The following is a 57,671-nucleotide window of genomic DNA, read 5'->3' as shown; positions in this document are numbered from 1 at the left end:
CGACTTGACCAAGCGCCAATCAACCTAGTAGTCAGTTCTATTTTGGCGCTTTTTGGTATTGAAAATTCAATATTTTAATTTTAACTTAAAAAGACTGCGCTTCGTTGGGAAAAGTCCGACGAAACTCATCGATTAAGTCGTCCATTTCTTCCAACGCCTGATTAACATCTGTTCTTAAAATCCCTAAGTTAGGTTGTTCTAACAATCGCAAAAGCGTTTCACGTTTACTCACAACTTTAGCGACTCGTTCGCGTAAGGTTTCTGGGTTCATGTTGCTGTAGTAATTCTTGACTCTGCCCCTATTGTAGTCAAAGCGATCGCATCTGAGCCTATCCTACAAATCATATTTATTGTAAAAAGCATAGTTAATCTTTTGCAAGTGATGTCATGATGACTAACCCTGCCAAGTATACATTACAGCTTGATGATTTCACGATGCGCTAGCCCCAATTTGGGCTGAACCTGAAGTCACGCTCTTCCTAGCCGAAAAGTCCCAATTCCAAGAGAAAATGCCGAAAAAGCGCTGACATCTTTTGTTTATGCTATAGATATTTCACAATCGATGCTCAGCTATGCTCAAAATAAAGCGCAAAAAACCGGGGTGACAAAAATCGAATTTCATCAAGCCGGATTTTTGAGTTACCAACATCAAGATCAGCTTGATTTTGTTATCACAAAAAATGCCCTTCACATCTTGCCTAATTTTTGGAAAATGGCGGCTTTACTTCAGAATTGCTGCCATGCTTAAACAGAAAGGTATCTTCTACTTGCGAGATGGCATTTTCTCATTTCCACCCGCCGAGTATGAAACATCGATTAATGAATGGATTCAACGAGTTGCCAAACCTGAAAGTGAAGGCTGAACAGCCAAAGATTTTGAGATGCACGTGCGCGAGGAACAGAGAACGTATACGTGGATTATGGAGGGGATGTTGACCAAAGCAGGGTTTGAGATTGTAGAAGCAAGTTAAAATACACCAACCTATGCTGAGTATCTATGCATCAAAAGCAGTTGATAATAAAGCTTAGAGTTATTGCCATTACCTACAAAGTATCATGTTACGTCAAACATCTTTAGGAACACTAGGTTTAGTTCTCGGTGGAATATTAACCATTGTGGGATTTACTGCCTATTTCAACGGCAACCCGACGCTAAATTTAGTGGGATTTTTCTACGGAATTCCTTTATTACTCGGAGGATTAGCGCTGAAAGCTGCGGAACTCGTACCAGTGCCATTCAGCCAACCGACAACACCAGAGTTACTCACACTGCGTAAGACTCAAGCAACAGCGACACAAAATCAAATTCGTCAAGATGTGACTCGCTATCGTTACGGTCAAGAAGCACACTTAGATACAGCGCTGTCATTTTTAGGTTTAAGCCCCACAGATGAAGAAAGACCAGTGATTACGGGTTTACGCGAAACTGAAATTGCAGGTGCTTATGCTTTAATTTTAGAATTTGACTCGCCGCTGATTCCTTTGCAAATTTGGCAAGATAAACAGCAAAAAATGGAAAGTTTTTTTGGTCCTGACATCCGCGTGGAAATTACCCAACCAGAAGCAGAAAAAATTGAGTTAGCTTTAATTAAGTCTCAAGCAGTAAGTAGTACAACTTTGCCAGAAAATTCAGGTGTTAAAGCAAGTTGAAACAAACACAGCAATAAATGTCTTTCACGATGGTAAGGATTGCTCACTACTACTTTTCTAGGCGTACTGCATACCACTGTAAATACTCTCCTGGACCTAAATCGAATTCACAACTCGTATCAATTAAATATTGAGCTTGCGCTTGAATTGAAGTAAAGCGCTCTAACTCGCGTGGTAAATTTTCTTGGCGTTGGGTGAGAATGACTTGCAGCTTTTCTAGTAGTTCGGCTGCCGTTAAAAACTGTTCAGGTTGGTTTGGTTCCAGCACAACAAAAGTGTCTTGCTGGTACATCATAGGGTCTGGCATTTTTAGGTTTGTGTAACTTTAGGTAGTGTCAGCTTTAAAAAAGCAAGTGTTATATTCTTGCTAAGATTTAAAGCTTAAGCTTTCTAGATTGTAAACCGTCTTTTACTTTGGTAATGTTGCGCTTCGTAAGAAATAACAGCAGTAAAGTAAAGCACTTTTTGGTCTAGAAAGCGCGTTCACTATCGTGATTGAAAACTAGATTTGTATGAGCCGAACTGATGCTTGTTTGATCTTTAATCCGGTTGCAGGTCAAAGCGATCCTGAGCAAGATTTAGCTCAAATTCGCGAAATCCTAGAAGCGGAAATTAATCTAGATATTCGGTTTACTAGTGAGGAAAAGGGTGCAGACGAGATAGCTAAAGAGGCGATCGCTCAAGGTGCAACGAAAATCATTGCTTCTGGTGGTGATGGCACGCTATCTACAGCGGCGGCGGCATTAGTCGGTACAGACATTCCTCTAGGTATCATTTCTCGCGGTACAGCCAACGCTTTTGCGGCTGCTTTAGAGCTACCCAACACAATTGAAGCAGCTTGTCAAACAATTTTGGGCGGTGCAACACGTGTTGTCGATGCGGCACGATGTAATAATTTACCAATGGTTTTGTTAGCAGGAGTAGGTTTTGAAGCTGAAACTGTCAAACGCGCCGATCGCGAAGCCAAAAATCGCTTTGGGATGTTGGCTTATGTGATGGCGGGACTTCAAGAATTACGCGAAATGGAGAGTTTTGAAGCCGAAATAGAAACTGAAGATAAAATTATTACAGTAACTGCGGTGGCGGTAACAGTTGCGAATGCTGCTCCCCCAACTTCAATTTTGGCACAAGGACCTGCCGGAGTTGTATTTGACGACGGGCTACTCGATGTGACAGTGATTGCACCCGTATCGCGTGCAGGTGCGATCGCGGCTTCTTATCACTTACTTCAAACCGCGTTGAACGAAAATGCGGTACAGCGCGAGGATATCGGTTATCTCCGTGCCAAACGGGTTATTATCCGCACAAATCCATCCCAAAGAGTCGTGTTAGATGGCGAACTGATCGGTGACACTCCAATTGATGTTGAGTGTGTACCAGGAGGATTAACCATTTTTGTTCCACAAGAATCCGCTCCAGCCTCTCCTATAGAAAAACTTGAAGGACTACCAGGCTTAAAAGTCGAGTCTAAATCTACTTCTGGGTTTGAAGAATAAGCGCAAGTGACTACAAGCCGATCGCGAGTTCAAATTTCGCGATCGTGACCTTTTACTGATCGCAGATAGCATTTGTACTGAATTTAATTTGCGGCGATTGCGCTTTGTGTTTGTTTCAGTTTTTATTTTATAACTGTATCCTTATTACTTCCCGCGTGATATCTTGCCATCAACCTGATAAGCAATTTTCTGACTATAAATATCGATAGCTCTAAACTACATTCATAATCAAATCATAGTCAAACAAATATTCAAAAAATGAAGTCAAGCAATACGACTCATGATTTATTGTGTCGTAAGGAAGTTTCTATGCATTAATTCATAAGGCTTTTACTCTGAGCTTCCCTATTTTACGGCTATGATCAAATAAAGCCGATGGCGAGATTTGAACTCGCGACCGATCGATTACGAATCGATTGCTCTACCACTGAGCTACATCGGCATGGCAGTATATGATTGTAGCAGCTTTCTTTTCTATGGTAAAACCAACTTCCAAAAATCGCAGCAATAAACGTTTTACACCTGAGCAATACGCGCGTTTAAAAGCTGAGGCTGCGGCTCCTTATCGAGGTTTGCGCAAATTTATTTATATTAGTTTTGGTGCCTCTGGTTTTATCGGAGCATTAGTTTTTCTCGCCCAACTAGCAGCTGGACGTGATGTAGAGACAGCTTTACCTAATTTCGCACTTCAACTTGGAGTAATAGCCTTGATGGTCTTTCTGTTTCGCTGGGATCGCGAATCGCTTTGAAAATTAAGCTGCTGATGCTAACGCAATATTTATTGATAGTGTGAGCTTTTAATAAAAGTTTAAATAGATTTAATCAAAAACACACAATAGTAGAAAAAATAAAGAAATAATTAGGAAACGCAAGATCTCATATTGTTTCTGACATCATATATATAGGTTCAAACGGGGTCAGCCAATTTAAAGACCCTGAATATAAAAGCAAATAAATAAGTAGGGTCATCATAATATAAAGACCCTAAAGCAAATAAAAACTCAATGTTTGTAGCGCCAGAACTGTAACAACAGCCTGGCGCTTTTAAATTGAGGTTAAGGGACTCTTACTAAATATGGGGAGGCGATCGCTTGGGCGCGTCCAGAATTGACGAGGGCTTGATAAACAAACGCCGCGACTTCAGCACGCGTAGCAGGGCGATTAGGATTTAGTTGATTTGGCGTTGGGTAGTTGACAACAAGTTGCCTTTGAGTTGCAGCAGCAACTGCATCGGTAGCATAACCTGGAATTTGCGAAGCATCAGCATAAGTAGAAAGAACATTTGGATTATCAGCACGCAAATTCAAGCCATTTGCTAAAGAAACTAATACTTGAACGCGGGGAATTTGCTGCTGCGGTTGAAACGCACCACCAGGATAACCCGCAACAAAGCCACCGCGATAAGCAGTTTGAATTGCTTGATATCCCCAGAAATTGCGGCTGACGTCGTTAAAATCTTGTGCCTCACGTTGCGGTGTTGGGGTAAACGCTTTGCTGACAATAGCTGCGAATTGCGCGCGCGTCACTGGTTCATTAGGCTTAAACGTGCCATCAGGAAATCCAGCGATAATCTCGCGCGATGCCAAAGCAGCAATGTACGGTTGCGCCCACAATCCTTGGACATCACTAAAAGCAAATTGTGGTGCGACAAGATTGACTTTACCTGAGGTACGCTTAGCGTCAATCGTATTACCGACAGCAAGTAAAGCATTGCCACGAGTTGCATTGTAAACATCGTAGCGCTCGTTACTACGGATAATGTTATTTCCTGCACTTTCTGCTGTACCGAGATCCGGTTGGGCATTGATTGTTGCGACAACACCATCGCGTTTATTGTTCTCGATCACGTTACTACGTAAAATAGGACGTGCCGATTCAGAAATGTAAATCCCGTCTTGGTTTTCTTTGATTTGGTTTTCTGCAACCAGCGGTGAGGAAGCACCACCGATCGCCAACCCAAAGCCTGTATCTTGGAACGTATTGTTGCGAATTTCACCTTGGGCAGAACGTGCTACTGAAATGCCATTACCGCCGTTTTTGCTAAAGACATTACCCTCAATTTTAGGATTAGCATTGCCAGTTACAAAAACACCGTCACGGTTACTTTCGATAAATGTATTGTTCGTAATGATAGGATTTGCAGATTCAATCCACAGTGCGGTTCCACGTGTATTTGGGTTGGTAATCGTCACCCCGCTAACCGCGCTATTATTTTCAGCGCGTACTGTAACATTTTGCCGCGCGAACGTAGGACTGATGTATTGTCCACCACCTGTAATGACAATCGATTGTCCTTTGCTAGCTTCATCGCCGCGTAATGTCACACCTTGTTTAATGGTAAGTGGAAAAACTTCTCCTGTTTCACTGCTATAAGTCCCAGGAGCTAACTGAATCGCTGTACCTGGTTGTGCTTGGCTAAGTGCGTAGGTAATAGTTTTGAAAGGAGCAGCGGCGGTACTTCCCGCACCAGCACTATCGGTTCCTGTTTGGGGATTAACGTAAATAACTGTTGTCGTTGCAGGAACTTGATTTGTACTTGGAGTCGTCGGAGTAGTTTGAGTTGGAGATAAGGTTGGTGATGGTGATGGTAATGGGCTAGGTGTTGGTAAAGGCGAAGGTAATGAAGTTGGAGTCGGGCTAGGTGTTGGTGATGGTGATGGAGTGAGAGTTGGTGTGGGCGTAGGATCGTTGGTTGTGGGAACAACGAATTGGGCAAGCTTTTTAGAGGAGGCGATCGCGCTATTGCCTAAAGTTGTACCTGTAGCAACCAAAAATAAAGCACTCAATCCTGCACCTAAGGATTGTGGCGCACGACCTTTACTAGAAATAACTCTAAAAATATTTGATTTGCGATTATTTGAATCGTGGTTTGTCATACTGTGTGCATCTCGTGTCTTGAACTAACGTAAGGCGGCGTACAAACGCAAAAATTCATTGACGAAGAACACGTGCGTTATGCTGGTGTTTCTTCACAGCCTGCTTTGAGGGCTGACTCACTTTGCCTCTTTTGTCCGGCATGGTTAACGACATCAGTTTATGAGTATTTGACCAAATACGCTATTGACTGAAAAGTTTTAAAACCCATGCAAAACTATAGCGGAAGACAAATACATTTGTAGCCATGTTCCCTAAGTTTTTTGTCAAAAAATATGACTTACGCAGGAGCGCTAAGACACGACCGCAACAACCTTGGTAGTGAAGAAGAGCGCGAAGCAAGTAAAAGTCATAAATAATGAAAATACTATCAGCAAATTTCCTTAAATTAGGTGGTATAAAAAGATGTCAATTAATTTTAAGTAGCATTTATATAAAAGTCGAATTAACTCGTTGTTTGAAATTAAGTCCGTTATCTCTAAAGACAGAGATTGCTTATTGGACTGTGGATACTGCAACTTACTGAATCAATTCTTCGTCAAATAGCTTAAAAGAACGATTTAAAATCACACACAAAATGCGTTTAAGATTTTTACATCTTGCTACTGCATTGGTAGCAAGTAGTGTTTTTTTGAGTAGTAATGGCATTTTTGAAATGCCTGTAGCTAACGCAGCTGAGCGCATAGTCTTAAGATATCGAATTTTTCGCCAATCGCTTTCGGTTGCTGAACTCGCTCAATTTGCGGAAACTGGAGAACTTTCGCGATCGCTACGTTCTAATCTTGCTAGAGCAGGACAAGATCCGGCAACTGTACGCCGTTATTTAACTGAACCGGTGAGAGTCAATCCTGTTTTCTTGGATCGCTTGTTAAATAGCCCTGTAGGCAATGCTTTACTCGACGAAATCAGCCAAGTCATCCATACACCTTCACGCCGCGCCGATAGACAAGCATTACGTGCTGCTTTAGTCCTTTCCGCCCGTGATGGACAAGTTTCACTGATTGAAGTGCTGCAAAACTATCCCACCAGGGAAGTACAAGTAGATGGCGATCGTTTAGAAGTTGCTTATCGTCAGTTGCGTCGCTTAAGCGGAAACATTCAAGATATCCTTAATCGTGGCGCACGCGTCCGAGACTTGCTCAATCGAGTCAGCTAATCTCGTTTCACTTTACAATTTGGTATAATTCAGTAGCAAGGGAGTTATGCTTTTCATGCTTCCCTTGCGCACTTCAATACGCTAGAGTTTCTAAAGTTTCGCGCAAATAAAGTTTTACTTGATGGTCTAAACTGAGATCTTGAACTTGGGTATCTTGTGACGAGCGATCGAGTTGCCAACGGCGAAATCCAGAAGTCGTGGCGATCGCTTGTTTGAGATGATCCCAAATTTGGTGTTGATCCGATTGGTAAGGGCGAGAACCAGGGATAATAGCCATATTTCCTCAGTTTTCTGTGTGAGTGTCTACTAACTTTGGTAAAAGTTGATTCACCTGCAAACCTAAAATTGTAAAATCTGGTGCTATCTTGTCTTGAGGATAAGGTTTTATCGTGGCAAATTCTGCATCACTGGTAACAAGCACTCGCATCACACTTACAGGAATTTGAAAAAATAAGTTCGCGAAGGTAAAACTACAGCCAGCTAGCAATAGTCCCAAAATCCGCCATTCGCGCGGAAATAAAGTCAAGGTTACAACTGGTGCAGTTTGGTACAACTGCCACAGTATTGTAACCAATAATACTCCAGCTAAAACAGTTAGTACTTTGTTGATGCGAGTGTTGATTAAACTTAAAATTTGGCGTTGTTGCGTCGTTAATTTTTCGTGTTTGAGTGTGATCGCCAAAAGCGCAAAAATATAAAACGGACGTTGCAACTGCATCCACACGACTGGGACAACTCCCATATTAGCGACAAGCGCTAATTCTGACCAGATAGGTAAAACAGGATCTCCTACCGCCAACCCTAATAAACATACATCTAAGCATATTGGGACGACGGCTAACCCCGAAAGGTGAATCCACAACAGGGGTTCTGACCGAAAAGACATAGAGTAGGTAGTGCAGTATCAAAAATCAAGAAGAATGAGGGGCTACAGACAATGAGTATCCCTAGCCCTTAGCCTTCTAATTTCTAGCGCCTCCTAAGGTACGGCGCTTCGTTACCATCTGGAAGGCTTCGATGATATCACCTTCAGCCCAGTCGTTGAATCGATCGACACCGATACCGCACTCGTATCCGGCATTAACTTCGCGCACATCTTCTTTCATCCGTTTCAACGAGTCAAGCGAGCCTTCGTAGACAATCTTACTACCGCGCCGTACTCGCACTTTGCAGTTACGAATCAGCTTACCGGATAGAACGTAGCAACCAGCAACAGCGCCACGCCCAACAGGGAAGACCGCGCGTACTTCGGCTTGACCGAGGGATTCCTCAACGAGTTCTGGCTCTAATAGACCTTCTAACGCGCCTTCAATATCTTCTAGCAGTTTGTAGATGATATTGTATTCGCGGACGTCTACACCGGCTTCATCAGCGGCTTGTCGAGCGCCGCTAGCAAGCGTTGTGTTGAAGCCAATGATTACCGCGTTACTTGCCGCTGCCAAGTCGATGTCAGTTTCGGTAACTTCGCCTGGCGCTGCTAACAACAAGCGGATTTGTACTTCGTTTTGCGGAAGTTGCTTAAGCGCACCAATGATCGCCTCGACTGAGCCTTGAACGTCGGCTTTGAGGATCAAATTGAGTTCTTTCAACTCGCCTTCTTGTGCTTGTGCGGAAGCGCTGGTGAGGGTAGCACGTCCTTGCATTAAGCGCGATTGCCGTTGCTTGTTGGCGCGTTCCTCGGCGATCGCGCGTGCTTCTTTCTCTTGTGAGAAGACGGCAAATTCGTCGCCTGCTGCTGGTACATCGCTTAAACCTAAGACCTCTACTGCAAACGAAGGCGAAGCAATTTCGACACGGCGTCCGCGATCATCTACCATTGCCCGCACTTTACCAAACGCCGAGCCAGCTACTAAGACATCGCCTACATGTAAGGTTCCGTTTTGGACTAACAAAGTCGCAACAGGTCCTTTGGCTTTGTCAAGATGTGCTTCAATAACTGTACCTCTAGCAAGACGGTCTGGGTTTGCCGAGAGTTCTTCAACTTCGGCAACAAGGAGAATCATCTCTAAGAGTGTATCTAGGTTTTCTCCTTTGATCGCGCTGACTGGCACCATAATTGTTTCGCCGCCCCATTCTTCTGGAGTTAGCCCGTATTGTGTCAGTTCTTGTTTGACGCGATCGGGTTGTGCGCCCTCTTTGTCAATCTTGTTAATCGCAACAATGATGGGAACTTCTGCTGCTTGTGCGTGGCTGATCGCTTCAATTGTTTGTGGGCGTACGCCGTCATCCGCAGCAACGACCAGAATGGCAATGTCTGTCACCCTTGCTCCACGGGCACGCATTGCGGTAAATGCTTCGTGACCAGGGGTATCGAGGAATACGACTTGCTGCATTTGCCCGTTGTGTTCCACATCAACGTGGTACGCGCCAATATGTTGGGTAATGCCGCCTGCTTCTCCTTGCGCGACTTTGGTTTTACGAATTGAGTCAAGTAATGTCGTCTTACCGTGGTCTACGTGACCCATGATCGTTACGACTGGTGGGCGACGCTGGAGATTTTCCAGATCTTCTACATCCAACATTTCGGTGACTTTACGGGCTTCGGCTTCGGGTTCGGCGGTTTCAACTTCCACGCCTAATTCGTTCGCCACCATAGTCAGCGTCTGAATGTCCAAGTTTTGCGTGATATTAACCGCAATACCTTTAAGGAATAGGATTTTCACGATCTCGGTATCTGGCACAACCAGCGCTTGTGCTAGTTCCTGAACGGTCATTGTGCCTGTAATGACGATTTTCTCTGGACGTTCATCTTTTTGTTCAGGTTCGCGGCGACGATTTTGTTCGCGCGCTGGAGCCATTTTTTTACTTTTCACCGCTCCCACAGGACTTGCTGTCACCCCTGAACCACTAGGACGCGCCGCTTTCTGTCTAGGTGGTCGGGCGATCGACAGGCTCACCTTAATTGGAGCTTCGATATCGAGGTCGGCATCATCAAGGTCTTCTTCATCATCAAAGTCGATGATGGGTTTCATGCGCTTAGTTTTTGCTCCTGCTTTACCCGCTTTAGACCCTGAATCCTGTCCTTCATCGATTTCTTCTTCTTGCCACTTTTTCCCACCTTTTTGAGGTCGGGGTGGTGTGGGTCGTTTGAGGAGTTTTTCGGGATCTTCGATTTCTAAAAGCGTCGCTGGTTGTGTCGCTTCCTCATCGACTTCTGTACTCGTTGCTCCTGCAAGTTTTGGACGATTGGCGATCACGGCTGGTTCGTTGAACCGTGATACCTTAGGTCTTTGCAGTTCTGGTACTGGTTCTGCTTTGGCAGCTAGTTGCTCTGGTTTTTGTCCTACAGGACGACGTGCGGGTTTTTCTGAACCACTATCTGCCCTTGTCTCTGACGCTGCTGGTCTATTACGTTGAGCTTGATCGCGTTTAAGGATCGGTCGCTCAGGTAAATTGAGTTGTGGTGTTGTTGGTGCGACTGGTCTGGCTGGCGGTTCGACGAGTTGTTTTTGGGGAACTTCTTTGGGTTTTTGAACTTCTACGAAGTTTGCTGTTAACTCGTCGCGATTGTCGCTGTCTGGTGCTTCTACTTCTACTTTAGCTTCTTCCGATGCCGCACGTACAGGGCGTGGCGGTGGGGTCATCGGCTTAGTAGGTGCCGCTGGTGATGCGAAAGGACGTGGAGCAACGGGCGATCCCTGCGGCTGAGAATTTGAGGCAACTGGAGACTCTGCCTGGTTTTGGTTAAGCCGAGGAGGAGTCTTTGGTTTACGAATTTCCAAGATCTGTTGCTTCGGTGGCAAGTTAGGTCTAGGTTTAGTTTTGTTAATTTGATTTGCGTGTGTAACGGTTGATTCTCGCCGCGACGACGAACGCTCGGCGACATACTTTTCAGCTAAAGCGCGAATTCGCTCTGCTTCATTTTCACTGATGGTGCTGCTGTGACTCTTGACTGCAATATTAAGCTGGTCACAAATTGCTAGTAGCTCTTTGTTATCCAAATTCAATTCTTTTGACAAATCGTATATCCTTACTTTGCCGTTATTCATCCACTCTTCCCCTTTACCTACCAGTTTGATACGGATGGTTGCCTGAGTTTTGTTAGCATCTCCATCCTGTGAGTCCTGTGTTATTGGTTGCCGTTCAAGTTGCTGCCCGTGCCTCCAACAAAGTAAAGAGAGATGTTTTTATATGAAAAAGGTGTTTTACTGTCATCGCGACGGTTATGTAAACATGCCATGCGCTTTTACCGCAATTTTATCCTTAGGGAATTTTTGCGGACCCTTTCTCTTGAGGGTACGCATCCGTACTAGCTAGTAATTTTGTATCTGTGTAGCTTCTTTATTTAATGTTGCATCAACCTGTAAAAAAATATGGTGTGATTTTAGTAGTTTATTGCACCGAATTAAATGAAATTGAGTTTCCTGTTTTTACTATTCTGCCACGAACCCAGTTTGACAAGAGTTAGTATCAATTCTCAGCAATTTCGCTGCCAAGATGCGAGTCCTAACGAAATTTGGAAATGACACTTATTTTTTGTTTGGGATCGGTAGTGTAGTTTCAATTTTTTGAGTTTCACTGACAGATGGGTTTGTTGATAAACGTTGCCATAAGGCTTGGTAGATGGCTTCGGGAACAGATATCCGCAGCGATCGCCGCAACAGATTTTTCTTCTGGGCTGTTTGCAAACAGCTGGCTTGCGGACAAAGATATGCAGAACGCCCCATACCCTGATCTAATTGTAACTCCCCAGAAGGATAGACGCGGACAATTCGCCAGAACTCATGTTTCAAGGCGACCCGACGACAACTAATACAGCGTCGATAGTTAGGTTTCATGGATGAGGGGTCAGGAGTCAGAGGTCAGGGTTCAGGGACATTTCAAGCTGGGGCATCGCTTACTTCCATAGTTTCTGTAAATTCTTCGTCTAGTTCATCTAATTCATCTTCGTCTTCTGCTTGATCCATTTCCATTTGAGCTTGTTGCGCTTGATATTCGGCAGCAGCGGCGGCAAATTTAGCATCTTCTGCGGCGTAGTCGTACTTCGCGCGGTCTTTGATATCGATTTTCCAACCGGTTAAGCGTGCAGCTAAACGGACATTTTGTCCTTCTTTACCAATTGCTAAGCTGAGTTGGTCTTCGGCAACAAGGACGTGCGTTTGACGCGATTCTGGGTCCATCAAGCGCACCTCATCGACACGGGCAGGGCTAAGTGCGTTTGCAATATAGGTCGCGGGGTCTGGCGACCAACGAATCACATCAATTTTCTCGCCACGCAGTTCGTTGACAACAACTTGAATTCGCGAACCGCGCGCGCCAATACACGCACCTACAGGATCGACATCGCGTTCTAAGGTATCAACGGCGATTTTCGTGCGCGGACCAACATAGCGCGACGGGGGGTTTGCTTCGCGTGCCACTGCGACAATGCGCACGACTTCATCTTCAATTTCTGGAACTTCGTTAGCAAAAAGATATACTACTAAGCCCGCATCCGCACGCGAGACAACGAGTTGGGGACCGCGTTGCTGACCTTGTGAAACTTTTTTGAGGTAAACTTTGAACGTGGCATTTGCACGGTAGTTATCGTTAGGCAATTGTTCGCGTTTGGGTAGTTCGGCTTCGACTTCGGGCTGACCAAAACCGCTACTGACTGCCATAATCACCGATTGTCGTTCAAAGCGCAGTACCCGCGCTTGCAGGACAGTGCCTTCTAGGTCTTGAAATTCCTCTTGAATCATTTGCCGTTGTTGGTCGCGGAGTTTTTGCGCAAGTACTTGCTTGGTCTGCATTGCTGCCATGCGCCCAAATTCTTTTTGTTCGGGCGTCACGTCTAATACAACCTCGCTGCCAAGTTGCGCTTCTTCTGCGACTTCTTGAACTTCGCGTAAGGAAATTTGATGATCGGGATCGCTAATTTCTTCGACGATGGTTTTGGTGGCGAGGACGCGAAAGCCTTCTTCTTCTACGTCAAGTTCAACTTCAAAGTTGTCAAAGAAATCTTCGTCAAAATGCTGTTTATCGAGGTTTTGCGCTCGACGATATCTTTCGTAACCTTTTAGTAGTGCTTCGCGAAGCGCCGCTTGTACGGCAACACGCGGTAAATTGCGCTCGCGACTAATATTTTCAATTAAATCTTTCAGTCCAGGCAAACTTACCATTGACATAATAAAATCCTCAATAAAGAAAATAGGGGTCAGAGGTCAGGGGTCGGGGGCTGGGAGAAACTACGAGTCAATAGTCCCTCTGTCTACTCGCTCCTCGCTCCTCGCTCCTGTTTAACGGCGATCATCTAGCTGTACTTTGGTAATGAGCGCGCGCGGAATGGCAACTACTCGACCTTTCTGGTTTAAGTAGACTGCTGTTTCATCGCGACGAATGAGTTGTCCTACCCACTCCTGCTGACCTTCATGCGGTTGAGAACTCCTAACAAGTACCGCAAACCCTTTAAAAGCAGTAAACTCTCGGTCGGTACTTAATTGCCGTGAAGTTCCTGGGCTAGAAACTTCCAACACATAAGCATCTGGAACAATACTTGCCTGATCCATTTGGGCTTCTAACGCACGACTCATTCGCTCACAATCATCTAACCCAGTATCTTGCTGTGGATTGCGTATATCCACACGCAGTACAGGAGGGCGTTGGTTAGTGTGAAAAACTACTCCGACCAATTCCAAGCCGAGTTCCTCTGCTACTGGTGTTGCTATTTCAATGATTTGTGGAATTAGGGGATGAGTCATTTTCCAAAATAAAAAAGTGGGTAACAACCCACTTCCTGCGAAATGATATTTTCCAAGAAGTTTTTAGAACGAACTCATCTGAGGCTCGTTTCTTATTTCAGTTTATCGCATCATAAAAGTAAGGTGTAGGCAACATTCATGCGGCAACTCTTAATTCAAGTACCACATGGTTATGGCAAGGACGTTTTAGCGATAGCTCAAGCTTATGATGCTACAAATACAGCACGAGTTGAAGCAACAGGAAATAACGAACCGATTGATCTTGTCATCGTTCATATTTCTAACCAGAAAGTCGAAGAATTTTTAGGAGATTTGGAATCGTTACCAAACTTACAGGTGACGCTGATTCCGCGTGGGGTGATTGCGATGCATCCACCTGCCGATCAAGCACCGCAGCAGGTGACTGATGTCAAGGCGCGTAGCCCAATTGAAATCTTTTTGGCAGGTTTGCAAAGTGTCGGTTCTTGGAAAGCTTTTCTCGGATATGCTGCCGCAGCGGGTGTAGTGGTGTGGATTGGTTTATACACAAATACAAGTTATTTACTCGTAGCGGCGATGTTGATTGCGCCGTTTGCAGGTCCCGCGATGAATGTGGCGATCGCAACAGCGCGCGGTGATGTGAATCTTCTCAAACGCACTTTATTACGCTACTTTGCTGCACTCGCTGTAACAATTGTTGTCGCTGGGACGCTCAGTTTCCTGCTTCAGCAAGAAGTCGTGACGAGCACGATGAGCGATACGAGTAAGATATCGGCGGTTGCCGTACTTTTACCGCTCGTTGCTGGGGCGGCGGGGGCGATTAACCTCGTGCAATCAGAACGCAGTAGCCTTGTCTCTGGTGCAGCAGTGGGAATGCTTGTGGCGGCTTCACTCGCACCACCTGCGGGATTGATTGGCATGGCGGGTGTGATGGGGCGATGGGATTTAGCAGTTAGTGGCGTATTTTTATTGTTATTGCAACTGGTGGGTATTAACTTATCGGCTTCGCTGGTCTTTCGGAGTTATGGTTTAACAGCAAGAGGGGCGCGATATCAGCGGGGTAAGAAAGCGCTGTTTCCGGCGATACTAGCCGTAACTTCTGTGGCACTTTTAGCGTTACTCATCTGGCAATTTAGCATTTCTCCCGATCTGCAACGTAGTAGCCGCGAACAAAGTGCTAATCAAGCAATTCAGCAGGTGGTAGAAGATAGCGACTTGGTGGAACTTGTAGAGGCGAATGTGCGGTTTCCAACGCCGAATATTCCTGAACAAAATACACTGCTGATTGTGATGTACGTGCAGCGGCTTGCGGGGGTAACTGAATCCGCAGAAGAGATTCGTGATCGCCTCACGCAAGCAGTTCAAACAGCATTACAAAACCAAAACTTTAATGTGATACCACTAGTTAGTATTAATGTTTTGGAAGCACCAGAAACTCAAAATTAGCAGTCGCCACCTCATTTGTTATTCAGGCTGCACGTTGCAGAAAACTATCCGAATTACGGACTTTGTTTATTCATCTGCTGAAAGACTTCTTCAAGCATTGGTGGTAATTTGTCGCTTAAGCGCCCGCCGCGCACTAACTCCGCATACGTATCTGCTTCGATCGCGAGGAGTTCTGCTTGTAACTGTTCTACTGCAAAGTCGCGTAGCTGAGGATGTTCGTTGCGTAGCTTGTTGATGTCTTGTTGCAGATTGTCAAGCTGTCCTTCGACTAAAGCTTCTTGGTAACGATAAAATTCTGGATCGATTTCAGGGCGACTCGTTGCTTGCGATAGGTGTTGTAGAACGCGATTGAGGGCTGTCCACCGCGCGAGCGCTTCCAAATACTCTTGACGGATGGTTTGATCGCCTAACGGTTCAAGCCTTGTTACCAAAGGTTTAGTCGTTAATCCTTGGACTAAAAGCGTAAAGAGGACAACACCGAATACGACAGAAACAATCGTTGTGCGTTCGGGTAACGTGACTGGTACACTCAACGCTAGCGCGATCGCCACCGAACCACGCAAACCTCCCCACCATAAAATCAGTTCATCGGACCAAGATATTTCTGATTTAACCAAGATGTTACTCAACCAACCCAAACCGAAGATTGCGATCGCTCTTGTAACGATCATTGCGGCGATCGTAATTGCAATTAGCCCTAAATTAGCGCCCAAGTCTTCAAACTTAATTTGATCGCCAATTAGCAGAAACACAATTGAGTTCACAAAAAATGCCAGAAAGTCCCAAAACTGAGTTACGGCTAATCTCGTACTCGGCTGCATTCCAATTCGCGAGCCAAAGTTTCCTAAAACAAGACCTGTCGTGACAACGCCAATAACGCCTGAACCGCCTAAATCTTCGGTAATGATGTAAGTACCATACGCCGAGACTAAAGTAAGTGATTGCTCGACCAAAGGTAAATCAAATCGCTGCGTTAGATAAGAGATGCCAAAACCGACAACACAACCACAACCAATTCCGATTCCAACAACCGTAAAAAACCGTGCAATGAGTTCTTGAAGTTCTAAAGTATCTGTTCCTAGCGCAAAACCGACGACAAAACTAAACGCGACAACAGCAATTCCATCATTGAATAAGCTTTCGCCTTCCATAAGAATTGTCAAACGTTTTTCGACACCGAGTTCGCGAAATAATGCAATGACAGAAACCGGATCAGTTGCAGCGACACAAGCACCTAAGAGCAAAGCAATTCCGATTGTTACTCCGGCGGTTTGATTGAGTGCTAAACCTACACCAATCACCGAAATAACAACCCCTACAATCGCAAACAGCATAATTGGTACTAAGTCGCGCTTGAGCTTTGCCCATTCCATATTCCACGCGGCTTCAAACAAAAGCGGGGGTAAAAATATCGTTAAAATCAGTTGTGGCGAAAGATTTACGAGCCTCACATCAACAAACGCCAAACCCAAGCCAACAATGACTAAAAGCAGCGTATACGGAATTTGACGAAACCAGCTAAAAAACTGCGGTAATGTGGCGATACTCAAGGAAACAGACAATACCAAAAGAAATTGTTTAATATTTTGCTCAATCGCTACTTCGGCTAGTGTTTCTGTTGTCATGTTAGCTAAAACTTAAGTTTACTCATCAAAAGAAGAACTGTTGACGCCTTCACGTCTTACTTCTTCAATTTGACCAACTTCAAAAATCAAAGTAAAGCGTTGTCCTGTTTCTCTAGCTAAAAATTCTTCTAAAAGCTCAACTTGTCTTGGCGTGACAGGGCCTCTAGAACGAACATTTAAGCGTACTACTGGTGGCTCACTCAACCAGTTAATATTACTATCGATCAGTACTAACCTTTGAAAGGTGACAGTTCGGTTTAGCAGCGCGCGTCTCAAACTAGCTTCGAGCCGATTTTGCTGAGTTAAGCGAAAGAAGCTAAATCCTAGCGGTACAAGTAGCACTGTCGTTAGTCCAACGGTCCAAATCAGCGCTTTTTTAGCACGATAGAGCGGAGTATAGCCTGTAACTAGAAAAATCAGCATACAAGAAAGCGTAATTCCTAGCAAATTGGTGAGATATAAGATCGTTGCGCCGAAACTCAAAGACCAATTTGCTTGTGAAAGCCCTAAACCAATAACACAAATCGGTGGCATTAAAGCAACAGAAATCGCAGTTCCTGCTAACGTAGGCGAAACCTTGGGTTCAACTTTGGCAAAACCACTTATTCCTCCTGCTGCGATCGCAATTCCTAGATCGAGCAAAGTCGGACGCGATCGCGAAAAAATTTCACTACCAAATTCCGCTAAACCAACAGACATTCCAATCAACCACGAGATCGCAATGGCGAGGAGTGTGCCCACAATGATTGAACTTAAGCCTGTGCGAAATAACCGGAAGTTACCCTCCAATGCACCAAATGCCATTGCCCGAATCGGTAACATTAAAGGAGCCACAATCATCGCGCCAATAATCACGGCGGCGCTATTAGACAGTAATCCAAAGGTAGCAATAACACAAGAGCCAACGATTAAGATAATATAAATCCGCTCTAGCGCTGATTCTTCTAATAGCCCCTCGTGCATCGACTGCAAATCGTGCAGTGCAACTCTCCGCTTATGCAGCAAGTTAAATCGTCGGCGAATATCAAACAGCACACTACTCTCCTAGAACTACTCGTAAAGCTTAAGACCAAAAGATGAGTTAGGATGTTGCACGGCAATTTCTCATCCAAGTATTATCACTGAGTAGCAGAAAAACGTCATCCTCTATGCTGATGAGCCTAGTTAATTTAGGCAAATTCATTAATGAAGGATTTTCAGCAAATTGCATTCATAACTCACAATTTTTCGGTACTAACAAGTTCATGAACCTGGAAACAGCAGCATTAGAAGCTTGGCAAAGAATTCAAGGCATGGTCAATAGCACAATCGTTTTGCTACCCAACGTCGTAGTAGCATTGATTGTCTTTGCCATCTTTTTTTTCGCAGCGCGCTCTTTCAAATTATTTGTTAGAAAGCTAACACGAAGACACCGACAAGCACGGAATTTAGGGATGGTGCTGGGGCGCTTGACTCAAGGTGCAGTTGTATTAATTGGTTTATTTGTTGCGTTGTCAATCGTCATTCCAACTTTTCGCGCCGGAGATTTGGTACAACTACTCGGAATTAGCGGTGTGGCTATTGGTTTTGCGTTTCGCGATATTCTACAAAACTTTCTTGCCGGAATTTTAATTTTATTGACTGAGCCATTTCACATTGATGACCAAATTGTATTTAAAGACTTTGAGGGAACTGTCGAGAATATTGAAACGCGGGCAACGACAATTAGAACGTATGACGGTCGTCGCATAGTAATTCCTAACTCGGAACTATTTACAAATTCAGTAACAGTCAATACAGCTTTTGAAAATCGTCGCTTACAATACGATATCGGCATTGGTTACGGCGATGATATTGACCGTGCTAAGGAACTGATTTTAGAAGCAATGTACAGCGTCGATGGGGTATTACGCGACCCAGCGCCTGATGTCCTTGTAGTAGATTTGGCAGAAAGTACCGTTAATATTCGCGCGCGTTGGTGGGTAAAGCCACCCAGAAGATTAGAAACACTGCAAATGCGTGATGGAGTCTTAACCGCGATTAAGAAAACACTAACCGATAATGGCATTGATATGCCATTTCCCACGCAGCAAATTTTGTTTCATGACCAAACCGAAGAAACCGACGGCGATCGCACGCGACAACGCGAAGGATGGCCTGCTGGAAACAAAAAAGCCCCCAAACCACGTAGAATCAGCGACTCGATTCGGAAATTGGCAGAAATGCAATCTCAAAATGGCGAAAATGATGGTGATTGTGTTCCAAAGACACAGGATCGGAAGTATGAAAACTAAACTAGGTAAAATCTGGGAATCGCTGCACAACAGTTTTTGGTTTGTTCCGTTGTTGATGGTACTCAGTGCGATCGCCCTCGCATATATTATGCTGTCCCTCGACCACGGAGATAAAGACTGGTTACAAGGATTACCATTAACTTATAGTCGCGGACCTGAAGGCGCAAGAGAAGTGCTTTCGACAGTTGCAGGTTCAATGGTTTCGGTTGCGACTACAGCCTTCTCCATTGTGATTGTCGCGCTACAACTCGCTTCTGGACAGTTTGGACCTAGACTAATTGGCAATTTCATGCGCGATACAGGTAATCAAATTGTTCTAGGAACATTTATTTCTACATTCGTCTACTGTTTATTAATCTTACGTACTGTTAACAGCATTGACGATGATGAATTTGTTCCACACCTCTCAGTAGCTTTTAGCATTGTTCTTGCAATTTTTGGTGTTGCTGTATTAATCTATTTTTTACATCACGTTGCTACATCAATTCAGGCACAGCAGGTCATAGCAAACGTCGGTACAAAGTTAAGTGAGACAATTGAGCGCCTATTTCCGCAAAAAGTCGGACGCAGTACCGCAAAAGATAAACAAGAAATTAAGAATACAGATATTCCAGATAACTTTGAGGAAGAAGCTAGCTCAATAAGATCGGATAAAAGTGGTTATATCCAAGCGATTGATAACGAAGAATTAATTGAAATTGCGGCAAAATTTGATGTGATCGTGCGACTGAATTATCGTCCTGGAGATTATGTCGTTCAAGGCAACAATTTAGTTTCAGTTTGGCACGGACAGCAGATGAATAGAAAGCTAGCGAAAAAACTCAAAGGCATTTTTATTATTGATAATCAGCGTAGTCCCCAACAAGATTTAGAGTTTTCGATTAATCAGTTAGTAGAAATTGCAGTACGTGCGCTTTCAACTGGAGTTAACGATCCATTTACAGCGAATCGCTGTATCGATCAACTGAGTGCGGCGCTGTGTCACTTTGCGCAAAAAGAAATTCCCTCGCGCTATCGCTACGATGAAAATAAAAAACTGCGCGTGATCGCTGAACCGACAACTTTTGCTAGTGTCGTTGATACTGCCTTTAATCAAATTAGGCAAGCTGGGCAAACAGATGTTGCTGTAACAATTCGATTATTGGAGGCGATTGCGCGGATTGCACAATACACAACCACGAAAGAACAACGCGCAGCGCTGCTGCGTCACGCGCAAATGATCGAACGCGGTAGCCACGAAGGAATATCTGAAGAACTCGACAAAAAAGATGTTCAAGAGCGATATTTTGCAGTTCTCAAGCTGCTCAAGGCACAATGATTCCTTAATTATTTATTTTCCTGGCGCTGCCAAATGGGTAATTGGTTAATTGCTTTTAGCGTTAAATCGACATACGTTGTATTGCTTCCTGGGAGTTGATCTCTACCAAAATAACCTTGTGAACCATCGTGTTCGTGCGGTCCACTGACAACTGATTGATAACGTTCTTCTTGACGGGCGCGGCTAAAAGGAGAAGCGATCGTAAATACCCAACGCGAAGGAAAAATAATTCTGCCGATACCTTCTATCCAATCTTGAGTTCCACGCAAGTGGAAAACACGGTCAGCTTGCTCAAAGCCATTAATACCATTAAACACACCGCCAACAGAAACCACAGTAATATTCGAATTCAGCCATTGATTGAGATACGGAGTCGCCCCTAACGCTACTTGTGCGCCGCCACTAGTACCAATGAGAATAATTTCCAACGGTTGACGCTGCGAACCGAGTAGTAAGGGACTAGCTGCATTCATCTGTTCAGCGATCGCACCTGCGATTCCTTGGTTATAAACCGGACCATAACGCTCATCAGCAGAAATCGCAAAGCGCCACAAATTGCGAATTTTAATTAATACATCAGCAATACCAAGCCAGCCTTCGGCTTCGTTAGCAAAGCGCCATACAGGCGCTAATAAGCGTTCTCCTCCCAAGTTTTCGTTGGCTGCGGAGTAAGGAAAAACATCTTTAACAATGGCACAATCTTGATGCGTCTGTGCTAAACCTTTGAGAAAATCTTCTTCGCCCTCGGTTAATTCGTTTGTGGAAAAATCGCCTACCCCTGTAAGAAAAACGATATAACAATTTAAACTTCTTGGCTTATTTGCACTATTTGAGTTATTTCCTTTAGGAAGTTGCAGCGATTGTCGCTTTAAACCCAACGTTTCCGACTGCGTTAGCCACCATACTACAGTTCCTATCGGCGAAAGGATTCCCCATATTGCAAGGATTACTGCTGCTAAAATGAGTAGCCTCAAAGCCCCACCACGCAGCCACTCAAGAATATTATTAATTAACTTCAACATTGCGTATCAATTATATCTAGCCAGCAGTTGCTATACCAATCTCAAATACTTCATAAGAATCCCTCTTTAACTCTTTACCTCTGCGCACGCCAGTTGCTACAACGGGGGTTACCCCTGCAACTTTGCCATGGCTCCTCTGTGGCTTGTTAAAAAGCCTGACAATAAGATTGCAAGTCTCTATGTATAGTGTGCCCGCTTCAGATACCACTCATTACATAAACTTTGAAATTTTTTATACATCATGCACTCAAGGTCAGATTTTTTAGCCTACTCTTGCTTTGTGCTATGATTATTGACTGACCAAATCGGCAATGCATTGAGCTTTTCCAGCGTTAAATCGATATATTTAGTTCCATCATCGACAGTTTCTTCGCCAAAATAGCCGCGATCGCCATCATGTTCGTGAGGACCTGTTTCAATTGCTTGATAGCGTCCTTGACGGCGCGCGCGATTAAACGGAGAGCCAAAAACCCAGCGCCAGCGCGAGGGAAATATAATCCAGCCGATATCATCAATCCAATCTTCAGTACCATAAAGGTGATACACGCCATCGGCTTGCTCAAAACCATCCCGACCAGAAAAGACGCCACCGATTGAAATTGCATAAACTTGCGCATTTAACCAATCGTCAAGATAAGGAACCGCCCCAAGCGCGACTTGTGCTCCACCACTGGTACTCATTACAATCGCATTGATCCTTTGATTCGCAGGAGGCATCGGCGACGCTGCATTCATGCGATCAATAATTGCACTCGCAATTCCTCGGTTATACACAGGTCCATAGCGCGGGTCTGCGGATAATGCCATTCGCCAAATATTACGAATGTTAATGACGGTATACGCTAAGCCGTCAGATTGTCTGATGACATTCCACACAGGTGCTAGAATCCTTTCTCCGACTAATCCTTCATTCGCAGCAGAATACGGAAACACATCTCGCACTGATACGCAGTAAGGATGTGTTTCAATCACGCGATCTACAAAATTTGATTCTTCCTCGGTTAAGTTATCCGCGTCATAGCTTCCTACTCCTGGGAGGAAAACGACGTAGCAATTAACCGATGCTTCACTGGTGCTAGAGTCATCGTCTGAAGTTGCGTCTGGTTGACTCGCATCAGGATTCATACTCTCCTCATCCTGTGATAGCCACCATATGATTGTTTCTAGTGGTGCTAGCGTTCCCCAAACGAGAAATATGACGACAGCCAAACTTAGTAGCTTAAATGTAGTACCATGCAGCCAATCGAAAACCCGTTTCATCAAGCTAATCCTATGTGTAGCTTTGTAGTATGTAAAATCAAAAACTGCTTTATCACTTTTTATACTTAGATATAAGATAAAAATACCTTATTCTAAAGTCGTAATTATCTAGCAAAAGTCGAGATTGAAGGTGAGTGCCAGGAATGACCAATGGAAGTTTAGAACAACTTTGCGGGAAGCTTTGACTTTAGATGCTCACTTCTATGAAGATGCTCCTAATACACGCCGAACGCGCCGCGTTGCTCAATCGATTGTTATTGCAGCAGCCATCTCTAACGCTTTAGGTAATGCCTTTATTTTATTAATTAATCGTGTCGGTATTACTACATTTATCTTTGCATTAATACTTAATGTTATTAGTGTAATATTAGGTTACTATTTCTGGACATTTACGATTTGGAAAATTGGCGATCGCTTCAAACCACGTCATGTTTCGTTTCAAGAATTACTCGTTCCGATTGGTTTTGCTTACGCGCCTCAAGTATTCAACTTTTTAACGTTAATTCCGCTGCTAGGAATTCCTATTCAGCTAGTCCTCGCAGTTTGGAGTTTACTTGCTGTTATTGTTGCAGTCCGCCAGGGGTTAGATATTAGCAATGTCTGGGCGGCGGTCATTTGCTTAATCGGGTGGCCTTTAATTCAATTTGCAGTAGGCTCAGTACAAGTTTTATTTACGAATTGATACTTAGGAACAGCATTCTAACCACTAGCCACACGCTCCTCACTCCTTATCTGGCACCATTCTAAAACGCGATTCCACGCCCACCAAGGATCGGGGTCGCCTGCTTGTGCTTGACATTGCTTGCTGCTGTAGTAACCAACGTGACCGCCATGCGGTGTTAAAATTAAGTCTATGTTCGGGTTGCGATCGCACGAGGAAAGTAAATCAGGCACAATCGCCGGATCGAACATTGGATCGTCCTCTGCATAAATAATTAAGGTTGGTTTATGCAAGCTGGGTAAAATTTTTAAGCCGCTACTGGCTTCATAATACGCCTCGACTGAGGGAAAGCCCAAGCGTTCGATAACAAGTTCGTTGTCAAAACCCCAAATACTATTCGCGCGTTCAATTGCTGCGGGATCGATTGCGTCTGGATGTGCTGCGTAAATTCGCCAAGCAAGTCTTTTCAGTTCTTTGGCGATCGCTTGTTCTAAATATTTTCCGAGGGGATCTTTAACTAAATATGAAAGCGATCGATTCGAGTCTAAACTCGGACAAATCACCGCTGCACCCCCAATGTCTTTATAACTGAGGCGCGTAAGGTTTTGTTCTGCTTGAGTAGAGCCAGCACTCGGCATTTCCCCTGATCCCTGACCTCTGACCTCTGACCTCTCATTAACTGCTTTTATTGCCCATAGCGCCAGTTGTCCACCCAAAGAAAATCCTGTGAACCAAAATTTGGCAGGACATCCCATCGCTTTAGCTTGGGCAGCAATCTGAATAAAATCTTCTCCCTCGTACAAGCCATCGGATGTCAGTGTTGGCGACAATAAAGCCGTTTTACCGTGAGCGCGCCAATCAAACAAGACGACTGCGTAGCCTTTGGCAAATGCCTTACGTCCTAATATGCGTAGAAACCATTGATTTTCTAAAGAGCCTGTAATTCCATATGTGCCAATAATTGTGCCACGCGGATTTTCTGGAATAGCTACCCACGCAAAAATTGGTACTTCCTGCGCTCCTACAAAGGTTTTCTCTTGATATGGTGGTTCAGGATCATTTACAGTCTTTTCCCAATCACGACTTGCCCATAAAGCTGTATACAGCGTCATGGCAAGACCATTTTTCAACCACCAGGGAGGAGTATAAATAGAGCTTAGCAATTTTTAGCAACTTTTACTTGCAGCAATGATCAAGCAAATTTAACACATCCAGCGATCGCGTAAGGGACTACCTTACTTTAATAATTAGCACTTTTGTGTTAGAAGCTTTACACAATAATCTTTAGCAAACTTTTATAATCCTCCTTATAATCAGTACAGCAATCTTTGTATCTACCAAAGGTTCTTATTTAACTTTAATAAACGGTAACATTTTTTAGAATGCCTCGGATACTCGTTATAGATGATGACCCTGCAATCTCTGAACTAGTTGCGGTTAATCTCGAAATGGCTGGATATGATGTTAGCCAAGCAGAAGATGGCATTAAGGGACAGGCGTTAGCGATCCAGATACAGCCAGATCTCATTCTGCTTGACCTCATGCTACCCAGGGTTGATGGCTTTACGGTTTGTCAGCGGTTGCGGCGCGATGAACGGACAGCAGAAATTCCCGTGGTGATGCTCACAGCGTTGAGCCAAACGCAAGATAAAGTCGAAGGTTTCAATGCTGGGGCGGATGATTATTTGACGAAACCGTTTGAAATTGAAGAAATGCTAGCCCGCGTGCGCGCGTTGTTGCGACGAACAGATCGCATTCCGCAAGCAGCCAAGCATAGTGAAATTCTCAATTATGGTGCTTTAACCTTAGTACCAGAAAGATTTGAGGCAATTTGGTTTGGGCAAACAGTTAAACTAACTCACCTAGAATTTGAGTTACTGCATTGTTTGTTGCAACGTCACGGCCAAACAGTCTCCCCTAGCGATATTCTCAAAGAAGTATGGGGCTATGACCCTGATGACGACATTGAAACGATTCGCGTACACATTCGCCACTTACGTACCAAATTAGAACCAGATCCCCGCCATCCCCGTTATATCAAAACAGTGTATGGTGCAGGTTATTGTTTAGAACTTCCAAGTGAAGAACAAAGTAGTGACAATAATAGTGGGATACCGACAAGTGCAGTCCTTCCCGAAAAAGCGCCTAACTAAAAAATTAACTTAATCAAGCCGGTGTATCTATATTCGTAATTATCTATTTTTTCTGTGTTTGGAGTAGTAGCCTAGGGCACGATGCTGTGCGTCTACGTTAAAGTTCGATTTTATAGCAAGACGCATTCGGGTGAGGACAAGTAAATTGAGTAAATGTATTGCGCTGGTAAGCTTTTTTAAAAGATAAGAGCTAACAGCCAATTACTAACCGCTATACATAAACGTATGAATAGCAAATAAAGCGATCGCCAGACCTGAGCCTACGCGATCGCCCTATCGAGAACAACAATTACTTAAGGAGCAAGGGCGTTACCGCGAATTAGGCTACCGATGGTTTTGGCTGTGATTTTCATTTGAGTAATTGGGTTCGCTGGAACTACCGTTTTGTAAAGGTAGCTATCGAACGTGAGGCGCTGCACATCCAAGTCTGCACACATCTCAACAAAAGCTTCGCGTGTTGCATCGCTGCGGTAGAAGACAGTTTGCAGCAGATCCAATACTTTATAGGTCATGCCATATTTTTTATCCCAACGTCGTAGATAAATTTTCAATTCGTTTTCGGTAGGAATGCGAGTTCCACCTTGAGATACCTCAACAAGAGTTTCAGCGCACATCCGACCTGATTTCGCCGCAAAGTAAATCCCTTCACCGGAAGACTTTGTGACATAACCTGCTGCATCACCGACAAGCGCTACGCGACCAACAACACGCCGAGGACGAGGATGTTCGGGAATTGGATGCGCTTCGACTTTAATGATTTGACCACCGACAAGTTTTCGCGCCGCCCGCGCCCGAATCCCAGCTTGCAACTGTTTGATGCTGGCTTTATTCACCTGCATTGTGCCTGTACCGACAGCAACGTGGTCGTATTTCGGGAACACCCAAGCGTAGAAGTCAGTAGAGACATCGTTACCGACGTACATCTCGGCAAGGTCGTTGTAGTACGCCATTTGGGCTTCAGGTAAGCGAATCCGCTCTTGAAAAGCGATCGCGTAGTTATAATCTCCAGCATCAATTTCCTTAGCAATACGGGAGTTTGCCCCATCAGCACCAATAATTGCATCCACTTTCAAGGATTTGGCAATTCCTTGTGCGCCACCTTCTGAGTGGTCTACGTAGTGAATTGTATAGAAATCTGTATTATTTTGCGGAATATCGAGTTTATGAACTGTAGCATTAATTAACTTTGCGCCGAGTTTGGCAGCGCGATTGCGTAAAAAGCCATCGAGAACTTCGCGACGGCACATTCCTATATATTCATCTTCATTGACTAGATTGATATCCACCTCGCGATTTGAGGGGGAAATCATCTTCATCTTCCGCACCTGACGGTCAATAATCTGCGGCGGTAGATCGAATTCACTCACCATACACAGCGGAATTGCTCCGCCACATGGTTTGGCGTTGTCTAGCTTGCGTTCAAACAAATATGTTTCAATTCCAGCTTTTGCCAAGGTTTCGGCGGCTGAAGAACCAGCTGGACCTGAGCCTACAACAGCAACCCGTAGTGTCAAAGGTCTTCTCCCAATCTTCAAGAGCTAGAAAAGCATCGTATCACGGACTTTTAGCTTGCTCAGTGACTTCCTATGAAGATGTGACTGAAATGCAACAGACCTTAATATTTTGATACTTATATACAGGGTTCAGGGACGGTTCAGGGACGCGAAACACCCTACCTTCTAATCATCTATACATCTGTAGCTTAGATAACAAAAATATTGATCAACATGAAATCTTTACACTAAGACTAAGATCTTGTGAAGATACAAAACGCAATAAGTAAAGCTTTATATGATATAAAACTACAGTAACCCCATCAAAAAACCGGAGATTATAGTTTCAGTTTAAACGCTGAATTTAGCCTGATAGACATTAAGTAGAAGTTTCTCAGATTATTGCATCATCACCATATATTTCCTCCAGAGGTAGCTCACCGTGGGTATTGTAGTTGAAAACGTATCAAAGCAGTTTGGCAGTTTTCAGGCCGTTGACGATGTAAGTTTAGAAATCAAGTCAGGTTCGCTGGTAGCCTTACTCGGACCATCGGGTTCAGGTAAGTCTACGTTATTACGGTTGATTGCAGGTTTAGAGTTACCTGATAGTGGCAAAATTTGGCTTACAGGTAAAGATGCGACTTATCAAAGCGTGCAAGAACGCAATATTGGATTTGTGTTTCAGCACTATGCACTCTTCAAGCACATGAGTGTGCGGCAAAACATTGCGTTTGCCCTAGAAATTCGTAAAACACCGAAAGCAAAAATTAAAGCGCGAGTAGACGAACTCCTCGAATTGGTGCAACTGAGTGCCTTGGGAAATCGCTATCCTTCACAACTATCCGGCGGTCAACGCCAGCGCGTTGCTTTAGCAAGGGCGTTAGCAGTACAACCGCAAGTACTCCTGCTTGACGAACCCTTCGGCGCACTCGATGCCAAAGTTCGTAAAGATTTACGCGCTTGGTTGCGCAAACTGCATGATGAAGTCCATGTAACAACGGTATTTGTAACGCATGACCAAGAAGAAGCAATGGAAGTTTCAGATGAAATCGTCGTGATGAACAAAGGTCGCGTCGAACAAATTGGTTCGCCAGCAGAAATTTATGACCATCCAGCAACGGCGTTTGTGATGAGCTTTATTGGTCCTGTGAATGTGCTACCGAGTACATCAAATATTTTCCAAGGTAACGGGTTTGAGTCAACGCATCCAGAGATGTTTTTACGTCCGCAGGATGTGATTGTACAACGCGAGAAAAATGGTACGACAGTATCAGCACGCGTTAGCCGAATTATTCACTTAGGTTGGGAGATTCAAGCTGAATTAACGTTGGATGATGGACAGGTGGTGACAGCGCATCTTAGCCGCGATCGCTTTGACGAATTACAACTGCAACCGCAAGAAAAAGTTTATGTCAAACCCAAAGATGCCAAATCATTTCCGCTATACTATTCAATTTAGTTACTAGCCGTTAGCTTATCCGATTGGGGAACCAAGTGACAGCTTGCGACTCATAGCTAATGGTTGCGCTAGGATAGTCGAATGTTATGAATTGGTTGGTATCTCGCAGGCGCTTGTGGTCGCTGGGAAAATTTATCGGCTTGTCGCTGTTGTGTTGCCTTCTGGTTGTGAGTTGCAATGATCGCCCACCAGGCACAACATCAAGTGTCAGTCCAACAAGTGCGAATAGTATGCGCTTGGTTGTCGGTACAACGCTAAGACCGCGTACGCTCGATCCCGCAGATAATTATGAACTTGCGGGTTCTAATATTATGACGAGCTTGAGCGATCGCCTGTACACATACGCGGTTGGTACAGGTGAATTAGTGCCTCAACTCGCAACAGCTTTACCGCAAGTGAGTGCAGACGGGTTAACGTACACAATTCCTGTACGTCAAGGAGTTGTGTTCCATGATGGTACTGCCTTTAATGCCGAAGCAATGGCGTTTTCGCTCAATCGTTTTATTCAAAACGGCGGGAAACCCGCATCTTTGTTATCGGATGTTGTCGATTCGGTGCAAGCGTCAGGAGAATACGAACTGACAATTCGGCTCAAAAATGCTTTTGCGGCATTTCCTTCGTTACTCGCGTTTTCGGGATTGTGTGCTGTGTCGCCGCAAGCGTATGAAATTGGCACAGGACAATTCAAGCCGCGAGAATTTGTGGGAACAGGTCCCTATCAGTTAGTGCAGTTCACGCCGAATTTGATTCGGATGGATGTGTTTGATAAATACTGGGGCGAAAAACCAGCAAATCAAGGCATTGACTTTCAGATTTTATCGAGTTCTGCCAACTTATTTAATTCTTTCCGCACAGGTCAAGTCGATATCGCGTATCAAACCTTTGACCCAGAACAAGTGCAGAGTTTGAAACAGCAAGCGCAGTCTAATGGTTGGCAGGCACTGGAAGAAAAAAGCAACGTTGTTACACATTTAGGTTTAAATATCAAGCAGCAACCATTAGATAATCCGGTAGTGCGACGCGCGATCGCGGCAATGATTGACCGTCCACTAATTACACAGCGCGTTTATCAACAGCAAGCTGAACCGCTGTACAGCATGATTCCTAATACATTCGATAGCTACAAGCCAGTTTTTCAAACAACTTATGGCGATGGAAACGTCGAACAGGCAAAAGCCTTATTAGCCCAAGCAGGTTACACAAGTGCGAATCCGTTAACTATAGAAATTGCGTATCCAGCCTATTCGCTAACCCGCGAACAAGTAGCGAGTACGCTACAAGAATATGGTTCGCAGCGACTTGATGGTGCTGTACAAATTCAAACGAAAGCTGAAGAAGGAGCAACATTTTTCGCCAATATCTCGAAGGGAGTCTATCAAGCCGTTTTACTCGACTGGTATCCTGACTTTGGCGATGCGGATAACTACATTCACCCGTTTTTGAGTTGTACGCAAGGTAATGCAACTGCTGGATGCGAGCAAGGCGCAAGTCAAAGCCAAGGGTTATTTTATTACAGTGATCGCATGAATCAACTGATCGAACAACAACGCCAAGAACAAAATCCCCAAACCCGCGCCGCACTCTTCGCTCAAATTCAAGACTTAATCGCCCAAGATGTCCCCGCAATTCCTTTAGTCCAAAACAAGGATTATGCTTTCGGTCAACAAACAATTCAAGGCTTACAAGTAGACCCAATCCTCAAACTTCCTTTATGGGATATTGCCAAAAGAGCTAGTAGTTAGAGTTAGTTTTGAATTTTGAATTAAAAAAATTATAACTCACCCCTCACCCCTCACCCCTTTCTCATGTCTCGCATTAAAGCACTTCAGTATTACATTCTGGCGCGGTTGCTGCTTGCACCACTGATGATCTGGACGATTGTGACAGTGGTGTTTTTTCTACTGCGAGTACTTCCCTGGTTACTACAATCAACGATTGGCGATCCTGTAGATGCAGTGCTAGGAAGTCGCGCCCCAGAGAGTGTGAAGGAAGAATATCGCCAGCGCTTAGGATTAGCCGATCCATTGTGGGTGCAGTATTTGCGCTATCTTGGCAGTTTACTTCGCTTTGATTTGGGTTCTTCGCTAACGAGTCAAGGCGAAGCTGTCTGGGATACGATTGGAAGACATTTTCCCGCGACAGCAGAACTTGCAGTATGTAGTATGGCGATCGCGCTGTTGATTGGCATTACAGTAGGGATGCTAGCGGCGTCGCGTCCTAACTCTTGGCTTGATGTTGGAGGACGCTTGTTTGGCATTATTACCTATGCACTACCCATGTTTTGGATGGGAATGCTGATGCAATTACTCTTTGCAGTACAGCTAGGCTGGTTCCCCATTGGTGATCGCTTTCCGGCGTCTTTGTTTCCGCCCCCAGGTCCTACAGGGTTATATACCATTGATAGCCTGCTTGCGGGAGATTTAACAAGTTTCTGCACCGCGCTGTATCATCTTTTCTTGCCGAGTTTGACACTAGGTTTACTCTTAAGCGGTATTTTTGAGCGAATCGTGCGCGTCAATCTCAAGCAAACGCTGCGTGCAGATTATGTAGAAGCCGCCCGCGCTAGAGGAATTCCAGAACGGCGGATTTTAGTCGCCCATGCGCTGAAAAATGCGATGATTCCCGTGATTACAATTTTGGGACTAACGTTTGCATCGTTACTTGGCGGGGCAATTTTAACTGAGGTAACATTTTCTTGGCCTGGACTTGCAAATCGACTTTATGACGCGATTTCGCTGCGCGATTACCCAACAGTGCAAGGTATACTCGTGTTTTTTGCCGTTTTGGTAGTGATTGCGAGTATTGCGATCGATATTTTGAATGCTTATATTGACCCGCGAATTCGCTATTGAGATGACTGATTTCAAATTGTGCCACATCTGATCAAGCAAGGCACTGCCTTGCCCCTCTAACCCTACTATAATTACAGCCCATGAACCGCTCAAAAATCATTGCGATGATCGCAGGTGCAATTTCTCTAATTTTAGCGATCGCCTATCTTGTCATTGTCCAAATACTCGACTTTCGCGGTGAAATGTTACCTGCGCCCGCAAGTCAACTTGAGTCACCACCCGTGGCAGTTATCCGTATTACACCTTATACGCATTACCAACCCTGACGTTAGCCCCATGCATCGATTACGATAATGAGCGATAGCGTTTTGCTGTGATTTTTGACAATTTCAACTAACTTGCAGTTACCAGCCAACTTTACTTCTGACCAAAATTGCCGATTTGAAATTCGTGCGGCGCAAATTGAAGACGTACCAGGTTTGACTGACATTCTAGCCGATAGCTTTCACTCGCAAGAAGGTGTTCTCGGCTGGGCTTATCCTTTCTTGAAGCTAGGAATCTACGAAGATCTCCGTAATCGATTACGCACAACAACGCGACATCATATTTGTTTAGTCGCTGCCGATTGTAACGCCAAAAGCGATCGCCTAGCCGGAATTGTCGAATTGTCACTGCGGTCAAAAAATCCTTTTACGAACCAGCGGTTTCCTTACATCTCCAACTTGGCGGTTCGTCGTCATTATCGCCGTCGTGGTGTAGCACAAAAGATGCTATTAAAATGCGAACAAATCGCGCTAGCGTGGGAATATCAGGATCTGTATCTACATGTATTAGAAAATAACCATCAAGCTCGTCAATTGTACTGTAAGTTAGGCTATCAATTAGATCAAGTTGATTTTAACTGGAGTACTTGGCTACTCGGACGACCCCGCCAAATTTTGCTGCATAAACAGCTTGCGGCTAGCGGTCTTCACTAACTAAGGATTGCTATTTCAGTCGCAATTGATCGCGAAATTGTTTTGTCGTAATTCAATTAGTGATCGCATAACTCAAATAAATCTCTGATGTCACTATTTTCTTACATTTTGGTGAGCTAATTTTGTGCTTTTGCCTAAAATAATACTGCGATTTTTAATAAACAGAACGACACTATCTACTGTAAGATTCTATTTTAGAAAAGTATTTTTCAGGTTTGACTGGCGCAGCTTTACAGAAAATTTACGAGAGTTTGATCAAACTTTATTAAGACTTTAAGATTATGCCGCTTTCCTCGGATGTAGCCGACAATTGTTTAGAATAAAATAAGCAGTGAATCAATATCAAGCCTGCTTTTAGTCATCCAGTCATAATCATTTGTCTTTAGGAAGCCGATATTTTGTCTTCTTTCCTAATAAATGTTAGCGTGCAACATACAAGAAACCTATATTTAGGCAACCCGATGGATAGCGAAAATCAGCAGCGCTACCAACCTTCTATAGCATTAGCTTGCTTACCTGTGGGCAATATTCATTTCTCAGGCTGCCGCAACCAGTGTAATAGTAGAAACGATAGTACTGACCACAGTGCGTCAGAAATTCTCAAACTACTGCGTAGTGGGCAAGTGCTGATGGTAAACAGCCGTCGTCGTAATGGTTTAATCCTTTATAAGGGTTTCCATGCGGAGTTTGCAGGACCTGGTGCAGCAGTGGGTAGCTTTTATGATCGCGATTGTGACTGGGCTTTACCCGTAGGAAATCTTTCCTTACTTACGCCAGAAACGCATGAAGAACGGCAAAAGGCTTATTTGATTAGGCGACAGTGGATTCGCTTGATAAAACAAATTACCGAAAAGTCGCAGCCTCAACAGCGCGTCCAAAAGATTCTAGAACAATTTGAGCAGTATTTTGATTCTCAAACGGTATCGCAAATACCTGATGAAGCCTTTGCACGACTTGTTGGCGTACTTCCACAAACCGCAAACACCGTACGTAGTGCGGCGCGCATTTTAGAGGATATAGACTAAAAGTGTTAAAAATTTTACCTCTAACTGAGAGATTCGCAGCTTTTTACGGCAGATTCTAAACGTGCGAGTGTACGTGCGTTTTCTTCAGGGCTACCAACCGTAATCCGCAGTCCACCGCTGAGTAGACGTAATGTTGTACCACGAGATCGTATTTGCTGCGCTAAAGTGGCAAGGAATTTATTGGCTTGTGTGGGATGATTGCTTTGAACATAGACAAAATTTGCAGCGCTGTAATTGACTTTGAGCGCAGAATATTGAGATAGTGCTTGAATGAGTTTGGTACGTTCTGCACAAACAAGTGAAATGGATTGTAGTAACAAATCGCGTTGTTGTAAAGCAAGAATGGCAGCAGCTTGGGAGAAACTCGGAAGGTTGTAAGGTAGGCGAACTTTTTCTAGAACTGCGGTAATTTCTGGAGATGCGATCGCATAGCCGACACGTAAAGCGGCCAGGCGAAACGCTTTAGAAAATGTCCGCAAGACGACCCAATTAGGTTTTTGCAACAACTCGCCAACAACTGATGTTTGACTAAACTCAAAATACGCTTCATCAATAACAACAAGTATTTCTTCGGGTAAGCTGCGTATCCACTCTAACTCAGCATTCGTTAAAGTATTTCCTGTAGGTGAGTTGGGATGGACAATAAACACCACGCGAATGGGTGGGTTATCGGTTGTTTCGATAGCGGCTTGGGCTGCAACCCAATCAATTTCAAATTCTGAATTGCGTCCGACAGTAACGACGGGAATTCCTAACGTGTGTGCCAAAATGCCATACATCGAGAATGTTGGATTGGCGACTAAGATAGAACCTTCACCCCCAAGACAAGTTGCGATTAACAGCGAACGAATCAGTTCGTCAGAACCATTACCAACCGAAATTTGAGCGGGTGCGATCGCGCCTTGCGTCAGATTGGCAGATTCATTAATATATTCGGCGATCGCCGCTTTCAATACCGCGTGTCCGGCATCAGGATAGCGATTTGTTTCGATCGTTTCTTGATAAATCCAAGCAAGTTTTTGCTTTAACTCGCGTGGTAAATCGTACGGACTTTCATTTGTATCTAACCGATCAATGACTGACTCAATTGGTTTACCGTCAGTACTGCTTGGATGCGGTGTATATGCGGTAAGTTGAGCAAGATCAGATCGGATAAAGGGCAGCATTATAAGGAGCGAGGAGCTAGAGGTGAGGGATATTTCTTTATATTGTAGTTGTGTAGGGTGTACGAGGGCTTATTGTAGTTGACAAAACGATTGAATAGCTTGCCAAGTTTCTAGCATAACGTTACCCAAAGCATGATCGCTGTCAACTTCAATTAATTGCACCCAGGAACGTTTTGCGGCAAAATCGCGGCTGACTTGGATAGGAATCACTTCATCGTGAATTCCGTGAATAATCAAGGTAGGAACGGGGCGTAACAAATGATCGTCATTGTATTGCGGTACGTCGCGGGCGAACTCGTAACTTAAGGGTAGCAATCGCTTTTCGCCGTAGTGATAAACCATTAAATAGCGTTGCTGTTCCCATTGTTGAATCTTCTCAGTTCCTAGCTGCGGTAGCCAATGCGAGAGAAAAGCAAACGCTGGGGCGAGTAAAACTAACTTTTGAACTTGGTGATGTTGTTCTGCCAACCAAGCAGCGGTTAAACCCCCAAAACTTGAACCGATCAAGGTGACAGGTTCATCTGGTAATAGTGCAGATACTTGCTGTAATTGGCGTGTCAGCGTCAGTTGCGTAAAATCATCTTGGTTGAGATCGGGGATGTGCAATGCGTGGTGTACCGCTGCAAAGCGATCGCGGAGATAGACCGCTTTGGCGGATTGAGGACTCGACGCAAAGCCGTGTAGGTAAATGAACTGCAACTTCTTAACGGAGGGTAACAAATTCTTCAGCAGTCGAGGGGTGAATGCCAACGGTGGCATCAAAGTCTTTCTTCGTAGCACCCATTTTAATCGTAATCGCGATTCCTTGAATCACTTCCGCCGCGTATTCGCCTACCATGTGTGCGCCTAGAACTTTATCGGTATTGCCATCGACGACTAATTTCACGATTGTTTTTTCGTCGTCTCCCGTCAGCGAGTGGAACAACGGACGGAATCTTGCGCGATAAATTTGCACAGCATCTCCGTATTTTTCTTTTGCCTGTGCTTCGGTTAAACCGACTGTCGCGGCTTCGGGGTGTGAAAATACAGCAGAAGGAACATTTTCGTGATTCATTTGGCGGCGATGATTGCCAAATTCTGTATCAGCAAATGCTCGTCCTTCAGCAATGGCGACTGGGGTCAAGTTGATTTTATCAGTACAGTCACCAACAGCAAAAATATTCGGTTGCGAAGTTTGGCTGTAGTCATCAACGGCGATCGCCGGATTAGTTACATATCCTGGTCCTTCTTCATCAGTTGGAACAATCTCAACTCCTGCGTTTTCTAAACCCAAACTATCAATATTGGGTATTCTCCCTGTTGCTGCTAAGAATGCATCGGCAATAATTGGTTGATGTTCTTCTGATAGCTTTATTTTCAAACCTTCAGAGACGCGCTCAATTTTTTCTACTTCAGCGTTGGTGATAAACTTCACACCGTGATGCGTCATCCCATCTTGAATTCCGGTACGAATATCCTGATCAAATCCACGTAAAATTAAATCTCTGCGGATAATTTGTGTAACTTGACAACCTAACCCACACATGATAGAAGCAAATTCTACACCAATATAACCTGCGCCCAGAATGGCGATGTGTTTTGGTTGTGCTGGCAGGTGAAACATTTCATTTGAGGTAAGGGCATATTCCATACCTGGGAGATCTGGCTTGACAGGACGCCCACCAACTGCTATCAAAATTTTATTTGCCGTAACTTTGCGATCACCAACTTCAATTGTGTGAGGATCGACAAGGGTGGCGCGGTGCGGAATCAGTTCAACTCCTGCTTTTTCGAGAAATCCAATATGTAATTGCGACAGTCGCCGGACTTCTTTGTCAATTGCCGTTACGAAATATTCCCAATCAAGTTCAGTTTCACCCACACGCCAGCCATAACCGGCTGCATTGCGAAATAGCTGGGGAAAGCGCGAACCGTACACCATCAGTTTTTTGGGAATACACCCACGGATCACACAAGTTCCACCAACAAGATCTTGTTCGGCGATCGCGACTTTTGCGCCGTAACTCGCGGCGCGTTTGGAAGCCGCTAAACCTCCAGAACCCGCACCAATCACAAATAAATCATAATCATAGTTCATTAATATTTCTCCCTTGCGTAAAAATTTAGTGCATCAAAGAAAGTGGTAATCGGTAATTGGTAATTGGGCAAATTCTTTAATTCAAAATTCACACACTCAAAACTTACTTATCTGATTTAATCTAGCGTGAGAAATTCTTCTCCAGTGGTAGGGTGGATACCAATTGTGGCATCAAGATCTTCTTTAGTGATACCTTTGCGGATTGCAACAGCTAAACTTTGAATAATATCAGCAGCCTGTTCGCCTACCATGTGCGCCCCTAATACTCGCTGAGTATGACTATCGACGACTAATTTCATCATTGCTTGTTCTTTGCGCTCTATCATGCTATAAAATAATGGCTCAAATGCTGTTTGATAGCACTGCACTGCATCTCCGTATTGTTCTCGCGCTTCGTCTTCGGTCATTCCTACTGTTGCAGCTTCAGGACGGGTAAAGACGGCGGAAGATATATATTCATAATTGACTTTTTGTAGCTTGTTACCAAAGGCAGTGTTAGCAACAGCTTCACCTTCGGTTCGTGCAACTGGGGTTAATGGTACGCGGCTAATACAATCACCAACTGCAAAAATATTGTCTTGAGTTGTGCGGTTATACTCATCAACTTGAATTGCACCTTTTTTACCAAGTTCTACCCCTGCATTTTCTAAACCAAGATTTTTCGTATTTGGGGTGCGTCCGGTAGCAACTAAAATTGTGTCTACAGCGATCACTTCTTCGGTATCTCCTGATAATGTAAGATGCAATCTTTGATCGCTCTTTTGAATTTCCTTAACCGTCGTTTTGCCCAAAAACTGAATTCCGCGTTGAATTAAACCTTCTTGTACCGAGGAACGCAGATCGTTGTCAAAGCCATCAAGAATCAACTCATCGGTATCCATCAATGTGACTTCAACACCAAAAGCATTCATCATGCTAGCAAATTCGACACCAATGTAACCGCCGCCAACGATTGCTAGCTTTTGTGGTAGTTGCTGCAATTGAAACATCTCGCGTGACGTAATCGCAAGTTCACTTCCAGGGATGTCGGGTTTATTTGGGTGTCCGCCAACAGCGACTAAAATTTTATCAGCAGTAATTTTGCGGTCATTGATCTCTATAGTATGCGGATCGAGCAAAGTTGCGTGTCCCCGCAGTAGTTCGATTGCAGCTTTTTGGAAAGTTTGTAAATACGACTGATTTCGTTTTTCAACTTGCTGATGTACTTTACTAATAAACTGCGACCAATCAAAGCCCCTTTGACATTCACTCCAACCGTAGCTGGGTGCTAATTGATCTTGCAGCGCAATGTCAGCCGCATAGACAATAAATTTCTTGGGAATACAACCGCGATTCACACACGTTCCGCCGATCGCTTCTTGTTCTGCAACTGCAACGCGTACGCCATAGCTTGCAGCTTGCTTCGCCGCAGCTATTCCCCCCGGACCTGCACCTATCACAAAAAAATCGTAATCAAATGTCATGAATTTTCATTAAGGGTAAAAGTAAAGAATTATTATCTATTTTCATCTTTCATCTTGTTTGTCGCTACTAGTTCAAAGGTGAGTTGATGGCACTCAGTATCAGATTCACAATATTTCTTTTTTGTCAAGCATGGCTGCTGCTAATTCGATTGCTTCATCAACTGTAGTAATTTCACCTTCAGCTTGGGCTAGCGCGATCGCTGTAAGCAGCTTTCCCACCAAAGGACTTGGTTTAATTTTGAGTGCTTGAATTACATCTTTACCTGTAACGAGTAATTGAGGATGCGCGACAGGATCTTGAGGATCGAGGTAGCGATTGATTAAAGGTGCGATCGCATCAACTGAAGTCCCCTTAGCTACAGATAATAGTGCGATTGCTGGAAAGACTCTTGCAGCTTCTTGAAAGAAAAAATACTGTTCGCGGATAGACAGCGGATGTGTTTGGAACTGTGGTAGTAGTTTGAGTATCGTAATGACACCGCGAATTTCTGCTCGACTATATGTAAGTTGCATGAGTTCGGCTTCAGCAATTTCGGGTTGTGGAGAGACAAGACACGCGAGTTTGGCAATACCTAACCATGTTGTTTTTACAGTATCGCGCACACTTTGGCAAAGTTCGACGTTGAGTTGTGACCAAATTTCTGAAAGTTTTACCGCTGCGGTGTCAACAGCAGCAACATCCTCAACGCTAGCGTTGGGAAACCAGTATTTAATCAAGCCATCTTCCGCCGCGCTTTTTAACCACAAAGTTCCTTGAGAATGGGCAAGAAGATATCCTAATTCTACCCGCACGCGTTCAGCAGCAACGTGTTGGATATGTGGTGCTAAAGTTTGAATTGCTAAGCGAGTCTCTGACTCAATCGTAAAACCAAGCTGTGCAGCTTGACGGTAAGCGCGGAGTAGTCGTAAAGGGTCATCTTGCAAATTTTGTTGTGATACCATCCGTAAACAATGGCGCTGTAAATCGATACAGCCGCCGAGAGGATCGATAATTTCTTGCGTATGAGGGTTGTAGGCGATCGCATTTACGGTAAAGTCGCGTCGTCGTAAATCGGTTTCTAGGCTAGAACCTTCTTGTAGGGCAAAATCTACAGTCGCTTGAGGAAACACCACACGCGCAATTTGGCGTTGGGCATCGAGAATCACAAAACCTGCTTTGTAATAACGTGCCAGCGATCTTGCAGTGGTGATCGCATTTTCTGGTAAAACAAAATCTAAATCTAAGTAATCAGCACTCCGCCCTAATAAAGCATCGCGTACCGCACCACCAACTAAGTAAATCGGCTGTGGTAGTAGTTCCAAGCTAAAACACCACTTTTTAGGAGATAATCTAGACAAGTTCTGGCACATCGCCATATAGACCAGTTGAGTCGCTAGTACAAATTTATGACTAGGCGTAAGATGTTATTATCTACCTCAGTTAAGATAGAGGCAATCACTCATCCTAATTTAGGACTTGAACAAGACATTAGCCTGGAGTTCGTTTTATGTGTATTTGCGTGAACTGCCACTATGTCGATCGCTGCATCACATACCACGCGGTTGAAACTCAGCACGAACAGCCTCACTTAACTGAAAACCCCAATTTTGAACCGATCGAACCCTCAATCAACGTTAACATTCGTACCCACGAAGACATCATTGAGATGGAATACGATGTCGTTGGTTGTGTTAGCTTCAAACGCGAAATGGGTAAATGGGCAAAACTACGCCCTGGTGAACTTGTACCTACCTAGAAATTTATAGCTAACAACTAATTGCGACTACAATAAGCATGGCGGCTACTTATTAATTTAGGAGTAGCTGCTTTTGTTTGAGTAAATGTCAATGTCTATTGTTCGTCTTCAGCCACCTCAGTATGGTCTTGCGATTCATACAAGTAGTCCAGAATTAGGCTTTGCGCTAAGTAACTTTACGAATGACTCGCGCGCAGCAACATGGAATCTCGGACGCGATATATCGAACTTGTTACATCAGTATTTAATTGAGTTTATTCAACCCCAAACTTGGCAAGATTTAGCATTCATTGCTGTAGCCAAAGGACCAGGCGGTTTTACGGGAACTCGAATCGGTGTCGTCACAGCGCGGACTTTAGCACAACAATTAAATATTCCCGTATTTGCGATTTCGAGTTTAGCATCTGTTGCTTGGTTGCACCACACAATTGAACCAACATCAGTATATGCTATTCAGCTTCCTGCACAGCGCGGTCAACTACATACTGCAATCTATCAAGCTAACACTGAAGGAAACGGCTTGACTGCTTTACTATCAGATACCGTATTAACTCCGGAAGCATGGCAAGCCAAATTAGATAGCTGTAATGGATACAAGTTAATTGATGCGCAAAATTATTTGGGAACTTCGGTGAGTAGCTTATTAGAACTGGCATACTGCGATTGGCAGCAAGGGGCGCGTCCTAAATGGTCAGAAGCATTACCTTTTTATGGTCAACATCCTGTATAGGGTTTTGATGTTTCTGTCAAAAAAGTCCTTTTTGAGGGTATGATAACTTAGCTTTGGCTAGAAGTGACTAACCAAAGCTGAGCTAAATACAAAATGTCCTTGAGTTAAAAGACAACGAGGCGCTCACTACCTAAGACCACTTTGCGGAGACTTTAATCTCCCCTCGGTAGCGATAAAGTGGAGGAGGCGACAAAAACTCCACACCGCCTTATTTATCTGTATTTTGCGCATTGTTCAACCTCCTGACGTCGCCCTCCTTCGGTAGTTGACTATAGGTCACAGTGGCGCAACTCCTATCCAATGCGTCTGTTGTTTATTAGAATACCAAGTTGTGACATATGTTCTGTCGTTCGCTGGGCAGAAACGCTTTCACTCTATAGGTGGATTTACTCAAAGCTAGATGCGAGCAATTAGCTAATCACTACCGTCGCAAACTGCGAGGATCGAGCGCATCGCGTAAGCCATCACCGAGTAAATTGAAAGCTAAGACGGTGAGAATAATCAGTAATGCGGGAGGCCAAATTAGCCAGGGTTGGAGTACTAGAATTGAGGCGTTTGTCGCGAGCGATAGCATATTACCCCACGATGGATCGGGTTGCTGAATTCCCAATCCTATTAAACTTAATACTGACTCAGCAACAATAAAACCTGGTACAGCTAACGTTGCTGAAATAATAATGTAAGTTGCTGTTTGCGGCAAAACATGGCGCGCGATGATATAAAACGGATTTGCACCCATCGATTTTGCAGCTTGCACAAATTCGCGTTCTTTAATCGAGAGAACTTGTCCGCGAATGACTCGTGCTAAACCCGCCCAGCCGATAAATGAAGTAATCAACACAATCAAAACAAATCGTTGAGTACTGCTTAATCCTGGTGGTAAAACGGCGGCTAAGGCAACTAACAGATAAATGCTAGGAATTGTCATCAGTACTTCGACGATGCGCATCAATGTGCTATCAACTAAACCGCCAAAATAGCCGGAAATACCACCGATAAGCATTCCTAAAGGAAAGGTAATTGCAATACCGACTAAACCAATACTGAGGCTAATTCTACCTCCGTGCAGTAAGCGACTAAATTGATCGCGCCCTTGCTCGTCAGTGCCTAAAAGATTAAATCTTGCTTCGCCAGTCGTACCAAATAAATGTAGGTTTACAGGAATACCGCTGAAAATTTCTACTTCTTCAAACGTTGGCGGTAAGGGTAAAGTCAAGCGAAATAAGTTATAGGTATAGCCACGAGTTAATAAACGTAACCCAGCAGGATTTGTATAGTCTACGATCAGTTCGCGATCGCCTGTTTCTAAATCAGTTTGCCCTTGTGTTGTCGGGTAAACGTGTGGTCCAATAAACTCTCCTGCGGTATTACGCCAGTAAACTTGCGTTGGTGGTAGTAGCGAACCATTAAGTTGTGATGTATAGGGGTCGTAAGGGGCGACAAAATCCGCCGCAAAGACTGCAATGTAAAAAACGAGGAGTAATACAGCACCAAAGCGGGCGAGAGGATTTTTCTTAAGTCTTTGCCACCAGTTCATTAACCACTATGCCCTAAAGTCATAATCTATTGCTTTGAATTCTAGCCTGAGAGGGAAACGTTAGAGTTCAAACTTTTGATTCTCTTTCGCTCAAAACTCCTTAATTAATCTCCGACCTCTGACCTGCGAACGTAAGTCTACGCAAGCGCCCTCCAACCGCTCAATTCTTACTGCGGTCTAACTCAGAAGACGATTAAATAAGTCATAGTTAAAATATAGTAATAAATTTCAACGTTTCTTAAGCAAAGTGGCTGGCACTGACAGCGTGTGGAGGGAGGTTTGGCTGTGACCCAAAAAGTGGAAGTAGACGATCAGCTTGAGTCTAAAGAAGTGATCGTTGTGGATAATGCGAACTACAAAAAAGTTCCGTTGCGATCGCGTCAAAATTGGCTGATTCCGTTAGTAGTTGGTACAGGGTTAGGCGTAGCGATCGCTTTTGGGGGAATGCGCTTTGTTTCGCGTCCGACGACCGCACCAAACCAAACGCCGCAGCAAATAGCACCTCCAAGCATGAGTGTGACGGTGGAACCAGTTCGCAGTACACAGGTAGCGCGATCGCTGAATGTCACTGGTACAATTGCGGCGCGTGATTTAATTTCTGTATTACCGCAAACCAATGGTTTACAAATTCGGCAGATTTTAGTACGCGAAGGCGAAAGTGTCCGTGAAGGGCAGGCAATGGCAATTTTAGATGATGCAGTTATTCGCGCGCAAATCGACCAAGCCAGCGCAAATATCGAATCTGCACAAGCCGTAGTTGGTCAAAGACAAGCCGCTTTAGCCCAAGCCCGCGCTAGTTTAGCCGAAGCTGAACGTAACCTACAGCGCTACGAACAACTTGCAAGGAATGGGGCAATTAGCCGCCAAGAATTAGACACACGTGCCACAGCAACAGCGACCGCCCGCGAAGCCGTCCGCGTTGCGCAAGCAAATATTAGTAGTGCTGAAGCTGATGTACGTAGTAGCCGCGCCGGTTTACAACAATTACAAACGCAATTGGGACAAACTGTAGTCCGCGCGCCCGTGAGTGGTTTAGTGGCCGAAGCGATCGCCAAAATCGGCGATGTCGCCAGTGGTTCACAACCCTTATTTTCCATCATTCAAAACAACGCTTTAGAACTCGCCGCCCAAGTTCCGGCGGTACAGCTACCACAAGTGAAAGTCGGCGCACCTGCTAGAGTAACCTCCGATACAGATTCGCGCGTTCAGTTACAAGGACGCGTACGCGAAATTGCGCCATTAGTCGATACACAAAGCCGCCAAGCCACAGTCCGCATCGATTTACCTCCAACGTCTTTGCTACGTCCAGGAATGTTCGCACGCGCAGCGATTACCTCTGCAACTGTCCCTGGAATCACAGTTCCAGCAAAAGCTGTCGTTCCACAACCTGATGGTAATGGAAGGGTTTTTGTACTAGTCGGTGAAGATACCGTTCAAGCCCGATCGGTTGAACTCGGAGAAGTTCTCAATGATGGCAACATCGAAATCCGCAGCGGTTTAAATCCAGGCGATCGCGTCGTTGTTTCTGGTGCTGGCTATCTTAACGATGGCGATCGCGTACGTGTAGTAGAAGGAAGTTAGTGATTAGTTTTGAATGCGTGAATTTTGTTAGCTACCGCAATGCCTTAGCACGTTTTGAATTTTGAATTATTGAAGAACTCTCTTAAACTCAACACTCATAACTCATAACTTCCCTCACTCCTCACCCCTCATTTATGTCCTTTAACATCTCTGCTTGGTCTATTCGCCGTCCGGTTCCTACAATCGTTTTATTCTTGATGTTGACGATTTTGGGTTGGTTTTCATTTACCCGATTAGGAATTGATACAAATCCTAACATTGATATTCCGGCGGTTTCCATTACAGTGAGTCAGCCAGGGGCGGGACCTGCGGAACTCGAATCGCAAGTCACAAAGCAAATTGAAGATGCGGTTGCGAGTCTGGGAAACATTGACAGTATGATTTCAACTGTTAACGATGGCGTTTCAACAACGGTTGTTAACTTCGTGTTGGGTACAGATAGCGATCGCGCGACAAACGATGTCCGCAATGCAGTTGCTCAAACGCGCCAAGATCTACCGCAAGATATCAGCGAACCGATCGTCCAACGGTTGGAATTCGCGGGTGGTCCAATCATGACTTATGCTGTTGTTTCGCAACAGCAATCAGTTGAACAATTAAGTAACTTGGTTGATCAAACGATTAGCCGTGCTTTACTCGCGGTGCAAGGTGTCGCGCAAATTCGCCGTGTTGGTGGTGTTGACCGCGAGATTAGGATTGATTTAAATCCATCACAGCTACAAGCGTTAGGAATTACCGCAACACAGGTAAATGACCAAATTCGCGCGTTTAATGCCAATCTACCAGGAGGACGGGCGGAAGTTGGCGGTAGCGAACAAACTGTGAGAACTTTGGGGAGTGCTGCGAGTGTTGAAATTTTAAGCAATTACCAAATTGTCTTACCAAATGGCAGTTATGTGCCTTTGTCGAGTTTAGGAGAAGTAAGTGACAGCTTTGCTGAACCGCGACAAGCTGCTTTTTTAAATGGCGAACCGGTTGTTGCTTTTGAAGTATTGCGTAGTAGCGGTAGTACGCTCGTTACTGTAGAAGAAGGTATTAGAAAAGCGGTAGCGCAATTAGCAGCAACATTACCCGCTGATGTTGATTTGCAACTCATTTTTACGCGGGGTGACTTTATCCGCGAGTCTTACGAAAGCACGATGCACGATCTCATTCTTGCATCGGTGTTAGCTGTGTTAACGATTCTGCTATTTTTACGCGATTGGCGGGCGACGTTAATTACAGCGGTAGCTTTGCCTTTATCAATTATTCCGACGTTTTTCGTGCAACAAAGCTTGGGCTACACGCTCAATAATATGACTTTGTTAGGGTTAGCACTTGCGGTAGGAAATTTAGTCGATGATGCTGTGGTCGAAATTGAAAACCTCGATCGCCACATGAAGATGGGAAAAACAGGGCGTCAAGCAGCTTTTGACTCTTCGGCTGAAGTCGGGCTAGCGGTAATTGCGACATCTGCAACAATTATTGCGGTATTCCTTCCTGTGGCATTTATGGGGGGTATTCCTGGTCAATTTTTCCAACCTTTTGGTGTCACAGTTGCGGTATCTACAATATTTTCGACGCTAGTAGCACGAACAGTCACGCCAATGATGGGAGCGTATTTGCTCAAGCCAAATTCAGAGAGAATTCACCGCAAGTCTAAACCCCACAAAAAACCGTTTCAGCCGTATAAATCTTTGCTGACCTGGGCATTACGCCATCGTTTAACAACGCTCGGAATTGCGTTGGCGTTCTTTGTTGGTAGCTTGATGTTAGTGCCAATGATTCCCAAAGGATTTATTGATAACGGTGATTTGGGAATTTCTACAGTTTCTGTGGAATTACCGCCAGGTTCGACTTTAGATGACACAACGCAAGTCGTACAACGCGCAACCGCCTTAATTCAGCAAAATCCTGCGGTAGAAAGTATCTTAGCAACGCCGGAAGTTAATAAAGCAACGCTGACAGTCAAGCTGAAACCCGAACAAAATCGTGATATCTCGCAAAGCGAGTTTGAACAACAAATTCGTCCGCAATTTGCTAAAATTCCAGGCGCAAGAATTAGTTTCCAAAGCCAAGGTGCGGCGGGAAATAATAAAGACCTCTCGATTGTTTTAAGAAGTGAAGACCCTGAAGCATTAAATCGCGCTGCGGCTGAATTAGAAAGGCAAATGCGCACAGTTCCAGGTTTAGTTGAAGTTGCATCATCTGCTAGTTTGGCGCAGCCAGAAATCTTGGTCATTCCCGATCCAGCAAGGGCGGCGGATTTAGGAGTTACGGTACAGGCGATCGCCCGCACCGCATCCCTTGCGACTTTAGGTGATAGCGATGCGAATTTAGCTAAATTTAACTTGAGCGAACGCCAAATTCCGATTCGCGTTCAAATTGACCCTGAAGCACGTAACGACATCAATACCTTTAGAAACTTACAAGTTCCTAGTAATAACGGTTCGTTGGTTCCGTTAACAGCTGTCGCTGATATTCGTTTTGGCAGTGGTCCTGCCCAAATTAATCGTTACGATCGCTCGCGTCAAGTCTCGGTAGAAGCAAACTTACAAGGTATCGCATTAGGAGATGCGGTAGATGCAGTTAATCAACTTCCGGCGTTGAATCCGCTACCCCCAGGAGTTGTGCAGCAACAAGCGGGTGATGCTGAAATTATGCAGGAAATCTTTGGTCGCTTTGGTACGGCTTTAGCACTCGCAATTCTCTGTATTTATGCAATTCTCGTGTTGCTGTACAACAACTTTTTCCACCCATTCACGATTATGGTAGCGTTGCCATTATCTTTGGGTGGTACGCTACTGGCATTGATGTTTGCGCAAAAAGCTTTAGGGTTATATGCCTTGATTGGAATTGTGCTGTTGCTGGGTATCGTCACAAAAAACTCGATTCTCTTAGTCGATTACACAATCATCAATCAAGCAGAAGGAAATTCACAACGACAAGCATTAATCAATGCTGGTGTCTCGCGTCTGCGTCCTATTTTAATGACTTCGTTATCTACGATTGCGGGAACCTTACCCCTTGCGCTTGGCTTTGGTCCTGGTGCTGAAGTCCGCAGCCCGATGGGAATCGCTGTATTAGGTGGTTTTACAACTTCTACATTATTAACGTTAGTGGTAGTCCCTGTCTTATTTACTTATGTCGATGACTTCCAACACCGACTGATGGATTTCATACAGAGTGGATTTAATAAAAATCGCAGCCGTGTTGTTGATGATAAATTAGCTGTGCCAGCTAGTACTATTGAGCAGTCAAACAGTACACTGCAACGGAAATAAGTCGTATAATATCTATTACTTTATATTCGACATATGCGCGGGTGTAATTCAGTGGTAGAATGGTACCTTCCCAAGGTAAACGTCATGGGTTCGAGTCCCATCACCCGCTTTGGCTGTAGCTACACTTGAAGACGTTGTTGTAGCTGCTGGATAAAGAAATTGATTGACCAACTCGCATAAACTATCCGGATCATAAGGCTTGGTAACATAAGCTGTTGCTCCTGCTAATCTGCATTTAACTTTGTCAATCAACTTATGTTTTGCGCTTAGCATAATGATTGGCAGGTTACGAAACTGCGACATACCTCGTACTGTACGACATAACTCGATACCATCAATTTGCGGCATAGCAATATCTAATAACAGCAAAGAGATTTTTTCATAGTAAATTAGATTCAACGCATCTTTGGCGTTACTTGACACCAAAACGCGGCAACAATCAGACAATATATGTTTGATTTGTTCTTGCATGATGTGGCTGTCATCAACAGCCAAGATCGTAGGTATTTGGGTATTGAATATCAGATTCTGCATAACTACTCGTCCTGCTACTAATGCAGACCAAAATACTCAGTGGCTGAGGGATAAAGATTTAGTAATCTTGGTTAGCGCTACTATTGCCTATGTCTAGCTAAAACTGCATCCAATTCATCAGAATCAGTTTGACTACACGTAGATTGACGTAGATTTTTTGGAAAACGTTACTGAACGATTATCTATTTCAATGTGATTTGATGACTCAACATCACCAAAAAACTTCTTCTTTCAAAGTGAAGCTATGAAGCTGATGACAGCTAATATATACTCCTATTACAATATTAAAAATAAAATTTTATAATTGCCTTTATACTGAAGATTTGAAGTAGCTGCCCTCCGTAAGACTACGGATATTGACATAAATTATTTAATTATATCAATGTGAGGTGTCTAGAAAACACCGTAGTTCCTCGGAAATTGTTAAATTAAGATTGTTTTTTCGAGTTCTGCCTCAATCTAATGTAAGCAAAATGTACGAAAATTAGCGACTATGAAAACTTTGCCAAGCCTGTGAAAACACGTAGAGCGAAAGTAGTCCTAACATTAAACGAAAAATAATGCTAATTGTAGTATCAGATAATTTGGGGAGAATACGAGTACTCATTTGAGCACCTACAAGACCACCAATTCCCAAGAGAATACCTTCAGTAAACAAGACATTATGACTAAGAGTGTGTCCTATACAAGCCGCAAGGGCTGTAAGAATAATCACACCCAAACTTGTTTGAATTGCAGTCTTAATCGTTTCTCCTAATAAGAGAATTTGCATTGGCACCATAATGACGCCACCACCTACGCCGAATAAACCTGCTAAAATTCCAGCAGCCCCGCCAGTACACAAGCGAGCGATCGCAGGATTAATTCGTTGAGATTTACCTTGATTTTTCGTTGTGAGGCGCTTCTTTAAATCTACAAGATAAATATTAATTAGGAGTAATAAACCAAAGGCAATCAAGAGTAAATACGAAACAAATTTACTCGCTAAATATACTCCAATTTGGGCAGTGAATAGCGCCGGAAGTCCCAGAGAAATAACGCGCTGGGTATCAAAGTACCCCATCCGCCAGTTTTGAATACTACCAGAAATTGATGTAATAACAATTGCTAAGCTACTCGTCGCAACGCCTTGCAAAGGGGTATATCCTAACCCAACCATGAGTGGAACTAGAATCGTACCGCCGCCAATTCCTAAAAATCCCGCAAGGATACCAGCAATTAATCCTCCGAACGATAAACCAAGCAAATTTGCTGAAGCTAACATAAAAAATCTGATTTGACCTTATAAAAAGCTTTGAAGTTTTTTACTAATCTTTCATAACTCTGCATAGTAGTAAACAATTTAGGATTGCTATATTAGCACTTATCAAAATAAGGAAGTGTTCGCGTTGAACTCATTTCTATTCAAGGCATATTTAACAACTTCTCGCTCAATTTCAGGATGAAAATATTTAGCTACGAAGTTAAGTCCTACTTTTTCCATAACCCGAATTGATGCCATATGATTTGCTAATGCCATTGAGACAACTCGTTGTGTATTTCCGTTCAAGAATCCCTTATGGACAAGTGCTAAGGAACCTTCTGTAGCATAACCTTGGTGCCATTTAGCTTTTTTTAAGCGATAACCAAGTTCAATTTCTGAAGCATCATAAAATCCTAAGTTGAAATAAAATAAGTTATCTGATGCAGGTCGAAAGTGAAACCAGCCAATAAACTCACTGCTCGTTTTTTCGATTGCTGCCCAAATTCCGTAATTTTCGTATTCTTGGTAATAACGCAACCATTTGGGTAAAGTTTTATTTTTAATAGTTTCATAATCAATATCTATTGCTGTTACTCCTTTAATAATGCCGAGGTTAACAAAGCGAATAACTTCCGGATCGCTGTCAAGTTCATATAAATTGTTAGCATCTTCTTCAGTGAAGTTGCGTAAAAGTAAGCGTGGTGTTTCTAGGAAAACTGTCATATTTGGTTAGCGATAAGCTATTTTTGAATTCTGAGAAGGTTTCTCTAGCAGTGAAGTGCGATGTAAACAATTTAAAATGAAGCGTAACCTTGACTAAAATACTTAATGTTATAACTATGTTGTAGATTTCTAGGATATCTGCGTGACAATTTCTCAGTTTAAGCGTCTTACTCAAGATTTGTTAGACGATATCGCCCGAAAAGCTCGTAGTAGTCCGAGGCTACGGCAAAATTATAACTTTCACGAGTTAGGTGAAAAAGTTCAACGATTTATCAATGTTCTGCAACCTGGTACGTATGTCCGTCCGCACCGACATTGTAGAGATTCGGGAGTAAATGGCTTTGAATTTTTCCTGGTACTGCAAGGAGAACTAGGAATGATTATTATGGATGAAAACGGTAAGATTCTTAATCAAGAACGCGTTGGTGCGAGTAGCGGTACGCGTGGTGTAGAACTTGCTGAGGGAACTTATCATACGCTCGTGGCTTTGAGTCCAGATACGATAGTTTTGGAACTTAAAGAAGGACCCTATGACCCTAGCACGGATAAAGAATTTTTAGAATGCTTTCCGGCTGAAGGAACTGTAGCAGCTAGACAATTCGTGACGACTTGGCAAAGCTACTTTACAGATAAGATCGCTGACGGCGATCGCAGCACAGTGTAAATTTAATTTGCCATAATTTCTAGGCGTTGCGGAATATGATGAGAGCGCCATGAATACAAAGATTAAAATCAAGGTTAATCCACCATCTACTTTAAAAGAAAGAAATACCACGTCATCTTTACCGGTACTACAGACGTATGAACTCAAAAAAGTTTATCGTACTGGCTTTTGGTTAAATCAAAAAGTAGAGTCGCTCAAAGGCTGTTCTCTAAGTGTATATCAAGGAGAAACTTTTGGTTTACTCGGACCAAATGGCGCAGGGAAAACAACATTGTTGAAGCTTTTGCTTGGCATTATTCGTCCTTCGGGAGGGCGTGGTGTGCTATTAGGACAACCGTTAGGTGATCGCACGTGTAAGCAAAAAATCGGCTATTTACCAGAAAACGCTTATTACTATGACTATTTAACAGGTTGGGAATTCCTCGAAATGGCTGCGGGGCTATTTCAGCTTCCTACTGCGGTGCAACGTCAGCGAATTCCTGAATTATTAGATTTAGTTGGTTTAGCGCAGCCTGTTGCTAAGAAAAAACAATTGCGTCAGTACTCGAAGGGAATGTTACAGCGTATTGGTTTAGCGCAAGCCCTGATTAACGACCCTGAAGTTATCTTTTTAGATGAACCGATGTCAGGACTTGACCCTATAGGGCGCTACCAGATGCGTAAAATTATTTTATTGCTCAAAGACTTAGGCAAGACTATTTTCTTTAATAGTCATATCTTATCTGAGGTTGAACAAATTTGCGATCGCATTGCGATTTTGGCACAAGGCGAGTTAATTTGTACAGGTTCGCTAGAGGAGCTTTTAGGTCAACCAAATATTTATAGCATCAAAGGACAGGGTGGCGATCAACATATGTTGCACCAATGGCTGCATCATCTTGTTATTGAACATGATGGCTCTTGGCACGGGCAATTACAAGGTGAATTAGATAAGTTCCTTACCAGTCTTTGGCAAACTGATGCTCAACTTGTAGCCATAAACCTAGCGCGTCTTTCTTTAGAAGAATTTTTCTTACAACAGTTACGGCAAAAAGGGTTAACAGGTGGTATTGATACTGCTTCGGCAATCATGCCGTGAAGCACAGTATAAGGGATGTGCAACTTCATTTAGTATGACATCCCTTACATAGCTTTAGAATCCGATAAAGCGGAGGATGTTGATGACACTACCCAATGGCCCAAGTGCAGTTCCAAGAGCATCGCCTACCCTAGCTATACCAGAGCGGTTGACGACGACAATATCGTTAGCACGCAGTCGAGGATTTGTTTGTTCGTTGATACCTTGTTCAAAGTTTGTTTCGATATTTCGTCGTGTTACAGTTCCGTCAGGATTCAGGCGAACTAACTCGACAGTACTTCTGCGGGCGCGAGCATTATTAAATCCTCCCGCACTAAGAATCGCCTGATTCATTGGAGTATTGGGAGGTAATTGCAGCACTCCAGGGCTTTTGACTTCTCCAACAACACTGACTGGGATCGTCGCTGGTGAGAAATTAGCGTCGGCTAATTCTGTAGATTCAGCAGGGTTGATATCTGTTGCGGTGGCAACAACAATCGTATCTCCTTCTTGTACGAGGGTGTCTTGGTTGACATCACCCGTCTTCAACAAGTCCCAAAGATTCACATTAATTCTATGTTCTGTACCTGATTTTGTAGGACGGCGAATGATGACGCTGCGGACATCAGCGTCGGATGTAATACCACCTGCCAGTTGAATCGCGCGGGTGACTGTGGGCAGTCCATTATTACCACCACCTACGTTTCCACCCTGATCATTCGCGGCGGCGGTATTCACGCCGCCGCCGACGACAACGTACGAACCAGGGCGGTTGACTTCACCAACGACTGTGACAGTACGGGGACGATTTGCGGGAACAGCAAAACTGGCGGAAGCAAATTGACGTAATTCGGCTAAGTTGACGCTTGTTGCGGTGGGAATAAATATAGTGTCACCGTCGCGTAATGTTAGGTCATTATTTACAGTTCCGCTGCGAACAAGTTGGGTAAGATCGACGTTGTAAACTTGGACGGGTAAACTACCACCTTGAGGACGGCGCAGTTGTACCTGACGTAAATCTGCTGCAAGAGTTACTCCTTCAGCAAGATTCAACGCGCTAATAATTGTGGGGTATTGAACACCAGGGTTATCACCTGCACCACCTTGTAAGCCTACAGTGTAGGAACCAGGACGATTGACTTCGCCGGAAACAACGACGTTGATTGGGCGGGGAGCAATTAAACTAACGGTAACAATGGGACGTCTCAGAAAGCGAGCATAGCGTGTTGTAATTAACTCTGCTGCTTGATTTTGAGTTAGTCCGCGAATGACAACGCGACCAATCAAGGGAAGATAGAGGTCGCCACCAGGAGGAATTTGATAGTCACCGCTGTACTCAGGGACTTCAAATACGTTAATGCGGATGCGATCGCCACCATCCAATGTGTATTCAACGTTTTCTTGTACGGCTGCTGTTGGGGCTTGGACTTGCGCCCAACTCGGAGATGGAAAGGTAGTTGCGACCATAGCTAAGAGAGCTAAACCGGCAACTGGTTGGGTTAATGCTCGATAGACTTTAGTAATCATGTTCCAGTTGTAGATAATTCTCCGAGAATTTTATTTCTCACTATTTTATGTGGTGTTTTGAACTAATGGAGAAAGTTAGAGCTAGTGTAAACACATATTTTAAATAAACATTACTTAAGTAATTTCCACATTTAGAATAAAGAAATAGTCAGTTAAATTTAGACTTATTATGCATAACACATTGTTTAACATAGACATAATAAAAACCTGCAATTGTAATAAGTTTGGCACATCGAATTAGTACCTGGAATAGCATCAATTGCAGGTAAGGCGTATGCACTTATGATTCGAGGGACGAACCGAAAATCAAGTTTGTTCCAACAAAGTATATCGGTAGTTGCAGCAATCAGGGAATATGAAGTTTGAAGGGCGTTCGTTGGGAAGATTCCGTACTTGGCAGTTGACAGTTCAAGGGTTGGTTTGTGGCATAACGCTTGCTTGGGGCTGGGGAAGAATGACATCAGCCGCCTCGGCGGCAGAGCGTATTACGCTACGCTTGGGACCATTTGAGCAACAAGTTGCGGTTTCAGATTTAGAGCAATTTGCCAAAACGGGAGAAGTCCCGCGCAGTTTACGTTTTTATGCACCCATATTAAGTACACAAGTTCGGGAATTTCTCAATCGGCAGCTTCAGGTAGACCCCAACGTTGCGGATAAAGTTGTCGCGCAGGTGTTGCGATCGCCTACGGGTAAGACGGTGATTGATTCTGTCAGTGCAGCGCTACCAAATACAACAGTTGATCAACTTCAGGCAACGGTATCCCTTGCAGCACGCCAGTTTAATGGACTGAGCGCGATTAACTTACTGCGGGCGTATCCTGAGGAGAATATCACCGTTGATGCGAGCGCGGTTGTCAGTTTGGCATTGCAATTTAATCCGACTTATTGGCAAAGTCAGGCGCTCAGTCCATTACTAGAGCGCGAATTAGCACCGGTGACAAGTTCTGCTCAAGTGCTACCCAAGTTCGATCCGGCAAGGCGCGGAATGCAAGTTGTGCAGCAACAAACGCTGTTTTTGACAGATTATCAGCGTTTTCGCACAATTCCGGTTGATTTGTATACAAGTACAAATCCGCAAGGACCATTAGTCGTCATCTCGCATGGCTTTGGCTCAGATCGCAAATTTTTTGCCTCGACAGCAGAACACATAGCGTCATATGGTTTCACGGTAGCAGCGCTCGAACATCCAGGAAGTAGTATCAAACGTTTAGGAAGTGTCGCCGCAGCTAACGATCCAAACGAAATTATTCCAGCGCAAGAGTTTATCAACCGCCCGCAGGATATCACTTTTGTCTTAAATCGATTAACGAGATACAACCAACAACCTGGGGCGTTACGAGGTAAGTTAAATACACAACAAGTGACAGTTATTGGTCACTCGCTGGGTGGTTACACAGCTTTAGCGTTGGCTGGCGGTGAGGTCGATTTGGATGCAGTGCGGCAGTCGTGTCGCGGGATATCGGCACTAGGACAAGCGCCGGCCGATTGGTTACAATGCGCTGCGGCGGATCTGCCAGAAAGACGTTTAAATTTACGTGATCGCCGCGTGGCGCAAGTTGTTGCCTTGAATCCGCTGGTGGGGAATTTGTTTGGTAAAACAGGTTTAATGCAAGTGACAACGCCTGTCTTGATGCTGGCGGGTACGGAAGATGCGGTGACTCCCATTTTGAATCATCAACTACGTCCGTTTAATCAGTTGCAGGGTCAAAAATATCTCATTACGGCGATTGGTGGAACACATTTAAGTATTGGCGATCTCGGTAATTTAGGACGTGCAGCCAGTGTCCGCACACTCGTCAAAGAACGTTGGGGTGACGAAACACTACCTCTACGGCGACTTGCATCGGGTGCAATGGTTGCTTTTATTAAGCAATTAACTCCTGAAGCACAAGTTTATGCACCGTTTCTCACTCCAGCTTACGCACAATCGCTTTCAACAGCACAACTTCCTTTACGGTTAAATACCAAACTACCATCAACTCTCGATCCTTGGGTGGGGGCGAAAAAAAATCGTTTGTTAATGGCAGTGCGACGAGTTCTAAGGGGTGAAAATATTGTTGCTACTGGGTGGTGGCTTTTGGCGAGGAGTTAGGACATCGACACGCTAAGTTGATAGTTGACAAAGTCTTGCCACACTCTCTTCACTGTCAACTGATCTCTGACCTCTGACCCCTGCTATATAACAACTAGCCACTCACATACTACAAAGACCCGATAGTAACTGTACGGCGGATTTCGTCTGATTTAAAGCCTAACGCCATTGGCTGGCGCACTCCAGGAATAACAGCAACGTCGTACAGTTCTTCTACCATGCCTTCGATGCGTAACCAATGGACAATATCGCCACTACGTAAATCGATAATTTGTAGGCCGCAGCGCGGTTCGACATCTTTGGCGGCGAGGTTTTCGTCTAACGCTAGCCCTGAAAAAGTTTTGTTACCCCGCATTTTAGATAAGCCCACAACGGCGTAATCTCCCCACAAGGCGAGTCCGCGTAAGTAGCCAGGACAAAATGCGATCGCATCAAATTTACCAGCACTAAGATCGACAGTTCCAAAATATCCAGTACCAGAGTTGAGTACCCAGAGTTGATCGCGATAGACTCTGGGAGAGTGCGGCATCGACAGCCCAGATACGACAATCTCATTACTAGGAACATCAATGACACAGCCGCCATTACGACGGCGATCGCGCCAACCATCGCTTACATCGCTTTGACTGACTGCGGTAACGTAGCGAGGTTGACCGTTTTCCATTGCTAAACCGTTGAGATGACAGCGATCTTCGGCGGCGAGTCGCGAAATAAAAAATGGTTGCCACAGGGGAATGAAACTGTAGCGATCGCTAATTGTCGCTAAGCAGCTAAATAGCGTATTGACAAAGATAACGCGACCTTGGCTATCAACATTAATGTCATGAATATCAATGTCGCCCGTGGTGTATCCAACTTGCGGAACATAAAGGCGATCGTAACCACCATTGTGTAGTTGACCCGATTCTAGGGCATTTTCAAAGCACCAGACTTGATACAACGAACTTGTGTACAGGCGATCAGGACTCGCCCACAAGCCCATACAGCGTTCAAACGTGCGTTCAAATACAGATAAACGGCGATCGCTGGTAACACCAATCAGAAATAATTTTCCTGTTTGATACGTTGTAAAAGCAAGGCTAACATGTTGTTCAGATAACCAAGAGATAAATTGCCGAGATGTACTAATTTCTAGCGCAGGTGGAGACGGTTGGGCAGTATCAGGATGCATAGTCGGAATCGTTAGTAATTGCAATGAAACAAAGGTGGGTATTCCCAACCCGATAATTGGTGTTAGTTTAGATTCTGCGTAATATCAGTAGCTACTAATAAAGTTGCGGCTCCACTTGTGTAGCGATCGTACAGAATGCCATTATTTGTAGTCTTACCATCAAATATCCATCCTTGATTGACCGAAGTAATTGAATCACCTGCGTTACCGTTGACAATTAACTGATTGGTCGTATCTGACAAATCTAACAAGTCCAAGCGAGTTAGCTTTAAACTATTATTTCCAGTCCCTGTAAGGTCGATAATTTCAATGTCTGTGATGCGGTTATTAGAAATCATCGTTAAATCAATTGTAATGCCACTTGTATCTACCGCTAGCGTATCCATACCACCCCCGCCATCAATTCGGCGATCAATTACCCCAAAGCTGAGAACATCATTTCCCGCACCACCGTAGAGAACATCACGCCCTAAGCCACCACGCAGCGTGTCGTTACCTGTTCCGCCAATTAAGATGTCATCTCCATTTGTGCCAATGAGTAAATCATTGTTTGGCGTGCCTAAGCGGTTGACTTTGTTTGTAAAGTCACGCCCGAAGATGACATAACTATCACTAAACGCAGTTCTAACAACTAAGTCATCAAAACCATCGCCGTTGATGTCGCTGGCAATATTAACTGAAACACCTGCTGCATCGTCAGGATTAATACCGTTGATTTGAAAACCACTGCTACCATTAATTGCTGAAGAAAGATCGAGGCTACTGCCAAAGTTCTCCTTGCCAAAGACGAGATAACTTACTCCAGCAGACTTTTGACCATTAGCTGCATTGCTTCCTGTTCCGATCAAAAGATCATTTAAGCCATCACCATTCACATCTCCTGCAACACTAATGCTGGCAACGCCTGCTGAACTCTCGATCGAATTAATCACAAAGCCATTACTACCGTTGATATTAGCAAGATTGAACGTCGAGCTAAAGCCAGTTTTACCAAAGATGACATACTTTTTAGTTGAATCATCAACCACAATGTCATCAATGCCGTCGTTATTAATGTCTCCAACAGTATCTATCGAAGTAAAAAAGGTATTGAGACTCGTTGCTTTAATCGTAAAGCCGTTGTTTCCATTGAGTTGAGCGAGGTTGAAATTTTTACTAAAGGCTCCTGCTTTACCAAAAATTACATAACTTTCACCTGCTTTACCCGCAGCATTTGGAGCAGTAATAAAAATATCATCAAAGCCGTCACCATTAACATCGCCCTTAGCTGTAGCCACAAGCGAATAGTCACGGGGATTAATACCGTTGATGACAAAACCATTACTACCATTAAGCTGAGTCAGATTTAGATTAGGAGTAAAACCTTTAGCTCTACCAAACACTACATAGTTAGCACCAGCATTAGTTTTACCGTTTGGATCGCCGTAGCCATCTCCAACAACGATGTCATCGAAGCCATCGCCATTAATATCGCCTGTGATAGTAACGTTGTCAAATCCATAACCAGACTTACTGCCTTTAAGTGCAAATCCGTTGTTGCCATTAAGTTTAGCGAGATCAATGCTAGAGCCAAAGCCTACAGCCTTACCAAATACCACATAGCCTCTCGTGTTAGAGCCAGGATTGGAGGTGCTAATAAGCAAATCATCGTAGCGATCGCCATTGATGTCACCAACATCAACGATAAATGATTCTTTTTCAGCATTCATCAAGTTGAGTGTAAAACCGTTGCTACCATTAAGCTCAGCAAGGTCAAGATTATTACTAA

50 protein-coding genes, 2 tRNA genes and 1 pseudogene (1 of these 53 running past the window's edge) are annotated in these 57,671 nt (G+C 44.1%); 25 read left to right on the top strand and 28 right to left on the bottom strand.

Going from position 1 to position 57,671, the window contains the following annotated elements; genetic code table 11:
- Positions 1-85: 85 nt before the first annotated feature.
- Positions 86-271: a hypothetical protein gene (locus tag NIES1031_RS03320; protein WP_015188002.1), complete on the bottom strand. Its 186-nt coding sequence runs from the start codon at positions 269-271 to the stop codon at positions 86-88.
- A 291-nt stretch (positions 272-562) separates the two neighbouring features.
- Here NIES1031_RS03320 and NIES1031_RS24700 point away from each other — a divergent pair, with 291 nt between their 5' ends.
- The 3 genes from NIES1031_RS24700 to NIES1031_RS03310 all read left to right on the top strand — a co-directional run bounded on the left by NIES1031_RS24700 (position 563) and on the right by NIES1031_RS03310 (position 1,650).
- Positions 563-748 (top strand): class I SAM-dependent methyltransferase, encoded by a 186-nt coding sequence (locus tag NIES1031_RS24700; protein ID WP_073548083.1) that lies wholly within the window; start codon positions 563-565, stop codon positions 746-748.
- A complete protein-coding gene (locus NIES1031_RS25920) occupies positions 741-863 on the top strand; it encodes a hypothetical protein (protein WP_269085990.1) in 123 nt (40 codons plus the stop codon). Before NIES1031_RS24700 ends, NIES1031_RS25920 begins: the two co-directional genes overlap by 8 nt.
- Positions 864-1,056: 193 nt before the next feature.
- Positions 1,057-1,650 (top strand): DUF2854 domain-containing protein, encoded by a 594-nt coding sequence (locus tag NIES1031_RS03310; RefSeq protein WP_073548082.1) that lies wholly within the window; start codon positions 1,057-1,059, stop codon positions 1,648-1,650.
- A 49-nt stretch (positions 1,651-1,699) separates the two neighbouring features.
- On the opposite strand, the gene NIES1031_RS03305 is transcribed toward NIES1031_RS03310, so the two are convergent.
- A complete protein-coding gene (locus tag NIES1031_RS03305) occupies positions 1,700-1,957 on the bottom strand; it encodes a CRR7 family NDH-1 assembly protein (protein ID WP_015187998.1) in 258 nt (85 codons plus the stop codon).
- A 205-nt stretch (positions 1,958-2,162) separates the two neighbouring features.
- Between NIES1031_RS03305 and NIES1031_RS03300 the strand changes: the two genes are divergently transcribed.
- A complete protein-coding gene (locus tag NIES1031_RS03300; protein WP_073548081.1) occupies positions 2,163-3,146 on the top strand; it encodes a YegS/Rv2252/BmrU family lipid kinase in 984 nt (327 codons plus the stop codon).
- A 370-nt stretch (positions 3,147-3,516) separates the two neighbouring features.
- Here the strand turns inward: NIES1031_RS03300 and NIES1031_RS03295 are convergent.
- Positions 3,517-3,588, bottom strand: a tRNA-Thr gene (locus NIES1031_RS03295).
- 34 nt (positions 3,589-3,622) lie between these two features.
- Between NIES1031_RS03295 and NIES1031_RS03290 the strand changes: the two genes are divergently transcribed.
- Positions 3,623-3,895, top strand: a complete 273-nt coding sequence (locus NIES1031_RS03290) for a DUF3493 domain-containing protein (RefSeq protein ID WP_073548120.1) — start codon at positions 3,623-3,625, stop codon at positions 3,893-3,895.
- A 306-nt stretch (positions 3,896-4,201) separates the two neighbouring features.
- Here NIES1031_RS03290 and NIES1031_RS03285 read toward each other — a convergent pair whose 3' ends face one another.
- The gene (locus NIES1031_RS03285) at positions 4,202-6,022 is read right to left on the bottom strand and encodes a DUF1565 domain-containing protein (protein WP_073548080.1); all 1,821 of its coding nucleotides are present in this window, start codon (positions 6,020-6,022) and stop codon (positions 4,202-4,204) included.
- 575 nt (positions 6,023-6,597) lie between these two features.
- On the opposite strand from NIES1031_RS03285, the gene NIES1031_RS03280 reads away from it, so the two are divergent.
- Positions 6,598-7,176 (top strand): alpha/beta hydrolase, encoded by a 579-nt coding sequence (locus NIES1031_RS03280; RefSeq protein ID WP_073548079.1) that lies wholly within the window; start codon positions 6,598-6,600, stop codon positions 7,174-7,176.
- Positions 7,177-7,249: 73 nt separating this feature from the next.
- Here the strand turns inward: NIES1031_RS03280 and NIES1031_RS03275 are convergent, their stop codons facing one another.
- The 6 genes from NIES1031_RS03275 to rimP form a co-directional block, all read right to left on the bottom strand.
- The gene (locus tag NIES1031_RS03275) at positions 7,250-7,453 is read right to left on the bottom strand and encodes a hypothetical protein (protein ID WP_073548078.1); all 204 of its coding nucleotides are present in this window, start codon (positions 7,451-7,453) and stop codon (positions 7,250-7,252) included.
- Positions 7,454-7,459: 6 nt separating this feature from the next.
- On the bottom strand, positions 7,460-8,062 hold the full coding sequence (locus NIES1031_RS03270; protein WP_073548077.1) for a low-complexity tail membrane protein: 603 nt from the start codon (positions 8,060-8,062) through the stop codon (positions 7,460-7,462).
- Between the two features lie 76 nt (positions 8,063-8,138).
- A complete protein-coding gene (gene infB, locus NIES1031_RS03265) occupies positions 8,139-11,165 on the bottom strand; it encodes a translation initiation factor IF-2 (RefSeq protein ID WP_073548076.1) in 3,027 nt (1,008 codons plus the stop codon).
- Positions 11,166-11,645: 480 nt separating this feature from the next.
- On the bottom strand, positions 11,646-11,954 hold the full coding sequence (locus NIES1031_RS03260; protein ID WP_073548075.1) for a YlxR family protein: 309 nt from the start codon (positions 11,952-11,954) through the stop codon (positions 11,646-11,648).
- Positions 11,955-11,996: 42 nt separating this feature from the next.
- Complete coding sequence (nusA, locus tag NIES1031_RS03255) at positions 11,997-13,283, bottom strand: transcription termination factor NusA (protein WP_015187989.1); 1,287 nt, start codon at positions 13,281-13,283, stop codon at positions 11,997-11,999.
- Positions 13,284-13,394: 111 nt separating this feature from the next.
- Positions 13,395-13,856, bottom strand: coding sequence for a ribosome maturation factor RimP (rimP, locus tag NIES1031_RS03250; RefSeq protein WP_015187988.1), 462 nt, complete (start codon positions 13,854-13,856; stop codon positions 13,395-13,397).
- A 138-nt stretch (positions 13,857-13,994) separates the two neighbouring features.
- Between rimP and NIES1031_RS03245 the strand changes: the two genes are divergently transcribed.
- Positions 13,995-15,281, top strand: coding sequence for a DUF389 domain-containing protein (locus NIES1031_RS03245; protein WP_073548074.1), 1,287 nt, complete (start codon positions 13,995-13,997; stop codon positions 15,279-15,281).
- Positions 15,282-15,334: 53 nt separating this feature from the next.
- Here the strand turns inward: NIES1031_RS03245 and NIES1031_RS03240 are convergent, their stop codons facing one another.
- Both NIES1031_RS03240 and NIES1031_RS03235 read right to left on the bottom strand, forming a co-directional pair.
- Positions 15,335-16,906, bottom strand: coding sequence for a cation:proton antiporter (locus NIES1031_RS03240; RefSeq protein ID WP_073548073.1), 1,572 nt, complete (start codon positions 16,904-16,906; stop codon positions 15,335-15,337).
- A gap of 18 nt (positions 16,907-16,924) precedes the next feature.
- Positions 16,925-17,941: a DUF389 domain-containing protein gene (locus tag NIES1031_RS03235; protein WP_073548072.1), complete on the bottom strand. Its 1,017-nt coding sequence runs from the start codon at positions 17,939-17,941 to the stop codon at positions 16,925-16,927.
- Between the two features lie 209 nt (positions 17,942-18,150).
- Here NIES1031_RS03235 and NIES1031_RS03230 point away from each other — a divergent pair, with 209 nt between their 5' ends.
- Complete coding sequence (locus NIES1031_RS03230; RefSeq protein ID WP_073548119.1) at positions 18,151-19,179, top strand: mechanosensitive ion channel family protein; 1,029 nt, start codon at positions 18,151-18,153, stop codon at positions 19,177-19,179.
- Positions 19,169-20,497 (top strand): DUF2254 domain-containing protein, encoded by a 1,329-nt coding sequence (locus tag NIES1031_RS03225; RefSeq protein ID WP_073548071.1) that lies wholly within the window; start codon positions 19,169-19,171, stop codon positions 20,495-20,497. Before NIES1031_RS03230 ends, NIES1031_RS03225 begins: the two co-directional genes overlap by 11 nt.
- Positions 20,498-20,505: 8 nt before the next feature.
- Here NIES1031_RS03225 and NIES1031_RS03220 read toward each other — a convergent pair whose 3' ends face one another.
- Complete coding sequence (locus tag NIES1031_RS03220; protein ID WP_073548070.1) at positions 20,506-21,519, bottom strand: hypothetical protein; 1,014 nt, start codon at positions 21,517-21,519, stop codon at positions 20,506-20,508.
- Positions 21,520-21,786: 267 nt separating this feature from the next.
- Positions 21,787-22,779: a hypothetical protein gene (locus NIES1031_RS03210; protein WP_073548068.1), complete on the bottom strand. Its 993-nt coding sequence runs from the start codon at positions 22,777-22,779 to the stop codon at positions 21,787-21,789.
- A gap of 130 nt (positions 22,780-22,909) precedes the next feature.
- On the opposite strand from NIES1031_RS03210, the gene NIES1031_RS03205 reads away from it, so the two are divergent.
- Positions 22,910-23,461 (top strand): YIP1 family protein, encoded by a 552-nt coding sequence (locus NIES1031_RS03205; protein ID WP_073548067.1) that lies wholly within the window; start codon positions 22,910-22,912, stop codon positions 23,459-23,461.
- 17 nt (positions 23,462-23,478) lie between these two features.
- Here the strand turns inward: NIES1031_RS03205 and NIES1031_RS03200 are convergent, their stop codons facing one another.
- Complete coding sequence (locus tag NIES1031_RS03200; RefSeq protein ID WP_073548066.1) at positions 23,479-24,552, bottom strand: YheT family hydrolase; 1,074 nt, start codon at positions 24,550-24,552, stop codon at positions 23,479-23,481.
- 270 nt (positions 24,553-24,822) lie between these two features.
- Between NIES1031_RS03200 and NIES1031_RS03195 the strand changes: the two genes are divergently transcribed.
- Entirely contained in the window at positions 24,823-25,593 is a 771-nt protein-coding gene (locus tag NIES1031_RS03195; protein ID WP_073548065.1) for a response regulator transcription factor, read from the top strand.
- A gap of 293 nt (positions 25,594-25,886) precedes the next feature.
- Here NIES1031_RS03195 and chlP read toward each other — a convergent pair whose 3' ends face one another.
- A complete protein-coding gene (chlP, locus tag NIES1031_RS03190) occupies positions 25,887-27,107 on the bottom strand; it encodes a geranylgeranyl reductase (protein ID WP_073548064.1) in 1,221 nt (406 codons plus the stop codon).
- Positions 27,108-27,528: 421 nt separating this feature from the next.
- Between chlP and NIES1031_RS03185 the strand changes: the two genes are divergently transcribed.
- The 6 genes from NIES1031_RS03185 (at position 27,529) to NIES1031_RS03160 (ending at position 33,339) form a co-directional block, all read left to right on the top strand.
- Entirely contained in the window at positions 27,529-28,545 is a 1,017-nt protein-coding gene (locus NIES1031_RS03185) for a sulfate/molybdate ABC transporter ATP-binding protein (protein WP_073548063.1), read from the top strand.
- An 86-nt stretch (positions 28,546-28,631) separates the two neighbouring features.
- A complete protein-coding gene (locus NIES1031_RS03180; RefSeq protein ID WP_073548062.1) occupies positions 28,632-30,287 on the top strand; it encodes an ABC transporter substrate-binding protein in 1,656 nt (551 codons plus the stop codon).
- 63 nt (positions 30,288-30,350) lie between these two features.
- Positions 30,351-31,397, top strand: coding sequence for an ABC transporter permease (locus NIES1031_RS03175; protein WP_073548061.1), 1,047 nt, complete (start codon positions 30,351-30,353; stop codon positions 31,395-31,397).
- Positions 31,398-31,477: 80 nt separating this feature from the next.
- Positions 31,478-31,663, top strand: coding sequence for a hypothetical protein (locus tag NIES1031_RS03170; RefSeq protein ID WP_041918547.1), 186 nt, complete (start codon positions 31,478-31,480; stop codon positions 31,661-31,663).
- A 54-nt stretch (positions 31,664-31,717) separates the two neighbouring features.
- Positions 31,718-32,314: a GNAT family N-acetyltransferase gene (locus tag NIES1031_RS03165; RefSeq protein WP_073548060.1), complete on the top strand. Its 597-nt coding sequence runs from the start codon at positions 31,718-31,720 to the stop codon at positions 32,312-32,314.
- Between the two features lie 461 nt (positions 32,315-32,775).
- A complete protein-coding gene (locus NIES1031_RS03160; RefSeq protein ID WP_073548059.1) occupies positions 32,776-33,339 on the top strand; it encodes a hypothetical protein in 564 nt (187 codons plus the stop codon).
- A 20-nt stretch (positions 33,340-33,359) separates the two neighbouring features.
- Here the strand turns inward: NIES1031_RS03160 and NIES1031_RS03155 are convergent, their stop codons facing one another.
- The 5 genes from NIES1031_RS03155 to NIES1031_RS03135 all read right to left on the bottom strand — a co-directional run bounded on the left by NIES1031_RS03155 (position 33,360) and on the right by NIES1031_RS03135 (position 39,401).
- Positions 33,360-34,505 (bottom strand): histidinol-phosphate transaminase, encoded by a 1,146-nt coding sequence (locus NIES1031_RS03155; protein WP_073548058.1) that lies wholly within the window; start codon positions 34,503-34,505, stop codon positions 33,360-33,362.
- Positions 34,506-34,574: 69 nt separating this feature from the next.
- Positions 34,575-35,264 carry a YqiA/YcfP family alpha/beta fold hydrolase gene (locus NIES1031_RS03150; protein WP_218596651.1) on the bottom strand — a complete coding sequence of 230 codons (690 nt, stop codon included), beginning with the start codon at positions 35,262-35,264 and terminating at the stop codon, positions 34,575-34,577.
- Positions 35,209-36,582 carry a glutathione-disulfide reductase gene (gene gor, locus NIES1031_RS03145; protein ID WP_073548056.1) on the bottom strand — a complete coding sequence of 458 codons (1,374 nt, stop codon included), beginning with the start codon at positions 36,580-36,582 and terminating at the stop codon, positions 35,209-35,211. The genes NIES1031_RS03150 and gor overlap by 56 nt, the downstream gene beginning before the upstream one ends.
- Before the next feature lie 116 nt (positions 36,583-36,698).
- Positions 36,699-38,045 carry a glutathione-disulfide reductase gene (gene gorA / locus NIES1031_RS03140; protein WP_073548055.1) on the bottom strand — a complete coding sequence of 449 codons (1,347 nt, stop codon included), beginning with the start codon at positions 38,043-38,045 and terminating at the stop codon, positions 36,699-36,701.
- A 105-nt stretch (positions 38,046-38,150) separates the two neighbouring features.
- The gene (locus NIES1031_RS03135; RefSeq protein WP_218596650.1) at positions 38,151-39,401 is read right to left on the bottom strand and encodes a tRNA nucleotidyltransferase/poly(A) polymerase-related protein; all 1,251 of its coding nucleotides are present in this window, start codon (positions 39,399-39,401) and stop codon (positions 38,151-38,153) included.
- Positions 39,402-39,532: 131 nt separating this feature from the next.
- Here NIES1031_RS03135 and NIES1031_RS03130 point away from each other — a divergent pair, with 131 nt between their 5' ends.
- Positions 39,533-39,781 carry a Ycf34 family protein gene (locus tag NIES1031_RS03130; RefSeq protein WP_073548054.1) on the top strand — a complete coding sequence of 83 codons (249 nt, stop codon included), beginning with the start codon at positions 39,533-39,535 and terminating at the stop codon, positions 39,779-39,781.
- A gap of 91 nt (positions 39,782-39,872) precedes the next feature.
- Positions 39,873-40,511 carry a tRNA (adenosine(37)-N6)-threonylcarbamoyltransferase complex dimerization subunit type 1 TsaB gene (gene tsaB, locus NIES1031_RS03125; RefSeq protein WP_218596649.1) on the top strand — a complete coding sequence of 213 codons (639 nt, stop codon included), beginning with the start codon at positions 39,873-39,875 and terminating at the stop codon, positions 40,509-40,511.
- Between the two features lie 421 nt (positions 40,512-40,932).
- Here tsaB and NIES1031_RS03120 read toward each other — a convergent pair whose 3' ends face one another.
- Positions 40,933-42,048, bottom strand: a complete 1,116-nt coding sequence (locus tag NIES1031_RS03120; protein WP_073548052.1) for an ABC transporter permease — start codon at positions 42,046-42,048, stop codon at positions 40,933-40,935.
- A gap of 285 nt (positions 42,049-42,333) precedes the next feature.
- Between NIES1031_RS03120 and NIES1031_RS03115 the strand changes: the two genes are divergently transcribed.
- From NIES1031_RS03115 to NIES1031_RS03105, 3 genes are all read left to right on the top strand, one after another.
- A complete protein-coding gene (locus tag NIES1031_RS03115; protein ID WP_084544243.1) occupies positions 42,334-43,629 on the top strand; it encodes an efflux RND transporter periplasmic adaptor subunit in 1,296 nt (431 codons plus the stop codon).
- 134 nt (positions 43,630-43,763) lie between these two features.
- Positions 43,764-46,892: an efflux RND transporter permease subunit gene (locus NIES1031_RS03110; protein ID WP_073548051.1), complete on the top strand. Its 3,129-nt coding sequence runs from the start codon at positions 43,764-43,766 to the stop codon at positions 46,890-46,892.
- Positions 46,893-46,929: 37 nt separating this feature from the next.
- Positions 46,930-47,001 (top strand) — tRNA-Gly (locus tag NIES1031_RS03105).
- Positions 47,002-47,069: 68 nt separating this feature from the next.
- Here NIES1031_RS03105 and NIES1031_RS26295 read toward each other — a convergent pair.
- The 3 genes and pseudogenes from NIES1031_RS26295 to NIES1031_RS03090 all read right to left on the bottom strand — a co-directional run.
- Positions 47,070-47,426 (bottom strand): annotated as a pseudogene (locus tag NIES1031_RS26295) (response regulator); the annotation flags it as partial.
- Positions 47,427-47,910: 484 nt separating this feature from the next.
- The gene (locus NIES1031_RS03095; protein ID WP_073548050.1) at positions 47,911-48,690 is read right to left on the bottom strand and encodes a sulfite exporter TauE/SafE family protein; all 780 of its coding nucleotides are present in this window, start codon (positions 48,688-48,690) and stop codon (positions 47,911-47,913) included.
- Between the two features lie 102 nt (positions 48,691-48,792).
- A complete protein-coding gene (locus tag NIES1031_RS03090) occupies positions 48,793-49,392 on the bottom strand; it encodes a GNAT family N-acetyltransferase (RefSeq protein WP_073548049.1) in 600 nt (199 codons plus the stop codon).
- A gap of 142 nt (positions 49,393-49,534) precedes the next feature.
- On the opposite strand from NIES1031_RS03090, the gene NIES1031_RS03085 reads away from it, so the two are divergent.
- Together NIES1031_RS03085 and NIES1031_RS03080 are read left to right on the top strand one after the other, a co-directional pair.
- Entirely contained in the window at positions 49,535-50,056 is a 522-nt protein-coding gene (locus NIES1031_RS03085; RefSeq protein WP_073548048.1) for a WbuC family cupin fold metalloprotein, read from the top strand.
- Between the two features lie 49 nt (positions 50,057-50,105).
- The gene (locus NIES1031_RS03080) at positions 50,106-51,134 is read left to right on the top strand and encodes an ABC transporter ATP-binding protein (protein ID WP_073548047.1); all 1,029 of its coding nucleotides are present in this window, start codon (positions 50,106-50,108) and stop codon (positions 51,132-51,134) included.
- A 54-nt stretch (positions 51,135-51,188) separates the two neighbouring features.
- On the opposite strand, the gene NIES1031_RS03075 is transcribed toward NIES1031_RS03080, so the two are convergent.
- Complete coding sequence (locus NIES1031_RS03075) at positions 51,189-52,580, bottom strand: SLBB domain-containing protein (protein WP_236738701.1); 1,392 nt, start codon at positions 52,578-52,580, stop codon at positions 51,189-51,191.
- A gap of 415 nt (positions 52,581-52,995) precedes the next feature.
- On the opposite strand from NIES1031_RS03075, the gene NIES1031_RS03070 reads away from it, so the two are divergent.
- Positions 52,996-54,732 carry an alpha/beta hydrolase gene (locus NIES1031_RS03070; RefSeq protein WP_073548045.1) on the top strand — a complete coding sequence of 579 codons (1,737 nt, stop codon included), beginning with the start codon at positions 52,996-52,998 and terminating at the stop codon, positions 54,730-54,732.
- Between the two features lie 109 nt (positions 54,733-54,841).
- On the opposite strand, the gene NIES1031_RS03065 is transcribed toward NIES1031_RS03070, so the two are convergent.
- Together NIES1031_RS03065 and NIES1031_RS03060 are read right to left on the bottom strand one after the other, a co-directional pair.
- Positions 54,842-55,927 carry a TIGR03032 family protein gene (locus NIES1031_RS03065; RefSeq protein ID WP_236738700.1) on the bottom strand — a complete coding sequence of 362 codons (1,086 nt, stop codon included), beginning with the start codon at positions 55,925-55,927 and terminating at the stop codon, positions 54,842-54,844.
- 38 nt (positions 55,928-55,965) lie between these two features.
- Positions 55,966-57,671, bottom strand: partial view of an FG-GAP repeat protein gene (locus NIES1031_RS03060; protein WP_073548044.1) — the 3' portion only. 1,432 nt of this gene lie beyond the right edge of the window; only the last 1,706 of its 3,138 coding nucleotides appear in the window; its start codon lies off the right edge, out of view — the gene reads right to left on this strand; it ends in the stop codon at positions 55,966-55,968.

Origin of the sequence: Chroogloeocystis siderophila 5.2 s.c.1 (assembly GCF_001904655.1) — a bacterium.
Taxonomy (GTDB): domain Bacteria; phylum Cyanobacteriota; class Cyanobacteriia; order Cyanobacteriales; family Chroococcidiopsidaceae; genus Chroogloeocystis; species Chroogloeocystis siderophila.
The sequence above is the reverse complement of the archived record's forward strand: the minus strand, read 5'-3'. Positions and strand labels throughout refer to the sequence as shown.

What these genes read in the sequence shown, in the direction of transcription:
- NIES1031_RS03320 (WP_015188002.1), bottom strand. Translation starts at nt 271, where the DNA reads ATGAACCCAGAAACCTTACGCGAACGAGTCGCTAAAGTTGTGAGTAAA.
- NIES1031_RS24700 (WP_073548083.1), top strand. Translation starts at nt 563, where the DNA reads ATGCTCAGCTATGCTCAAAATAAAGCGCAAAAAACCGGGGTGACAAAA.
- NIES1031_RS25920 (WP_269085990.1), top strand. Translation starts at nt 741, where the DNA reads ATGCTTAAACAGAAAGGTATCTTCTACTTGCGAGATGGCATTTTCTCA.
- NIES1031_RS03310 (WP_073548082.1), top strand. Translation starts at nt 1,057, where the DNA reads ATGTTACGTCAAACATCTTTAGGAACACTAGGTTTAGTTCTCGGTGGA.
- NIES1031_RS03305 (WP_015187998.1), bottom strand. Translation starts at nt 1,957, where the DNA reads ATGCCAGACCCTATGATGTACCAGCAAGACACTTTTGTTGTGCTGGAA.
- NIES1031_RS03300 (WP_073548081.1), top strand. Translation starts at nt 2,163, where the DNA reads ATGAGCCGAACTGATGCTTGTTTGATCTTTAATCCGGTTGCAGGTCAA.
- NIES1031_RS03290 (WP_073548120.1), top strand. Translation starts at nt 3,623, where the DNA reads ATGGTAAAACCAACTTCCAAAAATCGCAGCAATAAACGTTTTACACCT.
- NIES1031_RS03285 (WP_073548080.1), bottom strand. Translation starts at nt 6,022, where the DNA reads ATGACAAACCACGATTCAAATAATCGCAAATCAAATATTTTTAGAGTT.
- NIES1031_RS03280 (WP_073548079.1), top strand. Translation starts at nt 6,598, where the DNA reads ATGCGTTTAAGATTTTTACATCTTGCTACTGCATTGGTAGCAAGTAGT.
- NIES1031_RS03275 (WP_073548078.1), bottom strand. Translation starts at nt 7,453, where the DNA reads ATGGCTATTATCCCTGGTTCTCGCCCTTACCAATCGGATCAACACCAA.
- NIES1031_RS03270 (WP_073548077.1), bottom strand. Translation starts at nt 8,062, where the DNA reads ATGTCTTTTCGGTCAGAACCCCTGTTGTGGATTCACCTTTCGGGGTTA.
- infB (WP_073548076.1), bottom strand. Translation starts at nt 11,165, where the DNA reads ATGAATAACGGCAAAGTAAGGATATACGATTTGTCAAAAGAATTGAAT.
- NIES1031_RS03260 (WP_073548075.1), bottom strand. Translation starts at nt 11,954, where the DNA reads ATGAAACCTAACTATCGACGCTGTATTAGTTGTCGTCGGGTCGCCTTG.
- nusA (WP_015187989.1), bottom strand. Translation starts at nt 13,283, where the DNA reads ATGTCAATGGTAAGTTTGCCTGGACTGAAAGATTTAATTGAAAATATT.
- rimP (WP_015187988.1), bottom strand. Translation starts at nt 13,856, where the DNA reads ATGACTCATCCCCTAATTCCACAAATCATTGAAATAGCAACACCAGTA.
- NIES1031_RS03245 (WP_073548074.1), top strand. Translation starts at nt 13,995, where the DNA reads ATGCGGCAACTCTTAATTCAAGTACCACATGGTTATGGCAAGGACGTT.
- NIES1031_RS03240 (WP_073548073.1), bottom strand. Translation starts at nt 16,906, where the DNA reads ATGACAACAGAAACACTAGCCGAAGTAGCGATTGAGCAAAATATTAAA.
- NIES1031_RS03230 (WP_073548119.1), top strand. Translation starts at nt 18,151, where the DNA reads ATGAACCTGGAAACAGCAGCATTAGAAGCTTGGCAAAGAATTCAAGGC.
- NIES1031_RS03225 (WP_073548071.1), top strand. Translation starts at nt 19,169, where the DNA reads ATGAAAACTAAACTAGGTAAAATCTGGGAATCGCTGCACAACAGTTTT.
- NIES1031_RS03220 (WP_073548070.1), bottom strand. Translation starts at nt 21,519, where the DNA reads ATGTTGAAGTTAATTAATAATATTCTTGAGTGGCTGCGTGGTGGGGCT.
- NIES1031_RS03210 (WP_073548068.1), bottom strand. Translation starts at nt 22,779, where the DNA reads ATGAAACGGGTTTTCGATTGGCTGCATGGTACTACATTTAAGCTACTA.
- NIES1031_RS03200 (WP_073548066.1), bottom strand. Translation starts at nt 24,552, where the DNA reads ATGACGCTGTATACAGCTTTATGGGCAAGTCGTGATTGGGAAAAGACT.
- NIES1031_RS03195 (WP_073548065.1), top strand. Translation starts at nt 24,823, where the DNA reads ATGCCTCGGATACTCGTTATAGATGATGACCCTGCAATCTCTGAACTA.
- NIES1031_RS03180 (WP_073548062.1), top strand. Translation starts at nt 28,632, where the DNA reads ATGAATTGGTTGGTATCTCGCAGGCGCTTGTGGTCGCTGGGAAAATTT.
- NIES1031_RS03175 (WP_073548061.1), top strand. Translation starts at nt 30,351, where the DNA reads ATGTCTCGCATTAAAGCACTTCAGTATTACATTCTGGCGCGGTTGCTG.
- NIES1031_RS03170 (WP_041918547.1), top strand. Translation starts at nt 31,478, where the DNA reads ATGAACCGCTCAAAAATCATTGCGATGATCGCAGGTGCAATTTCTCTA.
- NIES1031_RS03160 (WP_073548059.1), top strand. Translation starts at nt 32,776, where the DNA reads ATGGATAGCGAAAATCAGCAGCGCTACCAACCTTCTATAGCATTAGCT.
- NIES1031_RS03155 (WP_073548058.1), bottom strand. Translation starts at nt 34,505, where the DNA reads ATGCTGCCCTTTATCCGATCTGATCTTGCTCAACTTACCGCATATACA.
- NIES1031_RS03150 (WP_218596651.1), bottom strand. Translation starts at nt 35,264, where the DNA reads ATGCCACCGTTGGCATTCACCCCTCGACTGCTGAAGAATTTGTTACCC.
- gor (WP_073548056.1), bottom strand. Translation starts at nt 36,582, where the DNA reads ATGAACTATGATTATGATTTATTTGTGATTGGTGCGGGTTCTGGAGGT.
- gorA (WP_073548055.1), bottom strand. Translation starts at nt 38,045, where the DNA reads ATGACATTTGATTACGATTTTTTTGTGATAGGTGCAGGTCCGGGGGGA.
- NIES1031_RS03135 (WP_218596650.1), bottom strand. Translation starts at nt 39,401, where the DNA reads ATGGCGATGTGCCAGAACTTGTCTAGATTATCTCCTAAAAAGTGGTGT.
- NIES1031_RS03130 (WP_073548054.1), top strand. Translation starts at nt 39,533, where the DNA reads ATGTGTATTTGCGTGAACTGCCACTATGTCGATCGCTGCATCACATAC.
- tsaB (WP_218596649.1), top strand. Translation starts at nt 39,873, where the DNA reads ATGTCTATTGTTCGTCTTCAGCCACCTCAGTATGGTCTTGCGATTCAT.
- NIES1031_RS03120 (WP_073548052.1), bottom strand. Translation starts at nt 42,048, where the DNA reads ATGAACTGGTGGCAAAGACTTAAGAAAAATCCTCTCGCCCGCTTTGGT.
- NIES1031_RS03110 (WP_073548051.1), top strand. Translation starts at nt 43,764, where the DNA reads ATGTCCTTTAACATCTCTGCTTGGTCTATTCGCCGTCCGGTTCCTACA.
- NIES1031_RS03095 (WP_073548050.1), bottom strand. Translation starts at nt 48,690, where the DNA reads ATGTTAGCTTCAGCAAATTTGCTTGGTTTATCGTTCGGAGGATTAATT.
- NIES1031_RS03090 (WP_073548049.1), bottom strand. Translation starts at nt 49,392, where the DNA reads ATGACAGTTTTCCTAGAAACACCACGCTTACTTTTACGCAACTTCACT.
- NIES1031_RS03080 (WP_073548047.1), top strand. Translation starts at nt 50,106, where the DNA reads ATGAATACAAAGATTAAAATCAAGGTTAATCCACCATCTACTTTAAAA.
- NIES1031_RS03075 (WP_236738701.1), bottom strand. Translation starts at nt 52,580, where the DNA reads ATGGTCGCAACTACCTTTCCATCTCCGAGTTGGGCGCAAGTCCAAGCC.
- NIES1031_RS03070 (WP_073548045.1), top strand. Translation starts at nt 52,996, where the DNA reads ATGAAGTTTGAAGGGCGTTCGTTGGGAAGATTCCGTACTTGGCAGTTG.